Here is a 57,175-nt window from a genome sequence, read left to right as displayed (position 1 = left end):
TATCGGCCCGCTGACCAACCCTGCGCAAGTGTACGCTGTGTATGGAGGAAGCAATTACCCGCATACGCAACTGGAAGGCATCCAGACGGTCGGCAATGCGTACAACCCCTACCTGCCGCACGAGAGTGCGGCGATTCAAGTGATGTTTGGCATTGCTCCAGGGGCCGATGATGCGGCGTTCATTGCCAACTACATCAATCCGGCTACTAGCTTGTCCGACGTACCCAGCAGCGCGCAGGCCCTTGTGCAGTTCGTTGAAGGCTACGAGGGAGAGCAGGCAGAGACGTCCGATGTGCAACAGGCTTTTGCCCAGTTTCAATCGCTGCCGTCATACGTTCAGCAACTGTTCATCAACCAGGTACTGTTCAATATCCTCACCCAGGTCGGCACCGACTTCCATGATCCGAATAGTCCATACCGCGGGCAATACGCACGCGGTTACGCGGCGATCAATACGTTGTTCCCCGCTTCGATGGGCTACACGGCGAACTCGCTTGATGGAGGCTCGAATGGTTCCGGTGCGACGGTGTCGACGGGCAATCTGGACATGCGTGGCACGACCATCCAGACGCAGCAGGGCGGAAACATATCGATCGTCGGCCCTGGAGGTCAGGCACTGATCGGTAGTTCTTCCGCACCGCCTGACGTCGTCGACACTAGTGGAAACGTGATTGCCGGACCGGGAACGGCAGGTGTACTCACGCTTGAGAAAGGCGACATCAACATCTTCACCGATCGCAGCCTGCTGCTTGCTCAAAGCCGAGTATTCACCGAGCAGGGCGGCAACATGACGATCTGGAGCTCGAACGGAGACATCGACGCGGGCAAGGGCGCAACGACCTCTGCCGATGTCCCTGGTCCAATCTACGTCTGCGACGTCAATCACTATTGCACGCTCGACGCGCGCGGCGAAGTCACCGGTGCGGGGATTGCCACGTTGCAAACGATCCCCGGCGCATTGCCAGGCAACGTGAACCTGATTGCGCCGCGCGGCACGGTGGACGCAGGCGCTGCTGGCATTCGCGTGTCCGGGAACCTGAACATCGCGGCACTTCAGGTCTCGAACGCCGCGAACATCCAGGTCAAGGGCACGGCGATTGGCGTGCCAGGCGGAGCTACGGTCAACGTCGCATCGTTGACGGCGGCGACTGCAGCTGCGTCAGTTGCCTCGATGGTCGCTAAGGACGTAGCCCAACGAGCAAGCGACCTAAGCGGCCGGCAATGGGTCGTGACAGTTGAGGTGACAGGCTTCGGCATCCGATGCCGGCCTAACGACAAAGACTGCAAGAAGTAGCGTCGGTTGGTGGCGGCGTCGATGGGTAGCGATTGAATGGTTCGCCGGGGCTAAGTTCTGATCAACGGGACATAGCCCCTTCTCTTTGCCGCTTCACTTTGGCCCGTTTTGTAGCCCCATTTCATCACTTCTACTTAGCCCGGTCGTAGTTCCCTTTCTGCGTTGTCAGACCTCAGGACCCGGTACGGAGTCAAGCACAGAGCCGGTTCAAATCGTGCACGCAAAAAAGGCCCCGCGCGCTTCAGCGGGGCTGCGCTCTCACATCAAGGACGGATTCGACGAACTCTTGACTGAGTGGTGCGTTGCTTAGCGACCCTTGATCTTCGAGCAGGCCGTAGCGTTACCGATGTCGAGGTTAAGGTTGTTCGCGTTCGATAGGAAGTCGGCCGTGATCGCGTTGACGTACGCGCTCGGAACGTCAAACCCGTTGCCAATGATCACCGACGTATTTGCATATCCATAGTGCGCCGTCAAGAAATCGACGATCGACTGTGCAGGACTCGGGTTGGCCGCGTCGGTGTTGGCATAGCACTGGCTTACGATGATCTGGCTAGTGCCCGAGATCGGATAACCGGCCGACGGATTGGCGACGTTCGGAACCCAGTTGGCCGGCTGGCTAGCAGCCGAACCCGTCGGGGGCGCGGCGTTGCCGAGCGCATACGTGGCAGCCGAGGACGTCGGGATTTCCATCGTATTGGAATTCGCGTTCAGCAAGCTCGCGACTGGAAGGTTATACAACGCGGCGGGCGCACTCGACGGGGCCAAAAAAGTATTCGTAAAGCTCGGACTTAAATAGGCAACCCCAGCTGTACCGGCACTGCTAAGTGAAACAAGTGCATTGGCCATCCCCGCGTCACCGTAGGCGGCGACGAAGTTGCTTGGCAACGTATGGTTGACCTCAGTGAATATACCTGCAAAATTTTGCTGCTCCACGAACGTAATGCGCGAATTCGTTGATGTGCACACCGCCGCGAGGTGACGCGTAAGCAGATCAGTTCCGCCACTGTTTGACTCATCGTAAACGACCGTGATGGGTGCGTTCAAGGTGTAAAGAGTCTGCGATATTGGATCGAAAACCTGGTTCCAATTGGTGATCATTCCCGAGAAAATGCCGCAGAGATCATTGTCATTCAGTGCCACGGATTTGGGTCCTGCATTTGGCAGCGCCAGGCCCGTACGACGCGGCCCACCCACGACCGCAATTGCAATGGGCGTTACGACGTAAGGGATTTGGATCAATGGACCGTCGACCTGACCGAGGGAAGACCCTAAATATTGATACAGCTGTATCGCAGACAGTGCCGCATCGCTATTTACGAAGTCGACCGGCATCGTATAAGTGGTTGTACCCGAGTTGAGGTACTGCGGCGTGTTGCTTAAAAAAGCGGACTCTCCCTGGCCAGCTCCAACCGGCGAATACGTAATAGCACCGTCGGCAATCGGAAACGCCGCTATTTCGGTCTGAATCAAAGGTGCGACGAGCGACGATCCGCCCGCAAGAAGTGACGGTGTTCCTGCGAACACGCTGGCGGCGCTGGCAGCCGAAAGGGCGATCATCACGACTTCACAGATAACGCGCTTACGATGTTTCATGGAATGAATTTAAAGGAAGTTTTGAGGGAGGGAGGCGAGCACATATCTATCGCCAATCAGACGGATTGCGCATTGAACAGCGGTGCAATTGGCGCCTAGTGTCTGGCCAACCGCCAAGCCAAACCTGACTCCGCGACCAGATGTCCCGAACGGGATGCGGCGTCTCAAAGGAAAAAGCGTCTCGCTGACTGCGCGAGACGCCTTCAAACTCAACGAACTAATTCTGCTGCTTAGCGGCCCGTAACCTTCGAGCAGACCGTCGAATCGCCGATGTCGAGGCCGAGGGTGCTCGTGTTCGACAGGAAGTCAGCCGTGATTGCGCTGACGTACGCGCCCGGAACGTCAAAGCCGTTGCCGTTGATCACCGACGTGTCTGCGTAGTGAGCCGTCAGGAAATCGACGATCGACTGTGCAGGCGTCGGGCTGGCTGCACCGGCGTTCGCATAGCACTGGCTCAGGATGATCTGGCTCGTACCCGAGACCGGATAGCCGGACGTCGGATTGCCAACGTTCGGAACCCAGTTGATAGGCTGGCTAGCAGCCGAACCCGTCGGAGCCGCGGCGCTGCCGAGCGCCGTGGTGGCGGCCGAGAACGTCGGGATTTCCATCGTGTTGGAATTCGCGTTCAGCAAGCTCGCGACGTTCAGGTTATTCGTCTTTGCTTGCGCGCTGGACGGTGCAAGGAACGTGTTCGTGTAGTCCGGGCTCAGGTAACCGATCGCTGCTGCAGTGCCGCCGGCCGAAGCGACGAGAACAGCCGCCACACCGCCGCTACCCGATGCGCTGACGAAGTTGGCGGGCACCGTCTTGCCGGCTGCCGTGAACAGCCCTGCCAGGTTTTGCGTTTCCGTGAACGTGATGTTCGAGGTCGTGCTCGAGCACACGGCGGCGAGATGGCGCGTCAAGAGATCCGTCGTACCGCTGTTGTCGCTACGATAGACGACCGTGATCGTTGCATTCTTTGCGTACGTAACCGACGAAACCGGGTTGAACACTTGGTTCCAGTTGGTCAGCTTGCCCGAGAAAATGCCGCACAGGTCGCTGTCATTCAGTGCAACCGTCTTCGTGGTACCACCGTTCGGGAGCGTGGGGCCTGAACCGTTCGGACCGTTCACCACCGGAATCGTGATCGGCGTCACGATGTACGGGATCTGGATCAGCGGGCCGCTCGTCGTGCCGAGCGTGCTGCTCTGATACGCCGAGATTTGCGTGGCCGACAGACCTGCATCGCTGTTTGCGAAGTCAACCGTGCCCGTGTACGTCACCGTGCCCGAATTGAGCGACGACGGCGAATTGCTCAGAAATGCCGTTTGGCCCAGACCCGAGCCAACCGACGAATACGTCACCGAACCATCAGCAGCCGGGAAAGCCGAGATTTCCGACTGGATCGTCGGTGCAACCAGCGACGAACCACCGCCGAGCAACGACGGCGTGCCAGCCATCGCCATCGTGGCGCCCATCGACGAAATGACGAGTGCTACCACCTGGCAAATCTTGCGCTTGCTGGATTTCATGAAGATTCCTTTTGAGGAAAAACGAAAGAAGGAAAGTCATTGAGTGTGCAGTCAGACGTACTTCAAAACTGCGCTTCAAAATATATAGATGCACGCCCCGGTCACGCGTGAACTGTCAATGAATTGGGCGAGGCGACATGGCGACAGAAAGTACGAACAACTCAGTATTCAAATTCGATCGATATTGAGCGAAGCAATAGTGTGAAACTGAAACAGGAACAATTAACGCTGTGACAATCCCAACGCGTTATTTTTTCCGGTTTGAGATCCCTCTACGCTTCGAGCTCAAAGGCCTCATCACGATCGGATCCTGAACGTCGATTCAGGAACGCCTGGAACGTCTGCTTTTCGCCGCTCATGATTCGCGGCGCGTCTCCGTTCAGGAACTCGCTCGTCATCGGAATCTCTGTCCAGTCCGTCAGATGACGCGTCTCCGGAAAGCGCCCCGGCTGGACGTTTCTATAGCGAAGCCGATACAACCGCGCAGGCATATCGCGAGGCCCATGCAGATCGCTGACGGCTTGCACGGACGAGTCGAACCAGAACCGAAACCAGATACGGGGTGTCTCCGCCGAAGCAATCATGGAACCTGCGAGCGCGAGAAACAGGTAAGGAATATCGCTTTGCTCGAGCGCCTCGCAAGCCCATATGTGCAAGACATCAGCGTGCGCAATTCCCCGCGTAAAGCGCTCTATGCTGTACGCCGGTGCGAGTTCCCGGACGCGCTGAAAATGCCAGACCCACTTGTCAAGAAAGAGGCCTCGCGCCTTGAGTTCGCGCGCGGGATCACGAGGGATGCTCGTTTGGGCCAGGGTGTCAGGCACCAGCGCGCTAACCAGCGGGCAGGGCTCGGCCAGACGGGAAGGGTGGCTGAAATGAAGTGTCTGGGCGCGATCGTGCGCTCGCACGAGTTCGACGCATTCGCCGCATATCGGACATAGCGCAGGCGGCTGGGACGCCGAGCTCAAATGACCAAAGGCCTTGCGATAGGCTTCGACGCTCAATTGCTCGCACGTGTCCGGATGCAATGCATAAGGCAGTAGCGGATGGTCCTTCATAAGCCCTCATGCGCAGTAGTGCATTCGGGCGTCTTGCCAGCCAGGGCGAAGAAATCGCCGTGATATTCGCGGCTGTTGCTTCGCTCTCCATGTGAAGCCGTTCCTCGTTTCGCCATATTGTGCTTGTGCCGCCATGGTATGCCGAACTGAAATGGCATACCGTATAACGGCTTTTTTTGTCGTGATGAATATTGAGTCAGCGTAGGCGGTCGGCAGGACACAACGATGAACGATTGTCCTTATAACGCAGCGTCAAGGACGTTGTACCAAATGGCGCGACGACGGAAGTCGAGCACATGCAGCCAGACGTCCAATGCGAGAAGCGAGAACGAAAAGTACGTTCAATCGGACATGGTCATGAAGCAGTTTGGGCCTACGGTGTTTCGTCATTCATGCGCGCGTTTCTATTCTTTGGCGCGCAATTCATTCCTGTCCAACGGCCTCGTCGGGAGTCGACTCCGCCATGCCTGCATTTCGCTTTGAAGCTATCGACGTTGCAGGAAAAGCCAGGAAAGGTGTCGTTGAGGCCGACAGCGCGCGTAGCGCGCGTACGCAGTTGCGGACCCAGGGACTGGCACCCATCGCAGTGGAACTCGCCGCGACAAGGGCTCGCGGTGCACGCATGCAGCGGCTCTCGTTCGGACGCGGATTGTCCGCCCGGGAGCAGGCGATCATCACTCGACAGCTTGCCAGTTTGCTGACTGCAGGCTTGCCTCTCGGCGAAGCCCTAACCGTGCTTTCCGACCAGGCCGAACGTGACTATGTTCGCGAGCTCATGGCTGCAATCCGCGGCGAAGTGGTTGGGGGCCATGCACTGGCCAATGCGTTATCACGTCACCCAAAAGACTTCCCTGATATCTATCGCGCGCTGGTGTCCGCTGGCGAAAATACGGGCAAGCTCGGTACCGTGCTCACGCGTCTCGCCGACTATATCGAGCAACGCAACGCGCTCAAGCAGAAGATCGTGCTTGCATTCACCTATCCGGGCATCGTGACGATCATCGCGTTCTGTATTGTCATGTTCCTGCTGAGCTACGTCGTTCCGCAGGTCGCCAATGTCTTTACCAGCACGAAACAGCAGCTGCCGTTTTTGACGGTGTTGATGATGACCTTATCGGACATGGTTCGCAAAGGTTGGTGGATGTTTCTGCTCGCTGCGATCTTTGTCGTGTACGTCGTGCGCGCAATATTCGCGCAGCCCAAGCCGCGGCTGGCGTTCGATCGATGGGTATTGACGGCGCCGTTGTTCGGCAAGCTGATTCGGGGCTATAACACTGTGCGCTTTGCAAGCACGCTTGGGATTCTGACCGCAGCAGGCGTGCCGATTTTGCGCTCGCTGCAGGCGGCCGGCGAAACGCTGAGCAATCTGGCCATGCGCGGGAACGTGGAGAGCGCGATCATTCGCGTGCGCGAAGGTTCGTCGCTGTCTCGTGCGCTGGGCAATACGCGCATGTTCCCGCCGGTGCTCGTGCATATGATTCGCTCGGGCGAAGCGACAGGCGATGTCACCACAATGCTCGATCGCGCTGCCGCTGGTGAATCGCATGAGCTCGAACGCCGCACGATGTTTCTGACAAGTCTGCTCGAGCCGCTGCTCATTCTCGCGATGGGCGGCATCGTGCTCGTGATCGTGTTGTCAGTGATGTTGCCGATTATCGAGCTCAACAACCTTGTATCGTGAGCTCGGCGTGTTGAATACGATTCGCAATTCGCGGGAAGCGGGGCCATGCAGTCGGGCGCACCACCGGACGGCGAGTGGCTTCACGCTCATTGAGATGCTTGTCGTCTTGTTGATCGCGGGCATTCTCATTTCCCTCGTCGCGCTGTCGCCATCGCTCAACCGCAAGTCCGGCCTCAACGAAGAAGCTCAGCGTCTGGCGACGATGCTCGCGTCTGCCGATGATGAAGCGCAAGTTCGTTCAGCCCGGATCGCCTGGGAACCCATCGCCGGCGGCTACCGTTTCGTTCAGGCGACGGAGAGCGGTGGCTGGGCGCCGATTCGTGACGACCTGCTCAAGCCTCATCGGTGGGGCGTCGACATCACGCGGGTGGGTATTGAATACACAGGTGGGCATGGCTCACCGACGCGGATCGTCTTCGGTGAGGAAAGTATCTCTGTACCCGTCACGATCACACTGTCCGCGGGCGACACACGGCTCGAAGTGATCAGCACGGGGATCGGAAGCTTCGCCGTGCGGCAACCTTAATTGCGACCTCGTCATTGGCACGTTGGGCGTACGCAACGAATTTGTTCTTCCTTGCGGGAGCGCCCGAGTGCATAAACATTTCGAAAAAGAATCAAATAACAAAATGGCACACCGACATACACGCTAGTTATTTCGCGGAGTTCCGGGTTTGTGAATTTATTAAATCCGAGGGAAATCCGCTCCAAATAACGGTGTTCATAGAATTTACAAATATGACGCTCGCGTGTGGAAATGTACTAACAATTTTTTTGATCAAATTTTCGTTTAAATACTGAGATTTAGGTTCTGACCATTCCATCCTGCAAAATTGTACGTACATCGCCTTGCACTCGACCAATGAGCGATCACGGGTGCCAGGACACCATTAATTCGACCCATTCATAATCCTGTGAAAATATTTGTCGAGCTATCTTGTGAATCCAAATCGCCGTATATAGAATCATCCGACCAATAACGAAACCGTCAGGTGCAAGCGTTGTCAGGAGTAAAAACAACCGCTTGGAGTTTTCTGACGAATGGCACACACCAGTAGAGGGCTCACCGTGAAGTCTTTCCTTGACCAGCACGCACTTGCAATTCCCACACGCGAATTCAGCAAGAACCCATCGAAAGCGCTGCGCAACGCAAGCGAGCAGCCGGTGATGGTGACGAAGTATGGCCATCCCGTTGCATGCCTGGTGTCGATCGACTACTGGAACGACTTGCTTCAGGAGCAACGCGAGCTTGTGCTCGAGCGCCAGATCAATGGCGAGAACGATGAGGCAGGCACAGGACGCGCTGGTTGACCCAACCAGCTGCTGGGCGTTGATGCGACGTTTCCCGCCTGTTTAGCGGTTCTGTGCGCGGTTTAGCGAATGGCCAGAGCGCCAGCTCTGTCTGATGCCGCTGGACCTGACCCTACGCCGCAATGCGATGCGCCCAGACGACGGTCGTCCATGCAAAGTTTCCTATCCCGTGACGGGCGATCAGCGTATCGATGCGGGTATTGATCTTCGCTGAATGGATCCGGCAGTGGACTAAGAAGTAGTTGCTTGTCACGTCGACGAGCGCGCCGGAAGGCAGGGATGCGCCCGCCTGTGGCGAAAGCACGAGCGCAACGTCACCACCGCTGACGAAATAGGCGCTTGAACGCCGCTGCGTCAGCATCAAGGCCTGGCTTTCTGACAACGTCGGTATCGCCGCAATAATCGCCGTCTCGCTCGCGGTGTTGACGTTGACGTTCGTGAAATCCGGAAGCAATGTCACGAAGTCCGAGAGCACCTTGACCGATTGCGCGCCGTAGCCCGGAATTCGCGCCAGGTCAGCCACGGTGACAAGCTGAAGCGGCCACGAGTTACCGCTGCCGCCGGTCGAAAATCCCTGATCGCCGTTCCCTGTACCGCCTGCCGCGCCAAGCGATCGCAACATGTATTTTGCGGTCTGCTCGGCAAGTGCGGGGTCGAGCGACACGTGCGTCAGCAATCGCCGGTAAGCTTCGACGCCGTTTTGATTGATTTGCCACGGCGCACTCGGAGCAGGGCGCGACACGAGATCCATTACGTTGAACTTGGACTGAGCGTCTTCGATGCTTCCCGATACATAGGCGTCGGCGAGATCACTGTTCACGCGTAGCGCATCCTCAGGAAGAAACCCCGAAATGCGCACATCGTCTACCGGATTCGACCACGACTGTCCGACGTAGGCGACATTCGACTTTCGGGCTTGATCGCGCAACATGACACGCGCCCATTCGACGGCGGCGCGCTCGGCCCACATCGTTTCCACACCCAGACGTTGATTACTGACGTCATGCAGAGCAACGAGCTCGCGCCACGCGACGCTTGCGGCAAGCGTTGCTGCGAGCGCGACGACAAGCAACACGGTGACAATGGCAACACCGCGTGATCGTGCAGGCGGAACCCGGGGCGGCGGTGGAGATGAGCGGCCGCGAGAGCGCGTCGGCATTCCATCGCGCTGAGGCGCGGCCGCGCCGCGGTTATGGAACGAGGGAGCGTCTGGCGCGTCAGTCATCTCATCGCTGCGGTTCATTGGCGACATGCCTATCCTTTTTACGGACGCGCATGCGTATCGACGAACGCCGCGCCTTTCCGATCGTAGCGTTCGCGATGTCAGTCAGGCGTGACAGATGGTGAGTACCTTTAGCCGAACTCCTGACACGCAACGTCTCTAAGATCTCGCGTTTATGCCGACATCGGTCACGCGATCGATTCTTCGGCATCTGTCGTGGTTCTCGCACTGCACTCCCGGCGCGCGATTGATTTTCCGGAAAATGTACTCACCATTTCGAGTGCAGTCATTCCGAAGTGCGACTTTATGTGTGCCAATTGTACGTACATTTTTATATTGATTGGCTGTACGTACATTCGGTCATGTTCGTGTCGCCGCTGGTTTTTATAGTCCACGCCTGAAAAAGATTGCCAGTCGCGCGGTTTGAGTCTGGTTCACCTCACGCACAAGAGACGGAGTGGCGCAATGACGCCAAAGCTTCACGGGGATTTTCTTCATCGCAAACGCAGGCGGCTCGGCACCGTGCTGATGAGCACGATGTCGTTTGGCATTGCGACACATGCGATGGCGCAGTCGGCGCAAACGGCACCCGCGCAAGCAACGCAACCTGCGAGCGCTCAACAGGCTGCTTCAGTCGGCGGACCCAACGGCGCCGAAAACCCCTCGACCGTCGATATCAACGAGTTCATCGTGCGCGGCAATTCGATGCTCAAGCCGATCGACATCGAAAAAGCAGTCTATCCGTTCGAGGGCCCGGGGCGCACGATGAAAGACGTGCTCGCCGCAGCCGATGCGCTGACGCGCGTCTACCAGGACAAAGGCTATCAGGCGGTGACAGTCAGCGTGCCCGATCAGCACGTGGCCAACGGCGTGATCTATCTGCAGGTCGACGAGGTGTCGATCGGACGTGTCCGCGTCGAAGGTGCGAAATACAGTTCGCCGCAGGAAATTCGTGATGCGGTGCCTGCACTTGCCGAAGGCAAGGTCGCAGATTTCACGCTTGCGCAGCAGCAGCTTGGCGACCTCAACAAGAGCGCCGATCGACAGGTCACGCCGACACTTGCTCCCGGTGCGATGCCGCAGACCGTTGACGTGACGCTGCATGTCGACGATCACAGTCCATGGCACGGCAGTCTTGAGCTCAACAACGACCAGAGCCCGGATACCTCGGTGCTGCGCACAGTGGCAGCGCTCAGCTACTCGAATCTGTGGCAGATGGGCCACACGCTGTCGGGCTCGTTCCTCATTGCGCCTCAGCATCCGCGTGACGCCGAGGTTTACACGGGTGCGTACTCGGCTCCGATTCCTGACAGCAACTGGGTGCTGCAGGCTTCGTTGCTGCATTCGAACAGCAATGTCGCCGCCATTGGTGGCACCAGCGTGCTCGGCAAGGGTACGTCGGTGGGATTCAACGCGAGCTACGCGTTGCCTGCGACGGAAACGTATTCGCAGACTGCGAGCGTACAGCTCGACTACAAGCACTTCCAGGAATCGGATTCGATCGTCGGACAGCCCACCACGCAGGCGCCGGTGACGTACGTTCCGGTGACGCTCGCGTACAACGGCGCGCTCAACTATGAGCACGACCGCACGACGTTCGGGACGTCGCTGATGATCAATATTCCCGGCGTCGGCAGCAGCGTTCAGGACTTCGACAACAAGCGCTTCAACGCGACAGCTGACTTTGTGATCGCGAAGTTCGACGCGTCGTTCCTGCATCTGTTTAACCAGGACTATCAGCTGAGCGCACGCGCTTCGGCGCAGCTGGCCAATGAGCCGGTTGTTTCAAGCGAAGAGTTCGCCGCCGGCGGTATCAACACCGTGCGCGGCTACCTCGAAGCCGAGGAAACCGCCGACAACGGCGTGATCGGCTCGGTCGAATTCCGCAGCCCGTCCATTTCTAAGTACGTGAACAGCAATCTCAACGAATGGCGTTTCCACGCCTTCGTTGACGGTGCGCACCTCTGGTTGCTGAGCCCGCTGCCGGAGCAGATCTCGAGCTACAACATGGTGTCGGTCGGTCTGGGCTCGCGCATGCAGCTGTTCAAGTACGCGAGCGCCGATCTCGAGATGGCGTTCCCGCTTAAGGCAGGCACGTACACGCGTGCCTACAACCCGCGGTTCGATTTCTATATCCGCGCCAGTTTCTAATTGTGTCGAGCGGCCAGGAGCGGCCGCCCAGGCGTGAGCCTGTTTTTCGGGGGAGTCGATTGTGAAGCGATTGTTCGTTGTGATGTTGACCGTGATGTCCGCCTGGTTGCCAGGCGTGGCGCACGCTTGGTGGCAGGGCGACTGGTCGTATCGCAAGGCGATCACGATCGACACGACGCCGAAGGGCGGCAATGTCGCGGAATCCGCCGGCCGCGTGCCGCTGCTGATTCGCCTGCATTCGGGCAACTTCCAGTTCGACGGTCTGCAAGATAACGGCGCGGATATCCGCTTCGTTGCCGCGGACGACAAGACACCGCTGAACTACCAGATCCAGCAATACGATCCGGTGCTCGGCGTTGCGCTCGTATGGGTCGATGTGCCGCAATTCCCGGCCGGCACCACGCAGTCGATCTGGATGTACTACGGCAACAAGAAGGCGCCTGAAGCGGGCAAACCGTCCGATACGTTCGATCCGGACTACACGCTCGTGTATCACTTCGAGGACACGTCGGGCACGCCGCCGAAGGATACGACCGCGTTTGCGAACAATGCGCAGACCGCACCGGCACGTATTGCGGAAGACGGCATTCTTGGCAAGGCCGCGCAATTCAACGGCACGAGCACGCTCGCCGTGCCTGCGTCGCCTTCGCTGGCCATCAAGGACGGTGGCGCCTTTACGTTCAGCGCATGGGTCAAGCCTTCGGCACTTGCTGCGCAGTCGCTCGTGTATAGCCGCCGCGATGGTGGCAGCGCACTGTTGGTCGGTATCGACAATGGCGTGCCGTTTGCCGAAGTCGACGGCGGTGCAGCACCTGCACGTACGCCCGCGGGCCAGCCGGTTGCTGCGAATCAGTGGACGCATATCGCTGTAACGGAAGACGGCAAAACGCTGACGCTTTACGTGGGTGGTCACCAGTACGCACAGATCCCGGCAGCGCTGCCAGCCTTGAATTCCCCGGCTGCGATCGGTGGCGACGTTGCCAACGCCCCCGCAGGCTTCTCGGGCTTTGCCGGTGAGATCGATGAACTGCGCCTGTCGAAGGTTGCACGCCCGGCCTCGCTGATCGCCGTCGATGCCATGAGCCAGGGTGCCGAATCGAAGCTTGTCGCATATGGCAATGACGAAAAGCAGTCGGGCTTCGGCTTCGGCTACTTCGGCATCATCGTCAAGTCAGTGACGGTCGATGCATGGGTTGTCATCGGCATCCTGTTGTTCATGGCCGCGCTGTCATGGATCGTCATGTACCGCAAGGCGACGTACGTTGGCAACGTCGACAAGGCCAACGGCTACTTCGTTCGCCGCTTCCGCGAAGTCGCGGGCCGTCACCTTGTTGGCCTCGCTCAAATCGATGAACGCTCGGATGATGGTCGTCGCCTCCGCAATTCCTCGCTGTATCGCCTCTATCGCGCTGGCGTTGCCGAAATCCATAGCCGCGTCGATGGCAACGGCCGCACGTTGATCACAACGGAATCGATCGAAGCCATCCGCGCCACGATGGACGCGACGCTTGTGCGCGAAAACCAGCATCTCTCGCGTTCGATGGTCATGCTGACGATCGCGATTTCCGGTGGCCCGTTCCTGGGCCTGCTCGGCACGGTGGTGGGCGTGATGATCACGTTCGCAGCGATCGCCGCGGCGGGCGACGTCAACGTCAATGCCATCGCCCCGGGTATCGCAGCTGCGCTGCTCGCGACGGTCGCAGGTCTCTTCGTCGCTATCCCCGCGCTGTTTGGCTACAACTACCTGCTGATCCGCAACAAGAACGTGACCGCGAACATGCAGGTGTTCGTCGACGAATTCGTCACGCGCCTGGCCGAAGCGCATCGCAGCCCCGATCACTCGCTGGCAGGCGAATAAGAGACCCGAGTCAGAGACACGAAAGAAGTTGCCCATCGCACGATTTGGCGGTGCCTCGCATGCGGCCAGATGGCAGCGCGAGCAATAACGCGAAGCACCCGCCACGTGCGGTAACGGAGAAACGACCATGCAAGTTCAAGACGACGACAAGCCCTACGACGACATCAACATCACGCCGATGCTCGACCTCGCGTACGTGCTGCTCGTCATCTTCATCATCATGACGACCGCGTCGGTGCAGGGCATCAAGGTCGATCTGCCCAAGGCCAGCTCGTCGGCGAGCCTGGCCAAACCGAAGACGAAGGCCATCACGGTCGCGGACTCGGGACAGATCTTCCTCGACGCGTATCCCGTGACGATGGACGAACTCGAAACGCGACTGCGCACTGAAAAGGCGCTGAACCCCGAGTTTCCGATCGTGCTCAAGGGCGACTCGGCCGTTGCGTATCAGAAGGTCATGGACGTGCTCGATCTGCTGCGCCGCCTCGATCTGTCGCAAGTCGGTCTCGTGACGGGCAAGGCCCATCAAGGCGGCTAAGGCTCGACCATGGACATGACCTATGACAACGGCCCTGGCGACGATCCGGAAGGCGGATGGCGCCGCTGGATCAAGCCGGTTGTGCTTGTCGTCGTGCTCGTCGGCATCGGCGCGTTGATCTGGCATTTCGCCAACGACAAGGCCGCCGTGAAGCGCGCGACCGCGCCGGAAGTGACGACGGTGATTCCGCTACCGCCGCCTCCGCCGCCACCGCCGCCGAAGCCCAAGCAGATCGAAAAGCCGGAAGAGCAGGCGAAGGCACCGGTCGAGCGCCCGACGGACGCACCGAAGCCCGCTGCGCCGCCGAAGCCGGCCGACAGTCAGCCGCAGCAGATGACCATGAATGCGCCTGCGCAAGCGGGCAACGACGGTTTCAACATCTCCGCGGGCAACGGTGGCGGTATGGGCGCACCGGGCAGCGGAGACGGCACCGGTGGCTTTGCGACGGCGACGTACGGGCAATACATCGGCTACGTGCTGCAGCAGGCCGTCGAGAAAGACAAACGCGTACAGGCATCGGGCGGGACGTCCCGCTTCGATGTGAAGCTGAATCTGTGGATGGAACCGTCGGGCGCGATCACCAAGGTGTCGATCGTTCAGTCGACGGGAGATACGCAGCTCGATGACGCCATTGCGAGCGCCATTGAAACGATCGGCCACGTCGATTCGCCTCCGCCGGCGGCGACGACGTATCCGGTGCTCGTGAGATTACAGGGGCGCAAGGCGGGCTGATCCAGAACACGCGGTCCGAATACCACACCGACACGGTCTGCCGACTGTGCCGCAGGCGGTGTTCGCCCTCGAAAAAACGAACACGTTATGTGGAGAATGGGAATGTCGAACATCACGGCACGGGGATGCCGGAACCGCGAGCTCGCCACGAGCCGCTTCCGGCACACACGCGCATGCACGGCGGTGCTTGCTGCAATGAGCTTTTCGGTTGGAGCGCACGCGCAATCGTTGGCAACGCAAGCGGCCGATAACGCCGCGGCGACTGCGGCGCCGACCGAGAACACGGTCATCAACCTGATCAATCTGCTCGTCAAACGCGGCGTGCTCACGCAGCAGAACGCGAACGACCTGATTCATGAGGCGCAGACCGAAGCGGCGCAAGCTAAAGCTGCTGCGGCCAATTCGAAGCCAAGTGGCGTGGCCGTTGCGGGCGTTGCTGCTCAGCCGGGTGAGGTCGCCGTTCCCTACGTGCCGGAGGTCGTGCGCGACCAGATCAAGGAACAGGTCAAGCAGGAAGTCATCGCGCAGGCCAAGAGCGAAAACTGGGCAACGCCGAATACGTTCCCGGATTGGGTCTCGCGGATCACGATCAGCGGGGACGTTCGGGTGCGCGACGAGTATCACTTCTACTCGCCGAACAATTTCCCGGATTTGATCAACTATGCGGCGATCAACGCGACAGGTCCGCAGGACGTCAATCAAAACACGATCAGAACGTTGCCGCCGATTTACAACACGACTCAAAACCGCGACAACCTTTTGCGCGCCCGCGCAAGGCTCGGCATCGATGCAAACATTTCGGAGCAGTTGACGGTGGGCATGCAGCTCGCCTCCGGTCCGAACAACTTCACCACCGGCCCCGTCTCAACGACGCAGACGTTGGGCGGCGGTTTCGATCCGAAGGCGATTTGGCTGAACAAGGTGTACGCGAGCTATACGCCGACGTCGTGGATGAACATCAAGGCGGGGCGTTTCGACAACCCGTTCTTCTCGTCGGACCTGCTGTTCTCGAACGACCTCGAATTTGACGGTATCGCAGCGACTTTCGCTCATGCGTTGCCGACGACGTCAGATGTCACGCTCTTTGGTACGTTGGGCGTGTTCCCGATTCAGTACACGACAGATCTGTTCCCGACGGACAGCCCCGATAAGGGAAGCGGGACCCAGTGGCTGCTCGGCGCGCAAATCGGTGCGAAATGGAAGATCGATTCACGAAACACTGTCAAGGGCGCGATCGCCTACTACGATTTTCAGAACATGAAGGGCGAGTTCTCTTCGCCGTGTGCACTGTATCTGGGTGCGACGTCGTGTAGTACGGATAACGATGCGCCGGCATTCATGCAGAAGGGCAATACGCTGATTGCCTTACGCAACATCTTGCCCGATCCCACGCTTGGGCCAGGTCTCACACCGTTGCCTGAGTTGTTTGGCCTCGCATACAACTATCGCCTGTTCGATACGAAGGTTCAGTGGGACACGCGAATCGCAGACTCCTACAAGCTGCGGCTGGATGGCGAATACGTGCGCAATCTGGCCTACAACGGGAACGACGCGTTTAAGGCACCTTCGCAGCCGGCCAATAACTATTCCACGCCGATCCCGAATCCGACGCAGGCCGACTATCAGAGCGGGCCGAACGGCTTCATGTTCAAGGCGACCCTCGGCGATCCCGAGGTCACCGAACGTGGGCAGTGGAACTTCTCGCTCACATACAAGTACTTGCAGCCTGATGCGGTGCTCGACGGCTTTGACGATCCGGACTTCAACCTCGGTGGTACCAACGCGAAGGGCTACATCATCGGCGGCCAGTACGGGATTGCTCGCAACGCATACCTGTCTGCACGTTATCTCTCGGCACATGAGGTCTTTGGTCCTCCGGTCTCGATCGACGTGCTTCAGCTCGAACTCGACGCGCGTTTCTAAAGCGAGCCTCTGCGAATCATGAAACCGAACATGAGATTCGAATATCTGGCAGCGGTTGCGATTTCGCTGGCGTGCGTCGCAGGGCACGCGTCAGCGCAAAGCATCGAAGAGCGTCTGCGTTCGCAGTTGCGCTCGACAACCGATCAGCTGCATCAGGCCCAGGACTCGCAGGCACAGATGCAGACGCAGCTGACGCAAGCACAGCAGGATCGCGACAAGGCACAGGCTGACCTCAAGGCTGCGCAGGGCGAAGCCGCCAAGGCCAAGCCGAGCGAGGACGACGGTGCGCGTCGAGCATTGGCGGCCGAGAAGGTGGCTCACGACAAGGATCGCGCCGAGCTCGAGAAAATGCGACGCGCGAACGATGAGCTTCAGAAGACCGTGCGCAGCCGTGATGTTGATCTTGCACAGGTGCGCGATCAGCTCAAGGCCTCGGGCAAGCAGGTCGAGGTCTGCACGGCGAAGAACAAGCAGCTCTATGACGTTGGCCACGAGATTCTCGATGCTTATGAGCACATCGATCTCGAGACGGTGCTTAAGACCCGCGAGCCGTTTGCGCAGAGTGCACGCGTCAAGTACGACGAGATCGCACAGGACTATGGCGACAAGCTGTATGGCGCGAAATTCGATCCGCGCATGAGTGCGACGGCTGCGGCATCGACGCCCGCAGCCGCGGCGCCTGCCGCACCGGCAAGCGTTGCGGGTGCGAGTCACTAAGCGCGCGTGCCTCTGCACGAACGGGCTGTTTTCCTAATGACGTCATGCCCGAGAGGCTTGCTGCCTAAAGAACACGATGCCTAAAGGACACGATGCCTAAGAGACCTGGTTCCTAAGAGACATCGCGTTCAAGAGGCAGCTTGCCTAACAAACATCGCCGCGACGACGCACATCGACTGTTCGTTGCGATGCAGAAGCACCATCAACACCGAATCACAGTCCGTGCAACCGGACGCATACACGAAGGAGTCACACATGGCTAAGAACACCACGAATGCAGCAGTGCTCGATCACGTCGAAATTGAACAGCTCGCCGACCTGATGCGCACGGCTGGCTATCGCGTCACGCCGGCCGAACAAAACGGCGTCGTTCAACTCATGAGCGCGAGCCAGGGTGTCGGCTTCGTCGTGCGCTTCGGCAATGCCGGCGCGACACAGGGTACGTATATCGATTACACGCTGAGCTGCGCACTGCAAGTGCAGGGCGACCTGCCGGCTGAACTCGTGCCGAGCTGGAACCGCACCAAGCGCTTCGCCCGCCTTGCTGCGCATGGCCAGTTCCTCGTGCTCGAGATGGATGTCGTCGTCGCAGGCGGCGTCACCGAGCGTCACCTTGCATCGATGGTCGAACTCTGGGACCGCCTGGTTCAGGAGTTTCTGCTCCATCTGCGCAACCGTCCTTCGATGATGGCGGCTGAAGAAGCGCTCAAGAAGAACCCGAACGTGCTGACGAGCGAAGCAGCCCTCAATGCGGGCGACGACGCCGTCACGGCGACGATTCAATGAAACCGGGTTCGCGTCTGCACGCGCTGTGGTTTGCGCTGCTCGCGAGCATCGGTCAGGCGAGCGCGCAGACTGTCCAGCTCAACGAGGCGCCGCCGGCGTGGATCGAATATGCGCAACGCGTCAGCGAGCGCATGCAGAGCGTGATTGGAAGCGAAGACGATCGCGTCGTGGAGTTTCGGTCGTATTTCGCCAAGCAGTTCACGACGCCTGCGGGTCAGCCGCTGGGCAATCTGTTTGTCGAGGTGTGGATCGATCGGTCGGGTCATATCACGCGCGTCGAGTTCGACCCGGATGGTGATCCGGCCGAAATGAACAACCTTCGGCGCGTGATGACGTCGATCGTGATCGGTCTGCCGCCGCCCAGCGATATGAAGCAGCCCGTCGTGGTGAAGCTGGGGTTGGGTGAGCAGACTTGATTGCTTGCTAAGCCGAACCGCGATCAAGGCGTGCGAATGCGTTGGTTCACCGCTGGCTTAAGTTTGAGGTCAAGAGTCGAGATCAAGGCTCGGCGTTGAACGTGGACAGCAGACAGCCCGCTCGAACGAGCGGCTCAGGAAGTCGTTGCAGGGAAGTGTGAGTAGGAAACATCGAGTGAGTGGGGTTGCGCGCCGCACCTTACCGGGTGCGGCCGCTTTTTTGAGCGTGCCAAGGAATTTCGCAAGGGGAACAAGCATGAAAATCGCATTGATCGCAGCATGTGCCATCACGTTGACCGCACCGATGCTGGCTTTCGCGCAGGATGATGTCGTGGCGAGCGTCGGTGACGCATCGGTCACGGGACCGGAGCTCACGCAGATCCTCAAGAACATCCAGCCCCAGGCGCGTGCACAGCTCGCGGCGAACCCGAAGGAACTCGATGTGCTCGTGCATGAGCGTCTCGCAGCCTCCGCTGTGATTAACGAAGCGAAGGCCAAGGGCTGGGACAAGCAAGACAAGGTCAAGGGCATGATCGACGAGGCCGTGCGCGAGACGATCGTCGCCAGCTATCTGCAGTCGGTGGCCGAGCCGCCGGCCGATTTTCCGTCGGATCAAGACATGCAGGCCGCATATGACAAGAACAAAGGCGCGTTCGATGTCCCGGCGGCGGTGCATGTATCGCAAATCTTTATCGCGGCTCCGGCGAGTGCCGACAAGGCAACGATCGATCAGGCGCGCAGCAAGGCCAACGATCTCGCGAATCAGGCGCACGCAGCAAATGCCGATTTCGCTGCGCTGGCCAAGGCCAATTCGCAGGACCAGGCGAGTGCAGGGAAGGGCGGCGATATGGGCTTCGTGCCCAGCACGGCGCTCGTGCCCGAGATCCGCAAGGCGACGGAGTCGTTGAAGGTCGGCGAAGTATCGAAGCCGATTCAGACGCCGACGGGCTTTCATATCGTCAAGCTGATCGAAACGCGCCCCGCTTCGACGCGTTCGTTCGCTGAGTCGAAAGAACAGATCCGCGCAGCGATGCGTCAGCAACGCACGCAGCAGAACGCGGTGGCGTATCTGGCTAAGGCCGGTGGCGGCAATACCGTCGCGATCAACGAAGACGCTGTGCGCAAGGCCTTGAGCGCTGCGCAGTAACGACACGAAGACACAACGAAACTCTCCGGCGACGCCCCGCTGCTCAGTCAGCGGGCTGTCGCAGAGCACAACGCTCCCCACTTCGCCTGACACACACACACTCGTGCATCCGCTCGACGAGTACTACATCGACACCTACGCGCTTAGCGAGCCATCGAGCCGTGCAACAGACGCGCCCACGATCTGGTGCCCGATGTGCGCGAACAAGCTCGTCATCGCGTATCGCAGAGTCGGACGCCGTCGTTATTTCAAGCACGCAGATAGCGGCGCCGATTCACTGTGCCCGCTCACGACGCCGAGTTATCAACCCGAGCACAACTGGATCGGGCACGCGTTCGATTCAGTGGCGGGCCCAAAGCAGCGTGCGCGGTTCCTGCGTTTCTGGCAGCGGCATTTTCAGGTGATGCGGCACGAGGCGCCGGGGATGTCGCTGCGACGGCTTACGGAATTGATCGCACACGCAGACGTCGTTAATTTGTGGTCTTACCCGGGGCTCGACGAACACGACTTACCGTATGCCTTGCTCGTGTTGGCGGGGTTTATCGTGTATCCGGATCCGAAGGTGTCAGGGATGCGCGTGCGATTCTGGTTCGGCGACGCGATACGTGATGTGGGCGCAGTCTGGACCGGACACGCGTCGCAAAGCGAGAATCCGCGTACGCCCCAAACGATCGCGCCACGCCTTTTCCGGGTTGTCTATCGCGCACCGACTCGAACGCCACTGCCTGTGGCGGCCGATATCGTCGAATGGGAAGAGGTAAAACGCATACGACGTGTCGCAGATCACGCGTTGCCGCGCGTGCCACGATCGGACCAACGCGCGTTTGGCCGGTTTCTCGAGGCCGATCGAGAAAAGTGCATGGAACAAGCGCGCCCGGAAGCTGTCAACGTCGAGAAGTAACGTTGAAAGCGATGTTGCGAAGGCTCTGGATACGGGACGTTGTGAACGTTTGCGAATGCGTCTGATACGAGTCGTAGCGACGGGGCTCAAGACGGCGTCTGACGACGGAGGATCGCCTCATGGATTCGCTTGCTGGTTTGCTTGCCGATTCGCGCAAAGTCTTGGGGATTGTTTTGCGCAGTCATTTACGCGCAACAAGAGTCCCATCAACACCCGCGTCAACAATCGCGACGACGCCATTCGTTTCGACGCTCGCTATGGCCATCCTGTTTGGCCTTGCCATTCCCTCGTCGAAGGCGCTCGCAGAAGAAGCTGGCGCAGTAGCATCGTCGTCCGACGCCAAGGCCGGCACAACTCAGTCGGCCGATGCACCAGCCCCCGCCAGCAAGCCCGTGTGCGTCGATGTCGAAGTGTCAGGCAAACGCACACTGTCGTACGGCTGCTTGAGCGACCAACTCGCGTCGCATGCGGCGAAGCCCAACGCGGCATCACAAAGTGCCGCGGAAGCGTTAGCCACCCAGCCGTCGAACAAGGTCGGCACGTTCAACCTGTCCGCAGAGGAAACACGCTTCGGCAACGCGTGGGGAAAATCGACGACGCCTCAACGACCGGCGCCGCCCGTGTTTGTCAGGCCCTGAGGGACAACAGGGGCCCTACATGTTTGCCGGGCCTTGAAGGGAAGACCGGCGCGCGCGTATTTGTGAGGCCTTGAAGCGGCCGGCGGCGCGACACTCGCGTACATCAAGCTTCGCGCCACCACCGTAGCCGACCTATCCGCCAAATTCGCGTCTCACCACATCAGGTTGCGAAAGCGACGGGGGCCTGGGTCCTCCATTCTCGGCCGCTTATCGACGCCCGCCAGCCATCGCTTGAAACACCCCATCGCGCCGGATCAGCGCATGGAAAAGCGCTGCAGCCAGGTGAAGCACGATCAGCGCAAAGAAACACAACGCCAGGAACCGGTGCGCATTCCAAAGTAGCGTGTGAAGGTCATTGCTATGCGGCGCGATCCACGGCAACTGCACGCCGAACACGACGACCGGGTAACGCGCAGCCGACAACATGCCCCAGCCAAGCAACGGCAAAACGATCATCAAGGCGTAGAACGCGAGATGCGACAACCACGCCGCGAGCTTCATCGGGATCGGCATGTCTTCGGGCAGCGGAGGTGCACCCTTCGTGAGTCGAACTACCAGGCGGATCAGCGCAAGCACCAGAATCACGACGCCGAGCGGCTTGTGTATCGACACCAGTGTCAGATACGTGGGCCGGATCGTGGACACCATGCCGACGCCGATAAACAGCATCGACAGAATGCATATCGCCATGACCCAGTGCAGGGCGCGCTGTAGCGGCGTGAACTGCGTATGTGTCGGGCTCATTGCTTGCCTCCTTCTGCCGGCGTGTGCGGATAGTCCTTGTCTTCAGCGGTGCGTCGATTGAACGAAACCGAATAGGCGGCCGAACGTGCGGCCGGGAACGGGTCGTCGGACACGTGCATGCCAGCAGGCAGCACCGTCGGATCGAAATTCAGATCTCGGCAGGGGCCATCAGGCTCCGGCTCGATCTGCTTCACGACCAGCGTACCGACGTCGACCTGGCGGCGATCATCGGGCCACGCCTTGCTCGGGTCGGCAGTCGGGTCGCCCTGGCTGGCGACCGTGACGACCAGCTTCCAGCTTTGCGGGCCCTGGCTCACGCGCTGCGTGATGTCCGTTTCGAGGAAGTCCGGCTTTTCGGCCTTGAGCTGGTCAGGCGCCAGCAGTTGCGGCTGCGCGACCGGGACGATCGACCAGCGAACGACGCGATCTTCGCCTGCCGAGTTCGTAAAGAGAAAGCTATTCAGACTGTTGAATCGATCCTCAGCATACGACGACGTCCACGGTGCGCTTCCCGCCCAGGCGCCGAAATGCGCGAGTTCCGGGTGCGCTCCGACGAAGTCCTTCATCGCATTCGGATCATCCTTGCGTGCCAAGGCTTTCTGAAGGTCGAAGAAAGCCTGGGGCGTCGCAACAGGGAAGAAGGGCGCGTCGATCATGGCCATGCGCCACTCGCCATCCGGTGCCACGATACGCAGGCCAATACCGCGCACGCGTGCCATCGCATCCTCAAGCTTCGGGTTCGGCGTGGCCAGATTGAAGCGACCGGTCACCGGGTACGAGCCCTGCACGAACATCGGCGCTTTCGACAACTGGAGGCCGGCGCCGTTGGAATCGAACTCACCGGTGAAACAGATGCCCTTGGCGTGGTTCCGGCGGAAGCCCAGTGCGGGGCCTCCCGGTGGCGCCAGACTGTCGACAATCTTCGCGGGCGTCAGGCGATCCGGCGTGAACCAGCCGGCCGTGTACGCGAAAGCCGCGACGATAACGGCCACGATCGCCGCAATCAGCACCAGCGATTTCCCGGGTGCCCCCGGGGAGTTGGGCGTTTCAGGCATGGAAAGTCTCCATTGATGATCAGGTTGGGGGCCAATCTATCAGGACATCTTTTTTTGCGCCGACCGACATTGGATAGTCGTTATTCCTCAAGCACTCCCTGTTCGCGACTCAAGAGCGTGAAAATGGTTGTTGCATGCGCAACAAATGACTCGTTTCGAGGCAGAGGGCACGGCAAACCGCTTCGCTTTCGTGTCCGGGTTCTTTACGTCGCAGCGCGGTGTTCGCCTTCTATCGTCGTGTACAGATGTTGCGCGTCGATGTGCCAATGTGCTGACCTGGCAATGCCCCGATGCAGCGATCGCGCAATGCCCCGATCCACCGACGCTCCGATGCGCAGTTGCAACTTGAGTCACGCCACACCGAGCGCGTAAAGGGATGCCTGCCCTTTGCTGTCGCGGCAAGGCGAGTCAAGTGAGGGTAAGTACGCTGTCCCGACGCTTAACCGTAGCTTTCATCCTCGATTTCTGAGTGATATTGTCGGGGCGACTGCATTTTTAAATGCAGGCTGATTTCCGCAATCCAGTTCAGCGGTCGAAAGGCAGACAAAAGCCTACTGACCATACGGGGTATTGACTCGATACGACGCGCCGGTGTTCGCGCCACCGCGCGAGTTTCGTTCAATTTAGTAAACAGTATGTCGAACGATCGTCGCGTTCCGATTACGCAAGTGCAGGTGGGGATGTATATCGAGTCCGTCGAGGACTCTCTCTCGCCACATCTGTTCGGTCAGCAAGGCTTTGCCGTGACCGATATCAGCCAGATCCTGCAGATCAAGGAAGCAGGCATCACGCATGTGATCGTCAGTGATGGTGTCGAGTGGCGTAGCGGAGGGCGCTCGAGCGCCGCCGTTGCCGAGCATCCGGCCGCAGATCCCCACAATAACCTCGAAGACAAAACCGTCAGCGCACCGGTTACGGAAACGCCGCGTTTGCACGCCGCGCAGCACGAAGACATGGCCGCGGAAGTGCGTCGCGCTCGTCGAGTGTGTGCTGAAGCCAAAGAGTTCGTCTTGTCGATGTTCCACGACGTGCGGCTTGGCAAGGCGATCGATCCGGAGACGACGGTTCCCCTGGTTCGTCAGATCGCGGATTCGGTCGATCGAAATCCTTCCGCGCTGATCAGCGTTGCGCGCCTGAAGACGCACGACAGCTACACCTATCTGCATTCGGTTGCCGTGTGCGCACTGATGGTCGGCCTGGCTCGCCAGCTTGGGCTCGATGAAGACATGGTCCAGTTGGCAGGTGCCGGCGGCCTGATGCACGATCTCGGCAAGGCCACCGTGCCGCTCGACATCTTGAACAAGCCCGGCCGGTTGACCGACGCCGAATTCGCGCACATGAAGCGCCATTCCGTCGCCGGTGGCAGCATGCTGAAAGAGGCGGGCGCACCGGTCGAAGTACAGGACATCGCGCTGTACCACCATGAGAAGTTTTCGGGTGGCGGATATCCCGTGGGTCTGGTCGGCAACGACATTCCGCTGCTGGCTCGCATGGGTGCGGTCTGCGATGTCTACGATGCAGTGACTTCGGAGCGCGCCTACAAGCGTCCGTGGAGCCCTGCGGAAGCGATCCGCGAGATGGCCAACTGGCGCGGACATTTCGATGAACGCATCTTTAGTGCGTTCGTGAAATTCGTTGGGATTTATCCTGTTGGGTCGTTGGTACGTCTGAGTTCAAATGAACTCGCGCTGGTAACAGAGCAGGGCAAAGGGCTGCTGACCAAGCCGATCGTGCGCGCGTTCTATTCGATCACCGCCGACCGTACCGTGCCCGACAATCTGATCGACCTCGCCGCTGAGGGCTGCACCCTGCGGATCCTCGGTCCGGAAGATCCACGAAAGTGGGGCTTCCATCATCTGGACACGCTCTGGCAGTAGCGTGCCCTCCGCGTCGTCCGTCTCAGTCTCCCAATTTGCACGAATCGCTCAGCATCTCGGTCAATCGTTCGTCGACGATTGACCGCGGATCGGCGCTGCTCGAATATTGGCGTTTCAAAAACAGCGCAGGAGCTGTCGTTTCGTTGTTCGTCCACATTGCTACTGGAGCATGGAAATGATTACTGCCCGTATGCAACACGTCGCGGTGAGCATCGCTGCAGGAGCGGTCGTGATTGCGTTTTTGCTGTCGTGGCACATTGGCAACTGGTTCTAGCGGTTACCGTGCACAGGCTCACAGCATAGGAGAACTTTATGGAATTCGTTCAGAGTGGAAATGAAGCATGTCAGCGACGTCGAGATCATCGAACAGTCGATGAAAGCGCGTGTGACTGGACTCAAGTGGTCTGTGGTGGCGTCGTTGGGCGCGGTTGTCGCAATGCTTGCTGCGATCCTGTCGAAATGATGAGCGCCAGTGCAAGCCGCTCGGTCAAGCGGCTTTATCGTCGCTAATATTAGTTTACATAAGATCAATTATGCAGTGATTTGCTGTGGGACCCAAGTAGAGATGTCGTATCTGGCCCAAATAGAAATGTCGCACCCGGGCCGCTTCCGGCGCATGCTTGCGGTGTTCAGCGCGCTGGGAGACGATCATGGATCGACGAGGATTGATCACCATGAGCATGAGCGAGTTCGATCGTCTCAAGGTCATTCAGGCGGTCGCCGACGGCCTGCTGATGCCGTGGCGTGCTGCCGAGCGGCTCGGTATCAGCCGACGTCAGATCGAGCGACTGACCAAGCGCTTCCGAGTCGAAGGCGCCATGGGGCTCACGTCTCGGCATCGAGATCGCCCGAGCAATCATCATTTGCCTGATGGACTGGCAGACCAGGCAATCGCGATCATTCGTGAGCGCTACCCGGATTTCGGGCCGACGTTCGCCAACGAGAAGCTGCGCGAATGCCACGGCATCGTGCTGGGTACTGAGACGCTCAGGCACCTGATGACGATCGCCGGCCTCTGGATCCCGCGCAAACACCGGCTGCCCCAGATCCATCAGCCGCGCGCACGCCGCGCGTGCCTGGGCGAGCTGATCCAGATCGATGGCTGCGAGCACGCGTGGTTCGAGGACCGCGCGCCGATGTGCACGCTGCTGGTGTTTGTGGACGACGCGACGAGCCAGCTGATGATGCTGCATTTCACCGCGACCGAATCGACCTTCAGTTATTTCGAGGCGACGCGCGCGTATCTGGAACGCTATGGCAAGCCGGTCGCGTTCTACAGTGACAAGGCCTCGGTGTTTCACGTCAACAAGCCCCCGGCGACGGCCCCGCAACCGGGTGTGACCCAATACGGGCGGGCCTTGTACGAGCTCAACATCGAGACCTGGTGTGCCAACAGCAGCGCGGCCAAGGGCCGCGTCGAGCGTGCGCACCTGACCTTGCAGGATCGTCTGGTCAAGGAGCTGAGGCTGCGTGGCATCAGCACGAAGGAGGCCGCCAATGCGTATGCGCCCTGCTTCATGGTCGACTACAACGCGCGCTTCGCCAAGCCGCCGAGGAGCAGCTTCGATGCGCACCGACCGGTGCGTGAAGACGAGCGGCTTGACCAGATCCTGACCTGGCGCGTGTTGCGCAAGGTCACCAACGTGCTGACGGTGCAGTACGACCGCGTGATCTATTTGCTCGAGGACACGCCGGCGAATCAGGCGCTGATCCATCGGTACGTCGATGTGGTCGAGTATCCGGACGGCACGGTGGAGATCTGGGCCAATGGCGAGTCGTTGCCGTACGTGCCGTATGACCGGCTCGCGCAGATCGATCAGGGCGCGGTGATCGATCACAAGCGCCTGGGTCACGCGTTGCAGCTCGCCGCCGCGATGCAGGCGCAGCGTGACGATCGCCGCACGCAACCGGCGCCGTCGCGCGCGCATCGGGATGAGGCTGTGCGCGAGCACTTGAATCGGCAAGGTCGCAAGACATCTCGAGCGATGACGGACGACGATTTTAAAGCCGCCCTGGAGCACGCAACACCGCACTGGAATCCGCAGAGTGGTCCACTGCACTAAGCCTCCACCACCCTGCTCTTCAACTTCAACTACGACATTTCTATCTAGCTCAAACCCCGACATCTGAACCCGGCCCCAACATTTGCTGTAAGAGCAATATCCTAATGTCGTGTTTGAGCAAGATTGAAATGTCGCACCCGGGGTCGTTTCCAAGCGCGCGAACGCAGCGTTGCTCTGCGCCGCAACCAATGTGTTCGAAGACTCGAAAAGTTCGCATCTGAACCGTGGGCGGCCCGCCCCGATGGCGCGAATCGAGTTATTGCCTCACAAATAGTGAATAGATTAATCTAGAAGATTAATTCACAGAAATTGGATTCGAAAAAGCCCGCCCTTGCCTTTAATAACCCACACCTAAGTATGTATGAATTATCGGTGATTCACGGTTTTTTATCTTGCTCATTGAGCCGGTCTGCATCGCATTCTCGTGGCGTCTATGATTTGTACGTCAACCCAAGGCTGGACAGCGTTTCGGCCGCATCACGTCATCGGACCGGGTTGTGCGCGATTCATTAACCTGCACTCAGGAGATCGGGCCATGAGCTTTAAATTTGATAGTACTAATACCGCACTGGTATTTATCGACCCGCAAAATGATGTACTCAGCGAAACTGGCGTCAATTGGGATGCCGTCGGCGAAAGCGTCAAAGAAAATCATACCGTCGAAAATATGGAGCGGCTCTTCAAGGCCGCGAAACAATCGGGCTATCAGGTTTTTATTTCACCCCATTATTTCTTTCCGACCGATATCACGTGGAAGCTCAACGGCCCGCTCGAGCAGATGGAGGCCGACAATCGCAGTTTCGCCCGGGCCGGCGTGCTCGACCTGACGGGCCTGACGCACTCCGGAGCCGATTGGCTCGAGCGCTTCAAGCCTTATATCGAAGACGGAAAGACTATCGTTGTCAGCCCGCACAAGGTATTCGGACCGCAGACCAATGACCTCACGCTCCAGCTACGCAAGCGCGGCATGTCGCGCGTGATTCTCGGCGGCATGCTGGCGAATATGTGTGTCGAGTCGCACCTGCGCGATCTCGTCGAGCAGGGTTTCGAAGTCGCAGTCGCAAGCGATGCCGTAGCCGGACCTCGACATCCGGTCTGGGGTGACGGCTATAAAGCGGCCATGGTCAATTACCAGTTCCTCGCTCACGCGGTGATGTCGACCGAGCAAATCGTTGGTTCAATGCATTGAACCAACGGCGCCCCGTCGCTCTCGTGCGATGGGGCGCCGAACGCGGGTATATCCGTGGGCGCAGCGACGGTGTCGAACACGAGTCGATCAAAAGTCGACTTCGTGCCGATAACGTGCCCCATTCATGGCGTCCACACGTCGGCTCGCTAAGCGCTGGGTAGTGCGTTCAGCGCCGCTTGCAATCGCTCACGCATCCACTTGTGGGTCGGCGAGTCGAGATTGCGTTTATGAAATGCCACTCGCAGCACATAGGGTGCGATCTCGAACGGCACCGGATATACCGAAAGCGGAATCACGCCAGAGAGCCTTGTCGCGACGCGCCGGGGCAACGTGATCAACATATCGGACTCAGCGACGATAAACGGCGCGGCCATCAGGCTCGGTAGCTGAATCGCGACATCGCGGGTCACGCCCACATTCGCAAGCGCCTTATTGACCACGCTATGCTCGCCCCGCCAGGGGATGACCACGACATGTCGCTCAAACAAATACTGTTTCAGCGACAACGCTTTCTTGATTCGGGGATGCCCCTTGCGTGCCGCGACCACGTAGTCGTCCGGGGCGCATTCGAACGACTCAAGCGCAGTTTGCCGCGCCTCGAATTCGTCCGAGAAGCCGAGCGCGAACTGCACGCGCCCCGCGTTGAGGTCATCGATAGACTCGCGTTGAGTCGAATAGTCGACCTGAAACCGAATGTGCGGTGCGCTGTGCTCGAGCTTCGCGACGACATAAGGCAACGCCGCAAAGGCCGTGAAATCCGTCGCCGCGAAAGTGAAGGTCTGGTGGCTTGTCGACGGCTCGAATGGTCCAATCTCACCGAGGCTCGTCGTCAGGCTTTCCAGAGCGGCCCGGACGCCCTCTGCCATCTGCTCGGCCTTTGCGGTCGGCTGCATCTCACTGCCATGACGCACGAACAGCGGATCGCCCATCGCGCTGCGCATGCGAGAGAGCGCATGACTGCACGCGGACGAACTCAGCGACAGTTCATCGGCCGCTGCGGCCACGCTGCGATGACGCATCAATGCATCGAAGACCAGCATCAGATTTAGATCGATGCGCCTAAGTAGCTCATGCATATCGTGCAGGGTCTCGTGAAATAAATGCAGTGCTCACACTTTACATTTGTTCTACTATTTTTTGACTCCCGCAGACTGAATGATTGATTGAATCCGATGTTGTCTCCGAGTTTTCGCCAGGCGACTCTTGTCGATGCTGACCGTTGCTTCGCGATCGAGGCATCTGCCTACGAAGGCGACGAAGCCGCGACGCCGCAAAAGATCGCCACACGCATTGCCCAATATCCTCAAGGATTTCTCGTCATGGAAGTCGGCGACGAAATCGTGGGCTTCATCAATTGTGGATGCGCACACGACGTCGTGATGTCGGATGAAGCCTTCAAGGAACTCGTCGGGCACGATGCCGACGCGCCGAACGTGGTGATCATGTCGGTCGTGATCGATCCGGCACACCAGGGTCAAGGCTACGCGTCGCTGATGATGCGCGAGTTCGTATCGCGCATGAGCCGGTTGCACAAGGAGACGATTCACCTCATGTGCAAGCAGCGTCATGTTCCACTCTATGAACGGTTCGGGTTCAGATACGTGAAGCCATCGCCGTCCGATCACGGCGGCATGTCGTGGCACGAGATGGTCATGATCGTCTGAGCGAAGCATCCGTCATTGCGTGAGCCTGATGGCGCCGCCCGTCTTCTGTTCCCCAAACAGCGTATTTATCACGAGCGATCCATGCACCGCAGTGGAATGACCCTTGGCGATCGGATCAGCGAGACGTCCCAAGACGACGCCGCGACGGTATTTATCGTGGACGATGACGAGTCGATTCGGACGACCCTCGTTTCCCTGCTTCGCGCCGTCGGACTGGACGCCCGCGCGTTTTCGAGCACCGCAGGCTTTGTCGAAGCGGCACGGAACGTCGCAGGTGCACGGTGTCTCGTGCTCGACATCCGGCTCAAGGGCGAAAGCGGCCTGACGTTTCAGCAGACTGCCGATATGCCGAATATGCCGATCGTCTTTATGACCGGATACGCGGACGTTCGCGCATGCGTCAAGGCCATGAAGGCTGGCGCTCACGATTTCCTGATCAAGCCGTTCGGTGATCAGGAGGTCATCGACGCCGTTGCATCCGCGATTCGAACTGATCGTGCGCGCCGCGACAAGGACGCGATCCGGGCCGTCTCGCGGACGGCCTACGAAACGCTCACGGGCCGCGAGCGCGAAGTCCTGCAGATGGTGGTGCGGGGTGCGCTCAACAAGGAAGTGGCATTCAGGATGGGGATCAGCGAAGTGACCGTCAAAATGCACCGCGGCGCGGCGATGCGAAAAATGCAGGCCTCGTCGCTGGCCGACCTGATTCACAAAGCGGCGCTGGTGGGCGTGGTCGAAGACTTCGGCGGGGTCTAGGCATCGGACGCACGGCGCCGGCCTTCATCCGAACAAAGGCGGTACGGCCGAACTCATCTGTTTCATGCTGACAATGTTCGTGGCCGTCTTTCTGCTCGATCGCTACTTTGATGCGCCCGTCCGACGCTTGTTGACGCGCTGCCTGACCAAGGAAGTCCGCTCGACATCGAACCGCGGCAACGTCGAGGTCAGTCGCTAATCGGGTCGCCGGAACGCTTGATTCCGAATCTGGGCCGTCAAGCGTTCGCTACCTCGTGCCGCGATGAAACACCGCCTGGCGCGCCCGAAATCTTGAACAGGTGGTTGTCCCGCTTCGACCCGTTCATCGCGGCGTCGTCCTCCCGAACGACGCCCCATCACCGCTTTACCGCGAGTGACTCTTGAACGCTTCTCCCTGCATCCCCGTCCGGTCCACCGCCGCGATGCGGTTACGGCCGTTGTCTTTCGCCTGATACAGCTGTGCGTCAACGAGATTGACGAAGGCTGTCGAGTCACCGCGGTCCGTCGGGACAATCGTGCCGACACCGAAACTGGCCGTCACGCACTGGTTATGCGGTGAGCGGACATGCGGGATGGCCTCCTGCGCAATCATCGAGCGGCAATCCTCGGCGACTTTCACGGCCGCATCATGACTCGCGTTCGGCAACACGATCACAAACTCCTCGCCGCCAAACCGGCCCAGGAACGCGTCGTCACCCGCGGCCGCGGTGAGTATTCCCGCTACGCGCTTCAGGCACTCGTCGCCCTGAAGATGGCCGTAGTAGTCGTTGTAGGCCTTGAAGAAGTCGATATCGAGGAGGATCAGTGACATCGGCGAACCCGACGCCGCTGCACCGGCCCACGCCAGCTCGAATTCCGCGTCGAACATGCGACGATTACCCGCACCGGTCAGGCTGTCGCGATACGACAAATACTCGAGCTGCTTTTGCAGCTGTGCGAGCTTTTCTTCCGTCTGCTTGCGTTCGCTGATATCGAACATAAACCCGATCAGGCAGTCCACTTCGCCATTCGGTTTGCGCACGACGTGCACGACGTCGCGGATCCAGACGTAGCCGCCATCCTTGGTCAGCGCCCGATAGTCGGCTTCGTGGTCGGTGCCCGCTTGCGATTGCGACACGCAGAAATTCACGACCGCTTCCCGATCCTCGGGATGCATGCGCTCCACCCAATCATTGACCGTTTTCCATGAAGACGGCGCCCAGCCCAGCAAGGTTTCGATTTGCGGGCCGATATAGGCGAATTCCATCGCCGCCCAATCGATTTTCCAGGGAATCGCCTTGGTCGATTCGAGCAGGGTGCGATACACCCGGCTGTCGTCTTCGCCGAATGCGGGTGTCGCGGGTGACAGGGTGTCTTCGTGGCGCAGGAAAGCCGCTTGCAGCGTGGAATCGCTGAAGTCGTTGTCGTTATGGGTCATGACGGCGGAGTGAACGTCAAAAGTAATTGAACGGCGGTGCCCATGAGGCACCCGGATAAAGGAAAACCGCACTGCAGCGCGCACACATAACGATTCGTGACTCGCCAAGCGTGCGATGGTACCTCGTGACCCTGCGTATTTCACGTGTTTTACGTGCGTTTTGCGTAGGTTGCGGAGGCGTCAGGTATTTGTCAGACATTTAGGTTGTAAGGCCCTGCCTTCCGCGTCCGTGCGCGCTTCTGCGTCCGCATCTACAATTTGCGGGCTGCGAAGTCCATCTCGCTACGACGCCATTCACGCACGTCGAAGCCTCACCTTTTCGCGCAAGCGTAGAAACGCCTTTGCCATCCTCGACGTACGCTTTATCCAACGGAGATCACATGCAGGCTGTTACAGAATCAATCGGATTTGTCGGGCTCGGTCTGATGGGCCACGGTATCGCCAAGAATCTGCTCGAGCGCGGCTATCCTCTGACCGTCTATGGCCGCCGTAACCGGCAACCGGTGGACGACCTGGTCGGACGCGGCGCCAAGGAAGTCAAAACTGTCGCCGAACTGGCCCCGAACGCGACGATCGTCTTTCTTTGCCTGACTGACTCTGCAGCCGTGCAATCGGTCGTCGACGAACTCAAGGGCGGTTTGCGCAAAGACACGATCATCGTCGATTGCTCGACGTCCGATCCCACGGTGACGGTGCGACTCGCCGAAGAGCTTGCGAAATCGGGCGTGCAGTACTGCGATGCCCCGCTTGGCGGCACACCCGCCCAAGCAGAGACGGGTGAGCTTTCCGTCATGGCCGGGGCGACGGAAGAAATCTTCGCGCGACTCCACCCGGTGTTTGCGACATGGGCGAAGAAGATCGTTCGCGTCGGCAACGTCGGTGATGGTCATCGGATGAAGCTCATCAACAACTTCCTCTCGCTCGGTTATGGCGCGTTGTATGCGGAAGCGCTCGCGATCACGCGCAAGGCGGGATTGACGGTCGAGCAGTTCGATAGCGTCATTCGCGGCAGTCGCATGGACTGCGGTTTCTATCAGACGTTTATGGGGTACGCCCTCGAAGGGAATCGCGATTCGCACAAGTTCACCTTGTCGAATGCGTACAAAGACACGCGCTACCTCGAATCGATGGCCAATGCCGCTGGCAGCCCGACGTTTCTCGCGAGCGCTGTGAAGAACTACTACGGGATGGCGGTCGCCATGGGTGGTAGTGGTCCGGAAGACTATGTGCCGCATCTGCCGGACTACGCGATGCGGGTGGGCGGCGGTTCTGTCTAAGGCCTGTGCCTTGTAGAACGAGGAGGCGGCCACGGTCGCCTTCAGAAGGCAAATTCAGAGAGCGAAAAAAGGGAAAATTATTTCGACCTGACTGCACCGCACCGAAACGGCTTTCCCCACCGCCTCCGGTCATGTCGATTTGAAGCGATAAGTGCCTGCACCTTGCACGATTGAACATTCGTTTGAACCCCTAAATTCCTGACTGAACCGGACAACCCGCTGGGGGCAGCGCCGGGATAACCAGGAATGTGCAGTGACTTCGGTAAATAGTGCAGGTCGCGTGATCAAGCGGGCGCTCGGGATAGCGGCGGTGTTGTCGATGGGTGTGGCGGGCGCGTCGCACGCTCAGGAAGTGTATGTAACGGGTGGCACGCTAGGGGCCGGTATCGGTGGCGCTCTCAACTTCGGACCGCACTTCGGCGCGCACGCCGACATCGAAGGGCTGGGCTTTTCGCACAACGTCGACGTCGATGGCAATGAGTACGACGGTCACCTGAGCCTTGAGCAAGGTGGTCTGTACCTGGATCTGTTTCCTTTTGAAGCAAGCGCGTTTCGCGTGACGGCCGGCGCGCTGTTCAACGACGACACGCTCACTGCGCATGCGGTGCCGAACGCGGATGGCAACTACAAGATTGGCGGCGACTACGTGCCGGCCATCGGCGGTTCGCCGACCGCGACTGCGAAGCTGCCCCACGTGATGCCCTATCTGGGCATCGGCTACGGCCACAAGAGCGCGACCAAGGGCTTCGGCTTCAGTTTCGATGCAGGCGTCGCCTATGGTCGTCCGAGCGTGTCGTACAGCGTGCCGGATGTCTACAACGCCTTCGTGTCGACTGAAGACATTCTTCAGGAAGAACAGGACATCAGCAACAAGGTCCGCAAGTTCCGCTTCTATCCGGTTGTGCAGGTCGCTGTCACCTATCGTTTCTGATCCGGGTTCGGCCGCCCCTATAATCGGCAGCACCTCGCGTGTCGCGAGCGCTGATCGTTATCAGACGGCCCCCGAATGAACACCACACCCTCGCCTGCCCCTTCCGGTGATGCACCGCCAGCGAATCGCACGCTGGAACTGTTTATCGAAGCCGTCGAAGACTACGCGATCTTCATGCTCGATGCCGACGGCAACGTCGCGAGCTGGAACAACGGCGCGCAGAAGATCAAGGGCTACCGGCCCGATGAAATCATCGGGCGTCATTTCTCCATTTTCTACAGCGACGAGGATCTCGTTGCCCGCAAGCCGCAATTCGAACTCGACAAAGCCCGGCTCGACGGCCGCGTTGAAGACGAAGGCTGGCGCCTGCGCAAGGACGGCTCGCGCTTCTGGGCCAATGTCGTCATCACGGCGGTCAGCGACAAGGCGGGCAAGCTGGTGGGCTTCGCAAAGGTCACGCGCGATATGACCGAGCGCATCCGGATGGCCGAGCTCGAGCGCTCGCGCGCGGTCGCCGCGCAGTCGCATATCGCGCGTGAAGACGAGCAGCGTCGTATCGCCCGCGAACTCCACGACGATCTCGGACAGCAACTCGTCGCGCTCAAGATGGATCTCAGCCTGCTGCAGAAGTCGCTTTCGGCGACGCATGGCGACGGCGTCGAGATCGAACGCATGACGCGCCTCGAAACCCGTATCGACGCGCTCGTCGGCTCAGTTCGACGGATCGCGGCCGACTTGCGCCCGCCCCTGCTTGACGATCTCGGCCTGCCTGCCGCGATCGAATGGATCGCCAACGATGTCGAGCAACGGCACGGCTTTGCCGTTGTCCCCGATATCGAGGTCGGCGATTTTGAATTCCATGGCCCCGCTGCCTCCTCGCTGTTTCGAGTCGTTCAGGAGGCGCTCAACAACGCCGTACGCCATGCTCACGCGACACACGTCGCGGTGCGCCTGTTTGCCGACGACGACGCCCTGCACCTGCATATCGAGGACAACGGCGTTGGCGCTGAACTCGGCGCGGCGCGCAGTCCTTCGTCGTTCGGCCTCCTCGGCATGGGCGAGCGTGTTCATATGCTCGGCGGGACGATTACGTTCCATAGCGAGCCCGGGTCAGGATTTGCTATTCGGGTCTCGATTCCGATCGGTCAGGCGGGAAAGATGCCGGGGTCATCCAGGGCGTAGGCGTCGGGTTTTCCCGCGCACCGCGTCGAATGCGTGAGCGATCGATACGCTCTTTGACAAACCTCAATTTTCTCCGACGGCGTGAAGGCTATCTTCGGCAGGATGACGACGCTTTGTGCGTCGAGAACCGAAAGAATGAGGCCCCAATGGTCGCCGCCCCGAAGCCCGCGCATGCCGCCGCGGGCCATTCGCGCGAACTCGCTCGTCAAAGCGAGTCGCATTTCTATCTGATCGGCGGTGGCATTGCGTCACTGGCCGCCGCTGCTTTTCTCTGCCGCGATGCCCACATACAAGGCAATCGCATCACGATCATCGAAGCGCTCGATACGGTCGGGGGTAGCCTCGATGCAGAAGGCTCGGCGCTGCATGGCTATGTGATGCGCGGTGGCCGGATGTTCGAAAGCCAATACGTGTGCACGTACGATCTGTTTTCGTCGATCCCGACGCTCGAAGGCGATCGCTCCGTCACGCGAGAAATCTTTGACTGGAACGACAAGCACGCGAGTTCCGCGAAGTCGCGTCTGTTGCGCGACGGTCGCCGCATCGAGGCGCCTGAATTCGAATTGTCCGACGATCAGATTGAGCGCCTTGAACAGGTTGCCACGCAGCCGGAAGCATTGTTCGACGGCAAAGCCATCGAAGACTTCTTTGACGATGCCTTCTTCCGCTCGAATTTCTGGCTGATGTGGTCGTCGACGTTCGGGTTCCGCCGCTGGCACAGTGCAATGGAATTCCGCCGCTATCTGCTGCGTTTTGCTCACATGGTCCCCGGCTTCAATCAGTTGCGCGGCACGATGCGCACGACGTACAACCAGTTCGATTCCCTCGTGCGCCCGTTGCACAAGTGGCTGAGGGAACAGGGGGTCACGTTTGCGATCAACACGCGCGTCACAAAGATTGAGTTCGTCGACACGACCGATGGCAAGCGTCCGGCCTCGATCGACTACGTGTGTGGCACCCACGCGGGACACTACGAGGTCTTCGATCACGATCGCGTGATCGTGACGATCGGCTCGATGACCGAAGGCACGACGCAAGGTTCCATGGAGCGCCCGGCCCGTTTTAGCGGCAAGCCTTCAGGTGGAGCGTGGCAACTGTGGGACGCCCTGGCATCCGGGCGCCCCGAGTTCGGCAGGCCGGCCGCTTTCTCCAGACACATCGAACGATCGCAGTGGCTGTCGTTCACGACGACGCTTCACCACTCGGCATTCTTCGATGTGCTGCGCGATGTCACGGGCGACGACCCCGCTCAAGGCGGCATCGTCACGTTCGCGCGCTCGAGCTGGCTGATATCGATGGTGATTCCGCATCAGCCCCACTTCCCTGGGCAGCCCGAAGACGTGAGCGTGTTATGGGGCTACGGGCTGGCCGCAGATGCCGTGGGAGACTTTGTCCGGAAGCCCATGCTCGCCTGCACAGGACGCGAAATCATGACCGAGGTGCTCGGTCATCTCGGCATGCCGGCCACCGGACGGCGCATCGTGCAGGACTCCATCTGCATTCCCTGCTATATGCCCTACGCGACTGCGCAATTCATGCGTCGCCAGAAAGGCGACCGCCCCGAGGTCATCCCGACCGGGTACCGCAATCTCGCGCTGATCGGGCAGTTCTGCGAGTTGCCCGACGATGTGGTTTTCACCGTCGAGTATTCGGTTCGCTCTGCGCAGACGGCGGTGTATCGGTTGCTTGGCATCGACAAGTCGGCACCACCTGTTTTCAGGGACAAACAGGACATTCAGATCCTGCAGGATGTGTTGTCGACCTTGCATGCGCACTGAGTTTGCGCACCTGACGCGACAAATGCATCGCGCTTGATCTGGCTCAATCGCTACGTTGACGTGGGTCAATCCGGGGCGTTTGTGCGGTTCCTACACTTGCGGTTGAACGCCCCGGAATGCGGGGCTGATTCACAGCCTGGACCTCGCCCTTCGCCCCCGACCCTTGATCTTTGTTCCGGAGCCGTCATGAGCTACAAAACCATCGTCGTACACCTCGACACGAGCGCGCGTGCGCAGGCACGCCTGCACCTCGCCATTGAAATCGCCAAACGCCACGGTGCCTTCCTGCAAGGCGTCTTTGCGGTGTTCGCCCCCAACCCACGCTCATTCGTGGTGATGGCCGGTACCGCGGAGTACTACGAGGAGCATGAGACTGTCCGGCACGAGGAACACGGCGCGCTGGAGCGGCTCTTCGAGGCCGAATTGTCTCGTGCGCACGTCGACGGCGAATGGATCGACGAAACCGGCAATGCTGATGATGAATTGCCGAAGTACGCACGCCGCGCCGATTTGCTGATCATCGGCCAGGACGACCCGGCCGATCCCGAATCCTTTGTCGCTGATCATTTCCCCGAAAACATGGTGATGTCGGCGGGGCGCCCTGTGCTCGTCGTGCCTTATGCAGGCTCGTTCGCGCATATCGGGCGTCGCGTGATGGTCGCGTGGGACGGTAGCCGCGAAGCGACACGTGCCGTGCATGACGCGCTGCCGCTACTCAAGCAGTCGGAGCAGACGACGGTGGTGACCATCAGCGCAGCGCATGGCAACGTGCCGGGTGCACGCCCTCCCGGTGCCGATATCGCAGCGACACTCACCCGTCATGGCGTGAAGGTCACGACGCTGGATTTGCCAGCCGCCAAAGACGTGGCAACAGGCGAGATGCTGCTCGCACGTATCGACGACATCGGCGCCGACCTTGTCGTGATGGGCGGATATGGTCACACGCGCTGGCAAGAGCTCATTCTCGGCGGCGTCACACGCACGATGTTGTCGTCGATGACGGTGCCTGTGCTGATGTCGCACTGAGTGTTGGCGAGGCTGCATTCAGACTGGCAGGCGGATAAGAAATGTCGCAAAATGCGCCTGGAACAGGCTTAATTTCGCGCGACAACACGCCGAATCGAAAGAACCCCCATGATCAAGGTTCTCATTGCGGATGACCATGTGCTGGTCCGCGAGGGATTGCGCCACTGCCTGGAGTCCGCCGGCGACATCGAAATCGCCGGCGAGGCAGACGACGCACCCTCGACACTCACGCTGGTTCGCACGACACCGGCTCGCGTGCTCGTGCTGGATTTGTCGATGCCGGGGCGCAGCGGTATCGACCTTGTCCATCAGATTCATACGGAATTCCCGACGCTGCGCATTCTCGTACTCACGATGCACGCCGAGCAGCAATACGCGGTCAGGGCATTCAAAGCTGGTGCGTCCGGTTACGTGACTAAGGAAAGCGCCAGCAAGGAACTCATTGCCGCCGTCAACAAGGTCGCCTCGGGTGGCGTGTATGTCAGTCTGACGATGGCGGAGCGCTTTGCGCAGAGTCTGAACGAACCCGCTGACGCGCTGCCGCACCAGAGATTGTCGGACCGTGAATACGATGTGTTTCGTCGCATCGTGTCGGGCCAGACGATCTCCGAAATCGCGCAGTCCCTGTGTGTCAGTTCGAAGACGGTCAGCACCTACAAGACGCGCGTGCTCGAGAAGATGAACGCACCGCATGAGGCGGCACTCGTGCGCTACGCAATGCGGCATAAGTTGTTCGGCGACGTCGACGAAATCTGATCGTGGCGAACAGGTGACCGGACTCTATCTGTCCTGCGATCCTATCGGGCTCGACGGCATGTTTCAGAAGGATGGCCTGATCGACGCGCGTGGCAAAGCGATTACTTTGCTCGACCGCAACGCACTCGCGCGCCTATAAGCGTCACACTGCGATCAGAGAAACACCGGCGGTGGCAGGATGGCGCTGTTTTCCGCGACGGCGTCGCGGTCCTGGCCTAGCGCATCGCACAACCCGCGCAACGTCGCGCGGTCGTCGAGGGCCGGCACGATCAGCACCGCGCGCCTCGCGGAGCGCAGGGAGCGCTCCGAAACGCTGCCGAGCAGCCAACGCCTGAACGGGCTGTGCCCTCGCGTACCGAGCACCACAAGGTCGGCGTTCCAGCGGTCGGCCTCATGGGCTTTCGTCTCGGCGACAGTGCGCGCGCTCGTCGACGTACCGAGCAACGTGGTCTCCCCCATACGGCCGCACTGAATCAGCATGTCGTAGGCTCGCTTCAATATGCGCATGCCCGACCTCATCAAGCCCGTGATGCGAGGCGTGTTGCGCAGGCCAAGCGCGTGATCGACGACACGGACCACGTGGATGCGCGTGGCAGCCGGCACATGCGACATCACGAAAGACAAGGCCTCGAAGCTGTTGTCGCTGCCGTCGAGACCAATCATCACCTTGTCGAGGCCGGTGTGGCCGTCTTCCAGGCATGCATAGGGCACGTAGAGCACCGGACACGCGGAGGCACTCGCAAGCTCTTCGGGATCGATACGCCACATACCGCGTGCACGCTCTCCGCGGCCAAACGCCGTGATGGCGACGAGCGAAGCGTTGGAACGACAGGCGAGCGAGGCGACGGCCTGCGCCGGCGAGAGGCTGTGTGCCGAAAGATCCACCACCGATGTGTCGACGCTGCGCGGCGTCTCGGCCAGACGTCGCTCTGCGGATGCCAGCGCGGCCTTGCTCGACGACAACACGGCCTCGTGCGCATCGAGCCAGTCCTCGGCTTGCAGGGCGATGGTTGGAAACAGCAATCGCGGGTCGCCCGTGACGGCTGCAAGGTGCAACGCGCTACCTTGAGTCGCAAACTTGAGCGCGTAGCGTGCGAGCGGGTGCAAACCCAAGCCGCCTTCGGCTGCGACAAGGATCGGCTCGCTGAGTAGCGGCTGTGTTGGGGTCGGGTCGGAGGACAGGGTCATGGCTTCGCTCCCGGAAAATCGCCACCGACCCACGCAAGAGGCTCGCGTGGGTTCGAACGACGCATTGGGCTTTCGAAACCATGATGGCCCTACCGGCACCCCCACCCTTTGACGCTTGTCAATGGAGGCTCAGTCAGCCTCCAGTCCACCTCAAGTCAGCCTCCATCGCGACGCCCTTAAGCGATGGAGCGGGCAAGCGCCTCGAGGAATCGCAGGCACGCTGTCGCCCCCGGATCCGCATGCCCGACGCTGCGCTCCTGCACCCATGCAGCGCGACCCTTTTGCGAACGCAGTGCTGCCGTCGCCTGAACCTGCTCGCGTGCCTTGTCGATCATCGCTGCGAGCTGAGCTTTCGCGTCGCCTTGCGCGCTTTCGAGCACGTCGAGACTGGGCACGAGCGCGTCGAGCACCGTCTTGTCACCGACCTGACTTTTGCCTCGCTCGATGATGCGCGCCGCGACAGCGCGGCCGATCTCGAGCGCCTCGTCCTTGCCGACGCTGGTTTTTCCGGCAACCGCCTTCGCAGCGGCGAGCAGGCCTCCGCCGATCAGGGCCGCAAACGTCGACGGGTTGGCGGTCGAAAAAGCCTTGCCTGCAGCAAGCAACAGTTCATTGACCGCCGCTTCGGAAGGCAAAGCTTCGAAGGCCTTGATCACAGCGTTCGATCCCGACTGGACCGTGATCCCCAGGTCGCCATCGCCCAGTGCTGCATCGAGTTCGCGGAGTTCCTCGGCGTGCTCGGGCATCGACGCCAGCGTGCGGCTCAGCAGATCGCGCAATTCGTTGCTCGTCAGACTCATCGCCCCTCCCTGTTCAAAGCAGCCAGTCACGGTAGAACGGTGAGCTCGCGGGCGCTGCGAGCAACGCTTCGAGCTCGTCATCGACCAGCATGACGGTGATCGATGCGCCGGCCATCTCCAGGCTCGTCACATACTCGCCGACATAAGTGCGTGCCACCGTCAGCCCCGCATCGGCGATCAGCGCGTGCGTGCGGCGATAGAGCAAATAGAGCTCTTCGAGCGGGGTCGCGCCAAGCCCGTTGACGAGGACGGCCACGCGCGAGCCTTTAGGCGCTTTCAGATCGCCGAGGATTTCGTTTGCGAGCCGCTCGGCGATCGCATCGGCCGTTTCGAGCTTGCCGCGATGCGTGCCGGGTTCGCCGTGGATGCCGATACCGATTTCCATTTCGCCGTCAGGCAAGGTAAAGGTTGGCTTGCCCGCCGCCGGAAGGATCGTCGGCGAGAGCCCCACGCCCATCGTGCGGCATTGCGCATTGGCCTTGGCCGCAATACGCGCGACCTCGTCGAGCGAATCGCCGCGCTCGGCTGCCGCGCCGGCGCACTTGAAAACGAACGCCATGCCGGCGACGCCGCGACGGTCACTCGCGCGCTCGGACGGTGCCGATGCGACATCGTCCGTCAGGAGCACGGTCTTGACGTCGATCGATTCGGCCTCGGCCAGATCCGCGGCGAGATCGAAATTGAAGACGTCACCGCCGTAGTTGCCATAGACATAAAGCACGCCCGCGCCGCCATCGACGGCCTTGGTCGCTTCGAAAATCTGTTCGGAAGACGGTGACGAAAACACATTGCCGACCGCGACACCGCTGCACAAGCCTTTGCCGACGTAGCCGAGGAAGCCCGGCAAGTGCCCCGACCCGCCGCCCGTCACGATGCCCACGTGGCCCTTCTTTGGCGCATCGGCACGCACGAGCGCGCGCCGATCCGCGGTGGCCGCCTTGATCCAGTCCGGATGCGCGAGGAACAATGCATCGACGACCTCATCGACGAACTGATCGGGCTGGTTAATGATTTTCTTCACACTAAGCTCCTTGTTCGGTCTGCTATGACTGGGACAGGCGCGCGATCACAGCTTGCGGCGCTGACTGAATGCATCGAGCAGGACGGCCGCGAAAATCACGCCACCCTGAATAAACTGTGTCCAGAACGGATTCACACCGAGCAGCGAAAGCCCGACATTGATCACGCCGATCAGGACCACGCCGATAAATGTGCCGATGATCGACCCGCGGCCGCCGGCAAGTGACGTGCCGCCGATCACCACGCCTGCGATCACTTGCAACTCGAGACCGTTCGCCGCCGAAGGCAACGCGGAATTGAGCCGGCCGGCAAGCACGATGCCCGCAATCGCAGCCGTCGCGCCCGCGAGCGTATAGGTCAGGAAAATCACGCGCTGCACGGGGATACCCGCGAGACGCGCCGCTTCCTTGTTGCCCCCCACAGCAAACACCTGGTGGCCGAACGTCGTCTTGCGTAACAGCACGTGCCCGATGACGAACACGCACAGCATTACGAGCATCGGGGCCGGCAAGCCCATGACCGACTTCGCGCCGAACGCCGTGAAGACGTTCGGAAAATCGAACTTGGTGCGTCCATCCGAGATCGCGAGCGTCAGGCCGCGGCCCATGGCCATCACGGCAAGGGTCACGATAAACGGCACCAGCCTTAACCATGCAACAGAAAAACCGTTCAGTGCGCCGACCAGCGCGCCGACACCGATCGCCACGACAAGACCCAGCAGGCCCAGTCCGATGTTGTCCGGCGTCGAGCCCGCCATGAGCGTCGCGGCGACCATGCCCGTCAACGCGACAAGCGAGCCTACCGACAGGTCGATGCCGGACGTGATGATCACGAAGGTGCCGCCCACCGCCGCAATGCCGACCACCGACACCTGCACCATGATGTTGGTCAGGGTGCTCGTCGTCAGGAACTCCGGCGACGCAAACGAGAGCGCAACGCAAATGATCACGAGCGCCGCAAACAGCGGCCCGATGCCGCTGCGAAGTTGCCGTATCACGCGCGTCGACAGCGCGTCCGGATCGGGTTGTTTGGTTGCCATCGAAGTCATACTCCCACTCCTGTCGTCGCCCATTGGATAACGGACTCCGAGTCCGCTTCGTCGCGCGAGAGTTCTGTCACGATGCGCCCGCGATACATCACGAGCACGCGGTCCGACATGCCGAGCAGTTCAGGCAGCTCGGAACTGACCATGATCACGGCAGCGCCCGCGCGCGCCATCGAAATGATGTGTGCGTAGATTTCGCTTTTTGCGCCGACATCGATGCCGCGCGTCGGCTCATCCAGCATGATCACGGCGGGCTGCGTCGACGTGGCGCGCCCGAGAATCACCTTCTGCTGATTGCCACCCGAGAGGTTGCCCGTGATCTGCGCGACGGATGGCGCACGCACGGCAAACCGCTTGCTCGCATCCTGGGCCAGCTTGCGTTTGCGCGCGTTGCTCACGAAGCCTCCTGTGGCCAGGGCCTTGAGGCTCGACAACGCAACGTTTTCTTCGATGCTGGCTTCGAGCACGAGGCCTTCGAGCTTGCGATCTTCGGCCGTGTAGACGATGCCGTGACGCACGCCGTCTGTCGGCGAATGAATCGATACCGGCTGGCCACGTACGAGAATCTGTCCCGCACTCAATTTGAGCGCACCGAAAATGGTCTTCAGCAACTCGGTACGCCCCGCGCCGGCAATGCCGGCAATGCCGATGATTTCGCCGGCGCGTACGCTGAAGCTCGCCTGGCGAACCATCGGCGGACTCGCAATGTCACGGACTTCAAGCATGACGTCCCCATAGAGACGCGCTTCCCACGGATACATCGACTCGAGCGTGCGTGCGACCATGGCCTGCACGAGGTCCTGCTCGGTCCACGCACTCATCGGGCGCTCGGCGACCGTGGCGCCGTCTCGCATCACGACGGCCGAGTCGGCCAGCTCGAAGACCTCTTCGAGATGGTGAGAGATAAAAATAATGCCCATTCCCGCGGCTTTGAGGCGGCGCACCACGGCATAGAGATTCGCGATGTCGTCATGCTGAAGCGCGGCCGTCGGCTCATCCATGACGAGAATCTGCGCGTTGCGCGCGATCGCCTTCGCCACTTCGACAAGTTGACGTTTGTTCAGCGGCAAGTCGCCCAGTCTCATCGACGGTGACACTTCGTCGAGGCCGACCTGCCTGAGCGCATCGCGCGCCATCGCGTCGGCACGCCGGCGATCGACAAAACCCGATCGAGCCGGCATGCGGCCGAGAAACAGGTTCTCGGCGACCGTCATGTCATTGACGAGCGACAACTCCTGATAGATGACTGCGACGCCCGCGTCGATGGCGGCGTGCGTGCCGCGTGCGAGGCGATGGCCGCGGATATCGATAGTGCCTTCGTCGGGCTCGTAGGCGCCTGAGAGGGTCTTGATCAATGACGATTTTCCAGCGCCGTTTTCGCCGACGATCGCCATCACCTGGCCCGCATGCAGCGTCAGGCTCACGCCGCGCAGTGCCTTGACGCCCGGAAAACTCTTGACGATGCCCTGCATATTCAACAACGGCACACCGGATCCCGCTGAGGGTGATGCACGATCCGAGGGTGCGGATACTGCCGATTCGACATTCATGACCGATCTTCCGCGTTGAACGACCCGGGGTCGCGCACCGCACTCAGCGGTGCGCGACCTTCCTGCAACCTGCTTACTGACTGACCTGCAAGGACCACAGGCCGTACTTCTTGACCTCGTCTGAATCGATGTTCGACTTGTCGATCAGCATGGTCGGCCATGCATAGTTCGCCGGAACGTCCTTCTTTGCGGCGTAGTCGGCGATAAAGCTCAGCGACTTGGCGGCCATCTCGATCGGGTTCTGCGAGATCGTCGCGTCTTGCTTGCCTGAGCGAATGGCCGACAAGGCCTGCGCAGTGCCGTCCGCGCCGATGACCATGATGTGGTCCTTGTCACCCAGCGGCTTGTAACGACCCGCGTTGTCGATCGCCTTTTCCGCGCCGACCGTGTTGTCATCGTTCGCACCGAACACGGCGTCGATCTGCGGGAATTTCTGCAGGATATTGGTCATCGCGTTAAGCGATTTCTCCTGGTCGAACGCGCCCTCCTGCCGTGCGACGACCTTGATATCCGGATACTTCGCCATCTCGTCGCTGAAGCCCTTTTCACGGTCTGTCGCAGCCGTCGTGCCTACGAGACCGATCAGATCGACCACATTGCCTTTAGGCGAGCCATAGCGGGCCTTGAGCTGGTCGGCAATCCATTTCGCGCCGGTCGCGCCAAGCGCGACGTTGTCGGACGCCACAAATGAAGTGATCTTGCCGCCGTCCGAACCGCGATCGAGCGTGTAGACCGGAATGCCCATCTGATTGGCTTTCTCGACAGCCGGGATGATCGCTTTCGAATCGATCGGGTTGAGCACAAGCGCCGTGATGCCCTGGCTCAGCAGGTTGGTCGCATCGTTGACCTGCTGCTGCGCGTCGCCATTGGCATTCGTCTGGACCAGATCGAAACCCTGATCCTTGGCGCCCTTTTCAACGCCAAGCTTGAGCCCGACAAAGAACGCGTTGTTCAGCGTCGCGATCGAGAAGCCGATCTTTTGCTTGCCTCCCGCTGCGGCGGCTGCCGGCGCGCTTGCCGGCGCAGCGGCAGCGCTGGCGGCCGCGTCGCTGGCCGCCGAACCCGACGACGACGGCGACTCACTCTTTGAACAGCCTGCCAGTGCTGCGGCCGCGCAAAGCAAGACGGCGCCGACCGAGCGGCTTAAAGGATGATGCGTAGGAAGGCTGAATACTTGCGATGCCATAACTGTCTCCATTGTTCAAGTTATCGTGCACACCGGACGCTGTGTGATCCGGCAAGACAACGCTACAACCCCAATGCTCCAATCGACGCCGCCGCGGAGGTCGGACCTCCGTGCCGCCAGACGCTCGCTGCGCGCGTTCAGTGTCCCTGCCCGTCTGCCGCCGGCTTGCGCGGTCCGTACGTCTTGAATCGGTCGATGGCCTCACGAATCGCTTCGTCAGACAGCAACGGCGGCTCGCCCATCTGCAACGCGAGCAGATACTGTTTTGCCAATACCTCGACTTCGTTGGCCAGCCACAGCGCGCGCGACAGGTCGCGGCCGATCGCGATCACGCCATGGTGCGCAAGCAGGCAGGCCGTACGCGCTTCGAGCGCCTCGATCGCGTGGTCCGACAACGCCTGCGTGCCGAATGTCGCGTACGGCGCGCAGCGAATCGAATCGCCACCGGCCGCAGTCACCATGTAGTGGATCGCCGGAATACCGCGCTCATGAATCGAAACAGCCGTCGCCGCCGTCGAATGCGTATGCACGACGGCGTGAACATCCGTCCGATGCTGCAGGATGTCCCGATGAAAACGCCATTCACTCGACGGCCGGCTCGTCTCGAACACGGGCGAATCCGGCTCGACATCCATCGGCAGCCAGACGATGGCCTCGGCCGACAAAGCCTGCGCCGGAATCCCGCTCGGCGTGATCAGCAATCCATCGCGCCACCGGGCGCTGACATTGCCCGACGTGCCCTGATTGATGCCGAGCCGGTTCATTTCACGCGCCGTCGCAACAATCTCGTTGCGCAAGACGCGTTCCGTGTCGGCACCGGACGTTGGGCTCATCGATGCGCTCCGAACATCGACGCGAGGTTCTGACCATACGGCTCGCTCACGATCCCGAGTTCAGTCACATATCCCGTCACCAGGGTGTGCGGCGTCACGTCGAAAGCCGGGTTGCGGACCTTGATGCCCGTGGGCGCGGTCGGGCGAGCACCGAACGACGTGACCTCCGCGGCGCCGCGTTCCTCGATGACGATCGAGCGGCCGTCGGGTGTCTCGAGATCGAGCGTCGAAGACGGGCATGCCACGTAGAACGGCACATTGAAGTGCTTGCACGCGATCGCGAGGCTCAGCGTGCCGATCTTGTTGGCGAAGTCTCCGTTCGCTGCGACACGATCGGCGCCGACGATCACGAGGTCGATCAAGCCCTGCGACATCATCGACGCCGCCATGCCATCGGTGATCAAGGTGACGTCAATACCGGCTACCTGCAATTCGTAAGCCGTCAAACGGGCGCCCTGAAGCAAAGGCCGCGTTTCGTCCGCATAGACGCGAAACGGCCTGCCTTCGTGATGCGCGAGATAAAGCGGTGCAGTCGCGGTGCCGAGACCCGTCGTAGCCAGCGCACCCGCATTGCAGTGCGTGAGCACGCCCATATTCGGCTTGATCAGCGACAGGCCATGCCGGCCAATCTGCTCGCATAGCAACCGGTCTTCCTCATGAATGCAGCGGGCTTCCGCGACCAGCGCGTCGTACAACTCGAGTGATGTCGTCGCGTTGTGGCGCTGCGCCGCTGACAGCATGCGTTTGAGGCCCCAGCCGAGATTGACCGCGGTCGGGCGGGCGCTGTCGAGATACGCCGCACGTTCGGTCAGGCGGTCACGAAACGCATCGATCGCGGTATCGCGATACGGTTGCATGGCGACGCACAGTCCATATGCCGCGGCCACGCCGATGGCAGGCGCGCCGCGCACGCGCAGCTCATGGATCGCGCGCCAGACGGCCTCGGCCGTAGCAACCGTCTCGACTACCGTTTCTCCGGGCAGGCGGCGTTGGTCAAGAATGCGTAAGGTGTCGTCTTCCCAGACGAGCGTCGCGGGCAGGTTCGACAAAAGGGACGGCGCAATCATGCGGTCTCCGGAAAGCGGCAAGTCGAGTGTCGTATTCAATGGTGCTTCCAGCATGTCGATGTCGGTCGATGTCTGTCCATGTCCGTCCATGTCTGTCGATTTCTCAGGCGCGATCACACTGCGCCTGCGTGGGTTCGGTCAGTGTCATGCAGGGCTTTCCGCGCGGGCCATGCCTCACTTTTTTCATCCTTTCTGACCCTATGCCCGGAAGGTGGCTTGAATGCTGCGCGCAAGCGCAGCGACCTCTTCGATCGACCCGATTGATTCGTGCTCGAGCAGCAACGATTCCGCGCAACGCAGACAGCGTGTTTCGACGCGCGCGCGAACGGCCTCATCCGGAATGCTCGTAATATCGGCGACCTTCGCCATGCCCAGCACGCGGCGCACCATCTTGCAGCCTGCAAAGCCAAGCGTCTGCGCAAGCAGCTTCTTGAGGAAACGGGCACGGAACGCAGCCGCGCAATCGTTTGAGAAATCGTCGCCAATAAAATGGCTGTTGCGGCGGCCTTCATGCTCACGCCAGAGTCCGTCGAACTTGCTTTCGAACTGGTTCCAGATCGACGTCATCTGATCGAGCAGCCAGTCCTGATAGCGGATGCGATCTGTGCCCGGAGCCGATGCAATTTGCGCGCCCTCTTTTGTCGCGGTGGCCAGATCACGTGCCACTGCCTGATGCGCGGCCATCGTGCTTGCAACGGCATGCGCATCGGGACGGTCGTGCCACTCGCGCGAGAAGAACGCGAGCAGCAGGTTCGCGAGCAGCGCTCCAATGTCGAATCCCATCGGCCCATAAAACGCGAACTCGGGATCGATCACATACGTCTCGTCCTCGTTGACCATGATCGAGCCGGTGTGCAGATCGCCATGCAGCAAGGTCTCTGCCGCATTCATGAACGTCCACTTCATTTCCCCGACGACCGAACGGACCTTGGGCGAGCGCCAGAGGCGTTCGATCTCCGTGCGCGGCAATGCAGGGTTGTAGATGTTCGAAGGGTGGTCTTCAAACGGATACGTGAAGACGAGGTCTTCGGTGATCTTGCAGAGTTCGACATTGATCGATGCCCTCACGGCCTGCTTCTTCACATCCGGCGCAAGAAACAGGTCAGAGCCGAAAAACAGCGTGTGCGCGAGATACGTCGACATATGATCGGCGAGGCGCGGATAGACGACGCCGTCCATCAGGCCTTGCCGCAGTATCCGGTGCGTCATCAGTCGCTGCATGACCACGAGAAACAGGCCACTGTCGGCATGAAACACCTTGGGCACGTGCTCGGGACACAGCGCGGCAAAGCGGCGCAGCGCTCCGACTTCGCGCTCCATGCGGTGCCGCGTGAGCGGCCATGTCTTGCCGGCCAACCGCAAAAACGGCGGCGCCTGCTTGACGACGACGCTCTTCGCCGGCGCGCGCACGTTCGTCGCAAAGTAGACGAAATTCAGATTGCCATCGCCGACCTCGGCGATATCGAGCTCGTCCGGGTCGTCGAGCAGCGCGCTCAGCGCGGGTACGGCACGTAAATACGCAGAGAGCTCGGACGAGCTCATTGCTTCAAACTCCATGGCGTCTCCTCCATGTTCGATTCGGTCTTAGCGCTTTTTGCGGACCAGGTCGAATTTGAAGATGCTGGTGTTGTAGTAGTCGTTGCTGTAGCAAATCGGCTCGCCGGTATCGTCGAAGTCGACTTCGTCGAGCAGTAAAAACAATCCGATGCTGTCACCCAGCTCAGGCAAGTCACGCTGCGTCAGGATGGTCGGCTGGATCGAGGTGTGCGTATGCGACAGCCGCCGCCCTGCCCGCCCGAACATTGCAAACAACGACTCTCCGAGCTGCGAATCCGCGGCGTCGAAAATGGCCTTCGGCACGGTGTCGATGCAATACGCAGCGATCGCGTCGTCGGCACACCGCACGCGTTCGATGCGCACACACGGGTCGCCCACGCGCAATCGCAGCTTGTCCGCAAGCGTCTCGTCAGCCTGGATGCGGTCCATCTGCAAGCGGCAGGTCGACGGCACACCACCTACCGCGTGAATCATGTCGGTCACTGAAAGCAGATCGTCGAGTCCGCCCTGAAGCTTGAGCGACACCTGCCTGACGAAGGTGCCGCGTCCTTGCAGACGCGACAGCAGGCCATGCGAAATCATCTGCGCGACCGCTTCCCGCAAGCTCGACCGCCCTACGCCAAGCAACTCGCACAGTTCGGGCTCCGTCGGAATCTGGTCGCCTGGCTTGAGCGCGCGTTCACGAATCATCGCCATCAACGATTCCTGAATCTTCTCGCTCATCGAGTGCTCGATACTCAGTCGCATGGGCCTTTTTTCCAGTGAGTGAAGTGCACTCTACATCAGACGTCTGATGTTTTAACGCAGGGAAAACCCGAACTCACAGCGTTAATCACCGGTAAATTGCCCGATTCTCGCGAATTTCCGCACTGCATCACAACGATCTGACCCGATCCATTAACAATACATCTGATGACTGGAGAGGCGTCTCAAACGGCGTCTCAAACGATGTCGAGGCGGTTGCTTTGGGTGGTCATGAAAAAGGCTCAGGAGCTGTAACCGCGATGTTCGTCCGGACGAATTAGACGCTGCCCCCATAGAGGGCGAGGCATGCAATCGAAGTTCAAGACGTCCCCCTTTTTAGTCAGCACATCGAGGAACAGCCATGAAGCAACTAGCCCTTAGCAGTGCGATAGCCCTGACGCTGCTTTCAGCCACGATCGCCCATGCGGAAACCAACGCGCGCGTCGTCACGTCGTCGAATACGCAGGTCAACGAATTACTCGTGTACAACACGGACGGCACGCTCGCCGGACAAGTGAAAACCGGCGGCATGGGCGGGGTCAGCGGCAATGCGGGCGGTATCGCGCAGAACCATGACCTGCTTGCGGTCGTCAACTTTGGATCGAAGAACGTGACGGTCTTCGCGAAGGACGGGAACCTCGGACTCCACCCGGTCGCGCTGATTCCGGCCGTGGCCAATCCGGTCAGCGTTGTGTTCCGCAACGATCACCTGTACATCCTGTCGACGACGCATATCGAGTCGCATCCGGTCGATCGCTTCTCGGTCAGCCCGCGCCCTGACGGCACGGCGACGCTGGTACTGGGAGATGGTTCGGCCGCTCAAGTCGGCGCGGTCGACAATGAACTGGTGATCAGCGAAAAGAACAACGTAATTGAAACGGTCGGACTGTCGAAGAACGGCGCGGTCGCGGGTTCGACGAAGACCGTCGCGAACATTCCGACGAACGTCAACGCGCCGTTTGGCCTGGTGACGCGTGGCAACGATGCGTATGTCACGATCGCCCACGCCAACGAGATCAGCCTGGTGCGCGACGATGCCGTTTTGACTGTAACCGGATCGGGTACACAACAAGCGCCGTGCTGGGTCACGCTCGACGGCCCGTTCCTGTTCTCGTCGAATTCGCCGAGCCATACGGTGTCGCGTTACGCAGTCTATGGCCAGAAAATCATTCAGGACGCGGCCGTTGTGACGACCTTCCAGGGCAACCCGACGGATATCGTCTACCGCGACAAGCTCGCTGCCGTGGTCGACGCAAACGGTACGGTGTCACATGTGTCGATCTTCGACGTCGATGAAGATGGCAACTTCAATCTCAAGCACGCCGTGACCATCAACAACATCAATACGAACGGCATCGCGATCATGCGCGACGACAGCCGCTTCAATTTCTGATGTCAACCTGCTGCTGTTGATTGTTGATGTCGACGACGCCTGGATTTCCGCATTGATCCCGCGCCGGCTTGTCTGCTCGGAAGACTCGGGCAGACAAGCCGGCGTGAATCGTTGAAGCGGGTAGCGACGACGTCGTCGTGTCGGGATGACGCGAGTCACACACGTTGCGCTTTTCGACTACCAGCGCAGCAGCTTCGGCCCCCAAAGCGCACCGATGACCGCGGGGATCGCCATGCCGAGCACATACCAGATCGCCCAGAACGCCACGCCCATTTCAGGGCAATGCAGGCTATAGGCGATCGTGGCAATCGCCCCCGAAAGCAAACCGCCCGCCGCACCCGCGACGCGTGGCGACGTGGGCGCCAGACCGCGCATGGCAATCTGAATGGCAATGAATGTCGGCACCGAGAGCAAAGCGATATTGAATGGGCAGACACGCCACGTCTGGCCGAGCATCATCGCAACGCGCTCGTCAGCCGGCGTGCCCATCAGGACGATCAGGGCGCTGAACCACACCACGGCGACCGGCGCCGCGGCAACCAGCCAGGCATTACCGGCACGGCGTCCCGGACGCGAAAGACGCGCCACCGCCCACATCGCGCCAATGCCAAGCACGGTCGGAAACGCCAGCTTCTCCCAGAAAATGGGCACATGCACCATCCGGCCAATATCGGGCCGCACGCCGAATGCGAGCTGCATCAGTAGGACGGATCCGATCGCACCGATCAACAGTGCAACACTCATACGCCGCTGCAAGACGTGCCGATCGACCGGTGTTGCACCGGTCGCGAGCATCGCAACGAGGTCGTCCGTTTTCATAGCAAATCTTTAATCTTCAAGGCCAATGCCTTGAGTCCACGATGAATCCCGACCTTGACGGCCGATTCCGACAGCCCGGTGATCTCTGCTGTTTCCGCCACCGATAATCCCTGCAATTTTACGTGCACGATGGGCAGGCGCTGTTTATCGGGCAGCGTCTCGAGTAATTTCCCGATGTCTCTTCGCGCATCGGTGGCGTGTTCATCCGATGTTCCGAAGAAATCCGCATAGTCGTCAAGCGGCTCATTCAAAGCCTCATAACGCGAACGCGATCGCAAATAATCGATGAGCTTGTATTTCGCCACAGCGTGCAGCCACGCCGTCAACGGCTGAGATGCGTCGTACGTATGCCTCGCATTGTGCACCGCGAGCAGCGCTTCCTGAACGACATCTTCGACATCGTCGGGAAACTGGTACAGCCGCTTTCGAAGAAACGCGCGTAAATGACCGGTCAGCGCGCCAAGAAACGACCGGTACGACACGGCATCACCGTCGAGCCCCGCGAGGAACAGCTGCTTGAGCCGCTCCTCGACCGGGCGCGTAGCCCCACCTTCTCTTATTCGATCCATCTGGCGATTCGGTTACACCGGGCAAAAAATCCCGGCGATACATCAAACCCCAGAGATCAGCCGGTCGTGCGCCATATCTAGAGCGCGCGATCTAGAATACACGGCGAGATGTTTCATGGCAATCTCGCGAGTTAGCAAGCGCAGCACAGGAGTGATACGTGGCACGACGCAAGGAATTTGACGAAAACGCAGTACTCGAGCACGCCGTGCAATGCTTTTGGTCGCACGGTTATGAAGCCACGTCGGTACGCGATCTCGCCCGGCATATGGGCATCGCGGGCGCCAGCCTGTACAACGCCTACGGCGACAAGCGATCGCTCTACGCCCTCGCGCTCGACTATTACGTCGAGCACAGCTTCAAGGAGCGCGAACGGCGCTTTTCGCAATTGCCGCCGCGTGATGCGATTCGCGGATTTCTGAACGAGCTCGTCGAGCGGTCAATCGAAGATCCGGACCATAAAGGCTGCATGCTGGTGAATGCCGCTCTCGAAGTCGCGCCCTATGACGCGGATTTCCGGCAAGTCGTCGCGGGCGTGTTCGCGCAGATCGAGGCCTTTCTTCTGCGCTCCGTGAGGGCCGGACAACTGGATGGCTCGATTCCGACCGAGCATGTGCCCGCCGATATGGCGCGCCTGCTGCTGGGCGCCGTCATCGGCATCCGCGTACTCGCGCGTACGCGCCCCGATGCCGAGTTGTTGCGCGGTCTGGTACGCCCCCTCTTCGCGATGCTCGAGCCACGCGACGCGTCACGCCAGGTTGTGCTGGATACGCTGCTGCAGAGTTGAATGACTCAAACCGGCGAGCTCAAGGCCATCTCTGCGACAGCGCGGTCATAAGCGCTCTGCTCAAACGTGACCTAACACCGCTGCCGCGATCACGAGCGTTGCTGCGACGCCCACGATGTATGACACCGTGCGAAGGATCGGAATGCCGGCGGCATAGACAAGGTAGTGAACGATACGAGCCCAGAGATAAATCTTGGCGGCCATGATCGTTGCCGGCGTGCTCACGCCAATCATTGCTGCAATGATGACGACAGGCGCGAAAACAACCAGGTTTTCCACCGCGTTCGCATGAGCGCGACGCGCTCGTTCAGCCCATGCAGGATCAGCCGGCATGCGCGGATCGGGGTTGCCGAACGTGCGCATGATGCCGCGCGTCAACATTCGCGCGCTCATATAGGGCACCCACATCAAGACCGTCAAAATAGCGACGATCGTAAGCGCATAGAGTTCCGGCGTGAGTTTCATGATCGTTGCCCTCGTGTGGGTTGATCTACTTTAGGCAGTGTCAGCCGACTGCGCAATCGCAAGCACCTTCTTCCAATGCGCGACGACGGCAAGCTTGACGTCGTCGCATCGTGTGCCGCGCGATGGCGCTTGCGATCAGGGCTTTTCAAACATGGCTTGCAGCAAGCCGACGCGGCCCTCTTGCAAGCTACGGGACAAATTGGCGCCCATCTGTGCAAATCCCGGCCCCATAGCGAGGTGAAGACCCAACGCAGGGGGCGATGTCCGTTGCGCGCGTTCTTTTTCACGTTGGGCAAACCACTCCGCGCCGGCTTGCGTGCTATCCGCCGACCAGACCCGCCGAAACCCCTGCGCCTCGACAAGACGCATCGTTTCATCTGCCGTCACGAGAAAGCTCGTCGACGAATCCGTCGCCCAAGGGACAGGGAAATACGGCAGCGCATCGTTGAGTGCCACCACGTCATAGATCGCAAAGCGACCTCCCGAACGCAATACGCGAAACGCTTCCCGATAGAGTCCGGCGCGATCGGCGATGTTCATCGCAACATGCTGCGTCCATGCCGCATCGAATGCTTCGGCATCGAACGGCAAACTCAGGGCATTCGCCTGACGATAGGACACGCGGCCGGCGAGCCCCGTCTTCTCGGCCAGGAGTGCCGCAGCTTCAACGAACGGTAAGCTGAAATCAATGCCGGTCACAGCGCATCCGTACTTTGCAGCCAGATAGCGAGACGGGCCGCCCAACCCCGAGCCGATATCCAGCACCCGGGACGATGCATTGACCTGAAGAACGTCCGCCAATTCGACCGTCGCCTCGAGGCCGCGCGAATGAAATTGGTCCAGCGGCGCGAGATCTTCCGCTCGCAGAGCGTGCCCCTCACGCCCCAGGGATGAGAGCGCGCCTTCAAGGCGCTGCACCAGCCCTTCCGGTGTGTAGTGTTGCGAATCCTGTCCTGCTGCTGCCATCCTGCCCTCCGATTGAATGCAACCAGCCGGCCATTGCATGGCGCTTGAGCCCATGCCGCGCCGTGCGACTGTTTGCGATCGATGCACTCAGGGTGATGCTGTGCATTCCGGACTCAAGTCTAAGGCTCGCTTCGATGACGTGGCAGAGGCGCAAACGACAACTTTATGGCCATTTGCGACAGGATCCGCTGCGGCACGTTCTGCGTGGTGCGTCTCGATGGCTAAGCGTGTGTCATCGCAACGCATTCCGAAGGTCCCTCACGCCTTTGCCCAATCGCTGACGCAACAGTGTGCGCAAGGTCGCGCCATCGACGTATCCGACTTCTGCTGCAATCGCTTCGACGTCCATACCGCTACCGTGAAGCAGTGACTGCGCACGCTCGACGCGCAGGTCCTGGAAGTATGCAAGCGGCGATTTACCCAGCACCTCCTGGCAACGGCGTTGCAATGAACGAGGGCTTGTTGCCAGCGCGCTGGCCGCGTCTTGCAGCGAGAACCCCGTTTTGAGGTTCTTGCGCGACCACTGTTCGAAGCGCTGCACAAGCGGGTCGGCTTGGGCAAGATGATTCGGGATGATGTACGCCGCTTGCGAGGTCCGGATATCGGCCAGCAGATAGCGTGACACGAGCGTCGCGAGTTCCGGGCTGGCCTTACGGATCAGCCAGAGCGCCAGATCGAGGTGCCCCATCGCGGCGCCGGCGGTCACGCCGACATCCGTCGCGACAAGCATGCGCGATTCGTCGAGCTTGACGTTCGGATAGCGTTGACGAAACAGCGGCGAAAGCGACCATGTGGTCGTCGCCTCGCGATCGTCGAGCAAGCCGGCCTCGGCAAGGATAAAGGTCCCCAGGCAGGAGCCGGCAATCATCGCGCCTTCGGCGTTCCACTCGAGCAGCTGCGCCTGGGCTTCAACGACATCGGGTCGATCAAGCACAGGAAGCAGCAGTTCCGGAACGGGCGCGCCGACTGCCGGAACCACGATCCAATCGGGTTTCAGCGCGGGCGTGATCGGCTCGACCGGAATGAGAAAGCCTTGCCCGGAGCGCACGCGCTTGCGCACCCCCACCACGGAAACATCGAACAAGGGCTTCTTGCTGCCCATCGCGCGGACCGCAAGGTTATTGGCAGCCCGTATGGAATCGAGTGTGACGGACAGGCCCGTATCGAACACTCCTTCGAGCGCGAGCACAGAAATACGCATGGCGTGAATGCCCCTGAATTCGATGTTTACGACAATACGCCATTGCGGGCGCGGATGCCACGCCCATACGAAACGTCGCAGCCACCCGCCCCCGCAAGCGCGTCGATCATTTAGCCGACGCGCCCGGCGCTTAGTGCTGAATCAGACGTCCCAGCGGGGTAAGCGGGCCCACTGGCGTGAAGTCGAACGAAATGAAGCCACCTGCGGCGAGCGGGAGCTTGCCTACGGTGGCTTTGGCTTCCTCGACCGACGCAACGTCCATCAGGAACACCACGCCGGGGCGATCCGTGCGAAACCAGAACTGTTCGATCTTGCCGTCCAGATAGAGCTGAAGCGTCGCCGGGACTTCTTTCACCATCACGGTCTGCTGCTCTTCAGGCGTCGGTTGCCTGGTGAGATTGCCAGTTGCAAAAACCTTCATGAGTGATCTCCAGATTCGATGTCGTTGCGACATGCAACGGGAGCCACTTTAGCGATCGAGGTCACGATTGCGTATCGCCTTAAATGACAACTTTAGCGTCGTTTGCGACATGCTTCGATTTCGGCGCGTCGTCGGCTACGTGCCGGAATGTCAGTAGTTCGACAGGGCCAACGACGGCCCGATGTGCACCTGTCTCGCACACATCACTGACATCAATTTGTCGCGCTCCTGACGTCATGCCTTCACACGTTCGGCAATATCGACGGCACATCTTCGCCCGCCTCGACTTTTTACCGCCGCCATGCAGTTCTAAGGGACAACCCTCGTATGTTCTCGCCCAAAACGCGTGATAACGTGGCTACTAATACGAA

At 60.2% G+C, this 57,175-nt stretch carries 55 protein-coding genes (1 of these 55 cut by a window edge); 31 read left to right on the top strand and 24 right to left on the bottom strand.

Annotation, left to right across the window (positions count from 1 at the left end; translation table 11 throughout):
• Positions 1-1,294, top strand: partial view of a filamentous haemagglutinin family protein gene (locus tag ACMFWR_RS20760; RefSeq protein WP_413196576.1) — the 3' end only. The gene continues 11,087 nt to the left of window position 1, outside the view; only the last 1,294 of its 12,381 coding nucleotides appear in the window; its start codon lies off the left edge, out of view; its stop codon occupies positions 1,292-1,294.
• A 306-nt stretch (positions 1,295-1,600) separates the two neighbouring features.
• Here the strand turns inward: ACMFWR_RS20760 and ACMFWR_RS20755 are convergent, their stop codons facing one another.
• The 3 genes from ACMFWR_RS20755 to ACMFWR_RS20745 form a co-directional block, all read right to left on the bottom strand.
• Positions 1,601-2,887: a substrate-binding domain-containing protein gene (locus tag ACMFWR_RS20755; RefSeq protein WP_413196575.1), complete on the bottom strand. Its 1,287-nt coding sequence runs from the start codon at positions 2,885-2,887 to the stop codon at positions 1,601-1,603.
• 230 nt (positions 2,888-3,117) lie between these two features.
• A complete protein-coding gene (locus ACMFWR_RS20750) occupies positions 3,118-4,401 on the bottom strand; it encodes a substrate-binding domain-containing protein (protein WP_413196574.1) in 1,284 nt (427 codons plus the stop codon).
• 272 nt (positions 4,402-4,673) lie between these two features.
• On the bottom strand, positions 4,674-5,459 hold the full coding sequence (locus tag ACMFWR_RS20745; RefSeq protein ID WP_413196573.1) for a hypothetical protein: 786 nt from the start codon (positions 5,457-5,459) through the stop codon (positions 4,674-4,676).
• 463 nt (positions 5,460-5,922) lie between these two features.
• Here ACMFWR_RS20745 and gspF point away from each other — a divergent pair, with 463 nt between their 5' ends.
• The 3 genes from gspF (at position 5,923) to ACMFWR_RS20730 (ending at position 8,451) form a co-directional block, all read left to right on the top strand.
• A complete protein-coding gene (gene gspF, locus ACMFWR_RS20740) occupies positions 5,923-7,140 on the top strand; it encodes a type II secretion system inner membrane protein GspF (RefSeq protein WP_413196572.1) in 1,218 nt (405 codons plus the stop codon).
• A 7-nt stretch (positions 7,141-7,147) separates the two neighbouring features.
• Positions 7,148-7,666: a GspH/FimT family pseudopilin gene (locus tag ACMFWR_RS20735; RefSeq protein WP_413196571.1), complete on the top strand. Its 519-nt coding sequence runs from the start codon at positions 7,148-7,150 to the stop codon at positions 7,664-7,666.
• A 542-nt stretch (positions 7,667-8,208) separates the two neighbouring features.
• Positions 8,209-8,451, top strand: coding sequence for a type II toxin-antitoxin system prevent-host-death family antitoxin (locus ACMFWR_RS20730; protein WP_413196570.1), 243 nt, complete (start codon positions 8,209-8,211; stop codon positions 8,449-8,451).
• Positions 8,452-8,563: 112 nt separating this feature from the next.
• On the opposite strand, the gene gspK is transcribed toward ACMFWR_RS20730, so the two are convergent.
• Positions 8,564-9,610, bottom strand: coding sequence for a type II secretion system minor pseudopilin GspK (gene gspK / locus ACMFWR_RS20725; RefSeq protein WP_413197304.1), 1,047 nt, complete (start codon positions 9,608-9,610; stop codon positions 8,564-8,566).
• 528 nt (positions 9,611-10,138) lie between these two features.
• Here gspK and ACMFWR_RS20720 point away from each other — a divergent pair.
• The 11 genes from ACMFWR_RS20720 (at position 10,139) to ACMFWR_RS20670 (ending at position 21,480) form a co-directional block, all read left to right on the top strand.
• Complete coding sequence (locus tag ACMFWR_RS20720; protein ID WP_413196569.1) at positions 10,139-11,824, top strand: ShlB/FhaC/HecB family hemolysin secretion/activation protein; 1,686 nt, start codon at positions 10,139-10,141, stop codon at positions 11,822-11,824.
• An 82-nt stretch (positions 11,825-11,906) separates the two neighbouring features.
• Positions 11,907-13,682 carry a DUF2341 domain-containing protein gene (locus ACMFWR_RS20715; RefSeq protein WP_413197303.1) on the top strand — a complete coding sequence of 592 codons (1,776 nt, stop codon included), beginning with the start codon at positions 11,907-11,909 and terminating at the stop codon, positions 13,680-13,682.
• A 127-nt stretch (positions 13,683-13,809) separates the two neighbouring features.
• The gene (locus tag ACMFWR_RS20710; protein ID WP_413196568.1) at positions 13,810-14,220 is read left to right on the top strand and encodes an ExbD/TolR family protein; all 411 of its coding nucleotides are present in this window, start codon (positions 13,810-13,812) and stop codon (positions 14,218-14,220) included.
• Between the two features lie 9 nt (positions 14,221-14,229).
• Positions 14,230-14,952 carry a TonB family protein gene (locus ACMFWR_RS20705; protein ID WP_413196567.1) on the top strand — a complete coding sequence of 241 codons (723 nt, stop codon included), beginning with the start codon at positions 14,230-14,232 and terminating at the stop codon, positions 14,950-14,952.
• A 102-nt stretch (positions 14,953-15,054) separates the two neighbouring features.
• Positions 15,055-16,875, top strand: a complete 1,821-nt coding sequence (locus ACMFWR_RS20700; RefSeq protein ID WP_413196566.1) for a putative porin — start codon at positions 15,055-15,057, stop codon at positions 16,873-16,875.
• Between the two features lie 30 nt (positions 16,876-16,905).
• Entirely contained in the window at positions 16,906-17,592 is a 687-nt protein-coding gene (locus ACMFWR_RS20695; RefSeq protein ID WP_413196565.1) for a hypothetical protein, read from the top strand.
• A 255-nt stretch (positions 17,593-17,847) separates the two neighbouring features.
• Positions 17,848-18,378: a YbjN domain-containing protein gene (locus ACMFWR_RS20690; RefSeq protein ID WP_413196564.1), complete on the top strand. Its 531-nt coding sequence runs from the start codon at positions 17,848-17,850 to the stop codon at positions 18,376-18,378.
• Positions 18,375-18,794, top strand: a complete 420-nt coding sequence (locus ACMFWR_RS20685; RefSeq protein WP_413196563.1) for a hypothetical protein — start codon at positions 18,375-18,377, stop codon at positions 18,792-18,794. The genes ACMFWR_RS20690 and ACMFWR_RS20685 overlap by 4 nt, the downstream gene beginning before the upstream one ends.
• Before the next feature lie 256 nt (positions 18,795-19,050).
• On the top strand, positions 19,051-19,941 hold the full coding sequence (locus ACMFWR_RS20680) for a peptidylprolyl isomerase (protein ID WP_413196562.1): 891 nt from the start codon (positions 19,051-19,053) through the stop codon (positions 19,939-19,941).
• A gap of 103 nt (positions 19,942-20,044) precedes the next feature.
• Positions 20,045-20,842: a hypothetical protein gene (locus ACMFWR_RS20675; RefSeq protein ID WP_413196561.1), complete on the top strand. Its 798-nt coding sequence runs from the start codon at positions 20,045-20,047 to the stop codon at positions 20,840-20,842.
• A 257-nt stretch (positions 20,843-21,099) separates the two neighbouring features.
• Positions 21,100-21,480: a hypothetical protein gene (locus ACMFWR_RS20670; protein ID WP_413196560.1), complete on the top strand. Its 381-nt coding sequence runs from the start codon at positions 21,100-21,102 to the stop codon at positions 21,478-21,480.
• Positions 21,481-21,687: 207 nt separating this feature from the next.
• On the opposite strand, the gene ACMFWR_RS20665 is transcribed toward ACMFWR_RS20670, so the two are convergent.
• Both ACMFWR_RS20665 and ACMFWR_RS20660 read right to left on the bottom strand, forming a co-directional pair.
• Positions 21,688-22,224 (bottom strand): cytochrome b, encoded by a 537-nt coding sequence (locus tag ACMFWR_RS20665; RefSeq protein WP_413196559.1) that lies wholly within the window; start codon positions 22,222-22,224, stop codon positions 21,688-21,690.
• Positions 22,221-23,279, bottom strand: coding sequence for a catalase family peroxidase (locus ACMFWR_RS20660; RefSeq protein WP_413196558.1), 1,059 nt, complete (start codon positions 23,277-23,279; stop codon positions 22,221-22,223). Before ACMFWR_RS20660 ends, ACMFWR_RS20665 begins: the two co-directional genes overlap by 4 nt.
• Before the next feature lie 635 nt (positions 23,280-23,914).
• Here ACMFWR_RS20660 and ACMFWR_RS20655 point away from each other — a divergent pair.
• From ACMFWR_RS20655 to ACMFWR_RS20640, 4 genes are all read left to right on the top strand, one after another.
• Positions 23,915-25,156, top strand: a complete 1,242-nt coding sequence (locus ACMFWR_RS20655; protein ID WP_413196557.1) for an HD-GYP domain-containing protein — start codon at positions 23,915-23,917, stop codon at positions 25,154-25,156.
• Positions 25,157-25,490: 334 nt separating this feature from the next.
• Positions 25,491-25,619 (top strand): hypothetical protein, encoded by a 129-nt coding sequence (locus ACMFWR_RS20650; protein ID WP_413196556.1) that lies wholly within the window; start codon positions 25,491-25,493, stop codon positions 25,617-25,619.
• Positions 25,620-25,806: 187 nt separating this feature from the next.
• On the top strand, positions 25,807-27,219 hold the full coding sequence (locus tag ACMFWR_RS20645; RefSeq protein ID WP_413191649.1) for an ISNCY family transposase: 1,413 nt from the start codon (positions 25,807-25,809) through the stop codon (positions 27,217-27,219).
• Between the two features lie 535 nt (positions 27,220-27,754).
• Entirely contained in the window at positions 27,755-28,408 is a 654-nt protein-coding gene (locus ACMFWR_RS20640) for a cysteine hydrolase (protein WP_413196555.1), read from the top strand.
• A 146-nt stretch (positions 28,409-28,554) separates the two neighbouring features.
• Here ACMFWR_RS20640 and ACMFWR_RS20635 read toward each other — a convergent pair whose 3' ends face one another.
• Positions 28,555-29,448 (bottom strand): LysR family transcriptional regulator, encoded by an 894-nt coding sequence (locus ACMFWR_RS20635; protein ID WP_413196554.1) that lies wholly within the window; start codon positions 29,446-29,448, stop codon positions 28,555-28,557.
• Positions 29,449-29,580: 132 nt separating this feature from the next.
• Between ACMFWR_RS20635 and ACMFWR_RS20630 the strand changes: the two genes are divergently transcribed.
• From ACMFWR_RS20630 to ACMFWR_RS20620, 3 genes are all read left to right on the top strand, one after another.
• Positions 29,581-30,072: a GNAT family N-acetyltransferase gene (locus tag ACMFWR_RS20630; protein ID WP_413196553.1), complete on the top strand. Its 492-nt coding sequence runs from the start codon at positions 29,581-29,583 to the stop codon at positions 30,070-30,072.
• Between the two features lie 81 nt (positions 30,073-30,153).
• Complete coding sequence (locus tag ACMFWR_RS20625; RefSeq protein ID WP_413196552.1) at positions 30,154-30,828, top strand: response regulator transcription factor; 675 nt, start codon at positions 30,154-30,156, stop codon at positions 30,826-30,828.
• 64 nt (positions 30,829-30,892) lie between these two features.
• Positions 30,893-31,027, top strand: coding sequence for a hypothetical protein (locus ACMFWR_RS20620; RefSeq protein WP_413196551.1), 135 nt, complete (start codon positions 30,893-30,895; stop codon positions 31,025-31,027).
• A gap of 165 nt (positions 31,028-31,192) precedes the next feature.
• Here ACMFWR_RS20620 and ACMFWR_RS20615 read toward each other — a convergent pair whose 3' ends face one another.
• Positions 31,193-32,245, bottom strand: a complete 1,053-nt coding sequence (locus tag ACMFWR_RS20615; protein ID WP_413196550.1) for a diguanylate cyclase domain-containing protein — start codon at positions 32,243-32,245, stop codon at positions 31,193-31,195.
• A 380-nt stretch (positions 32,246-32,625) separates the two neighbouring features.
• Between ACMFWR_RS20615 and ACMFWR_RS20610 the strand changes: the two genes are divergently transcribed.
• From ACMFWR_RS20610 to ACMFWR_RS20580, 7 genes are all read left to right on the top strand, one after another.
• Complete coding sequence (locus ACMFWR_RS20610; RefSeq protein ID WP_413196549.1) at positions 32,626-33,522, top strand: NAD(P)-dependent oxidoreductase; 897 nt, start codon at positions 32,626-32,628, stop codon at positions 33,520-33,522.
• A gap of 253 nt (positions 33,523-33,775) precedes the next feature.
• Complete coding sequence (locus ACMFWR_RS20605; RefSeq protein ID WP_413196548.1) at positions 33,776-34,453, top strand: hypothetical protein; 678 nt, start codon at positions 33,776-33,778, stop codon at positions 34,451-34,453.
• A gap of 75 nt (positions 34,454-34,528) precedes the next feature.
• Positions 34,529-35,635: a PAS domain-containing sensor histidine kinase gene (locus ACMFWR_RS20600; protein WP_413196547.1), complete on the top strand. Its 1,107-nt coding sequence runs from the start codon at positions 34,529-34,531 to the stop codon at positions 35,633-35,635.
• A 146-nt stretch (positions 35,636-35,781) separates the two neighbouring features.
• On the top strand, positions 35,782-37,413 hold the full coding sequence (locus ACMFWR_RS20595; protein WP_413196546.1) for an oleate hydratase: 1,632 nt from the start codon (positions 35,782-35,784) through the stop codon (positions 37,411-37,413).
• 186 nt (positions 37,414-37,599) lie between these two features.
• Positions 37,600-38,439 carry a universal stress protein gene (locus ACMFWR_RS20590; RefSeq protein WP_413196545.1) on the top strand — a complete coding sequence of 280 codons (840 nt, stop codon included), beginning with the start codon at positions 37,600-37,602 and terminating at the stop codon, positions 38,437-38,439.
• Between the two features lie 108 nt (positions 38,440-38,547).
• Positions 38,548-39,195 carry a response regulator gene (locus ACMFWR_RS20585; protein ID WP_413196544.1) on the top strand — a complete coding sequence of 216 codons (648 nt, stop codon included), beginning with the start codon at positions 38,548-38,550 and terminating at the stop codon, positions 39,193-39,195.
• Positions 39,196-39,208: 13 nt separating this feature from the next.
• Positions 39,209-39,334 carry a hypothetical protein gene (locus tag ACMFWR_RS20580; protein WP_413196543.1) on the top strand — a complete coding sequence of 42 codons (126 nt, stop codon included), beginning with the start codon at positions 39,209-39,211 and terminating at the stop codon, positions 39,332-39,334.
• Positions 39,335-39,348: 14 nt separating this feature from the next.
• Here ACMFWR_RS20580 and ACMFWR_RS20575 read toward each other — a convergent pair whose 3' ends face one another.
• From ACMFWR_RS20575 to ACMFWR_RS20530, 10 genes are all read right to left on the bottom strand, one after another.
• Positions 39,349-40,383 (bottom strand): universal stress protein, encoded by a 1,035-nt coding sequence (locus ACMFWR_RS20575; RefSeq protein ID WP_413196542.1) that lies wholly within the window; start codon positions 40,381-40,383, stop codon positions 39,349-39,351.
• Between the two features lie 176 nt (positions 40,384-40,559).
• Positions 40,560-41,183, bottom strand: a complete 624-nt coding sequence (locus ACMFWR_RS20570; RefSeq protein WP_413196541.1) for a DAK2 domain-containing protein — start codon at positions 41,181-41,183, stop codon at positions 40,560-40,562.
• 13 nt (positions 41,184-41,196) lie between these two features.
• A complete protein-coding gene (locus tag ACMFWR_RS20565) occupies positions 41,197-42,204 on the bottom strand; it encodes a dihydroxyacetone kinase subunit DhaK (RefSeq protein ID WP_413196540.1) in 1,008 nt (335 codons plus the stop codon).
• Between the two features lie 45 nt (positions 42,205-42,249).
• Positions 42,250-43,251, bottom strand: a complete 1,002-nt coding sequence (locus tag ACMFWR_RS20560) for an ABC transporter permease (RefSeq protein WP_413196539.1) — start codon at positions 43,249-43,251, stop codon at positions 42,250-42,252.
• Complete coding sequence (locus ACMFWR_RS20555; RefSeq protein ID WP_413196538.1) at positions 43,248-44,798, bottom strand: sugar ABC transporter ATP-binding protein; 1,551 nt, start codon at positions 44,796-44,798, stop codon at positions 43,248-43,250. The genes ACMFWR_RS20560 and ACMFWR_RS20555 overlap by 4 nt, the downstream gene beginning before the upstream one ends.
• Positions 44,799-44,871: 73 nt before the next feature.
• Entirely contained in the window at positions 44,872-45,984 is a 1,113-nt protein-coding gene (locus ACMFWR_RS20550; RefSeq protein WP_413196537.1) for a sugar ABC transporter substrate-binding protein, read from the bottom strand.
• Positions 45,985-46,121: 137 nt separating this feature from the next.
• Positions 46,122-46,817, bottom strand: coding sequence for a class II aldolase/adducin family protein (locus ACMFWR_RS20545; protein ID WP_413196536.1), 696 nt, complete (start codon positions 46,815-46,817; stop codon positions 46,122-46,124).
• Entirely contained in the window at positions 46,814-47,884 is a 1,071-nt protein-coding gene (gene mtnA / locus ACMFWR_RS20540) for an S-methyl-5-thioribose-1-phosphate isomerase (RefSeq protein WP_413197302.1), read from the bottom strand. Before mtnA ends, ACMFWR_RS20545 begins: the two co-directional genes overlap by 4 nt.
• A gap of 198 nt (positions 47,885-48,082) precedes the next feature.
• Positions 48,083-49,441 carry an S-methyl-5-thioribose kinase gene (gene mtnK, locus ACMFWR_RS20535; RefSeq protein WP_413196535.1) on the bottom strand — a complete coding sequence of 453 codons (1,359 nt, stop codon included), beginning with the start codon at positions 49,439-49,441 and terminating at the stop codon, positions 48,083-48,085.
• A 27-nt stretch (positions 49,442-49,468) separates the two neighbouring features.
• A complete protein-coding gene (locus ACMFWR_RS20530; protein ID WP_413196534.1) occupies positions 49,469-50,164 on the bottom strand; it encodes a GntR family transcriptional regulator in 696 nt (231 codons plus the stop codon).
• Positions 50,165-50,546: 382 nt separating this feature from the next.
• Here ACMFWR_RS20530 and ACMFWR_RS20525 point away from each other — a divergent pair, with 382 nt between their 5' ends.
• Positions 50,547-51,578, top strand: coding sequence for a hypothetical protein (locus tag ACMFWR_RS20525; protein ID WP_413196533.1), 1,032 nt, complete (start codon positions 50,547-50,549; stop codon positions 51,576-51,578).
• Between the two features lie 177 nt (positions 51,579-51,755).
• Here ACMFWR_RS20525 and ACMFWR_RS20520 read toward each other — a convergent pair whose 3' ends face one another.
• Together ACMFWR_RS20520 and ACMFWR_RS20515 are read right to left on the bottom strand one after the other, a co-directional pair.
• Positions 51,756-52,397 (bottom strand): DUF1109 domain-containing protein, encoded by a 642-nt coding sequence (locus tag ACMFWR_RS20520; protein ID WP_413196532.1) that lies wholly within the window; start codon positions 52,395-52,397, stop codon positions 51,756-51,758.
• Complete coding sequence (locus tag ACMFWR_RS20515) at positions 52,394-52,966, bottom strand: sigma-70 family RNA polymerase sigma factor (RefSeq protein WP_413196531.1); 573 nt, start codon at positions 52,964-52,966, stop codon at positions 52,394-52,396. Before ACMFWR_RS20515 ends, ACMFWR_RS20520 begins: the two co-directional genes overlap by 4 nt.
• 158 nt (positions 52,967-53,124) lie before the next feature.
• Here ACMFWR_RS20515 and ACMFWR_RS20510 point away from each other — a divergent pair, with 158 nt between their 5' ends.
• Positions 53,125-53,751 carry a TetR/AcrR family transcriptional regulator gene (locus tag ACMFWR_RS20510; RefSeq protein WP_413196530.1) on the top strand — a complete coding sequence of 209 codons (627 nt, stop codon included), beginning with the start codon at positions 53,125-53,127 and terminating at the stop codon, positions 53,749-53,751.
• A gap of 60 nt (positions 53,752-53,811) precedes the next feature.
• On the opposite strand, the gene ACMFWR_RS20505 is transcribed toward ACMFWR_RS20510, so the two are convergent.
• The 4 genes from ACMFWR_RS20505 to ACMFWR_RS20490 all read right to left on the bottom strand — a co-directional run bounded on the left by ACMFWR_RS20505 (position 53,812) and on the right by ACMFWR_RS20490 (position 56,804).
• On the bottom strand, positions 53,812-54,216 hold the full coding sequence (locus tag ACMFWR_RS20505) for an MAPEG family protein (protein ID WP_413196529.1): 405 nt from the start codon (positions 54,214-54,216) through the stop codon (positions 53,812-53,814).
• 135 nt (positions 54,217-54,351) lie between these two features.
• The gene (locus ACMFWR_RS20500) at positions 54,352-55,182 is read right to left on the bottom strand and encodes a class I SAM-dependent methyltransferase (protein ID WP_413196528.1); all 831 of its coding nucleotides are present in this window, start codon (positions 55,180-55,182) and stop codon (positions 54,352-54,354) included.
• A gap of 232 nt (positions 55,183-55,414) precedes the next feature.
• Positions 55,415-56,383, bottom strand: coding sequence for a GlxA family transcriptional regulator (locus ACMFWR_RS20495; protein ID WP_413196527.1), 969 nt, complete (start codon positions 56,381-56,383; stop codon positions 55,415-55,417).
• A gap of 130 nt (positions 56,384-56,513) precedes the next feature.
• Positions 56,514-56,804 carry a hypothetical protein gene (locus ACMFWR_RS20490; RefSeq protein WP_413196526.1) on the bottom strand — a complete coding sequence of 97 codons (291 nt, stop codon included), beginning with the start codon at positions 56,802-56,804 and terminating at the stop codon, positions 56,514-56,516.
• Positions 56,805-57,175 lie beyond the last annotated feature (371 nt).

It is taken from the genome of Pararobbsia alpina (assembly GCF_965118125.1).
In the GTDB taxonomy this organism is placed as follows: Bacteria; Pseudomonadota; Gammaproteobacteria; order Burkholderiales; family Burkholderiaceae; genus Pararobbsia; species Pararobbsia alpina_A.
Note: the sequence above shows the minus strand (reverse complement) of the source record. Positions and strands in the feature narration are given on the sequence as shown.

Coding starts and splice junctions, on each gene's coding strand:
- ACMFWR_RS20555 (WP_413196538.1), bottom strand. CDS start 44,798: ATGAATGTCGAATCGGCAGTATCCGCACCCTCGGATCGTGCATCACCC.
- ACMFWR_RS20750 (WP_413196574.1), bottom strand. CDS start 4,401: ATGAAATCCAGCAAGCGCAAGATTTGCCAGGTGGTAGCACTCGTCATT.
- ACMFWR_RS20635 (WP_413196554.1), bottom strand. CDS start 29,448: ATGCTGGTCTTCGATGCATTGATGCGTCATCGCAGCGTGGCCGCAGCG.
- ACMFWR_RS20705 (WP_413196567.1), top strand. CDS start 14,230: ATGGACATGACCTATGACAACGGCCCTGGCGACGATCCGGAAGGCGGA.
- ACMFWR_RS20600 (WP_413196547.1), top strand. CDS start 34,529: ATGAACACCACACCCTCGCCTGCCCCTTCCGGTGATGCACCGCCAGCG.
- ACMFWR_RS20595 (WP_413196546.1), top strand. CDS start 35,782: ATGGTCGCCGCCCCGAAGCCCGCGCATGCCGCCGCGGGCCATTCGCGC.
- ACMFWR_RS20545 (WP_413196536.1), bottom strand. CDS start 46,817: ATGAGCCCAACGTCCGGTGCCGACACGGAACGCGTCTTGCGCAACGAG.
- ACMFWR_RS20615 (WP_413196550.1), bottom strand. CDS start 32,245: ATGACCCATAACGACAACGACTTCAGCGATTCCACGCTGCAAGCGGCT.
- ACMFWR_RS20630 (WP_413196553.1), top strand. CDS start 29,581: ATGTTGTCTCCGAGTTTTCGCCAGGCGACTCTTGTCGATGCTGACCGT.
- ACMFWR_RS20685 (WP_413196563.1), top strand. CDS start 18,375: ATGAAACCGGGTTCGCGTCTGCACGCGCTGTGGTTTGCGCTGCTCGCG.
- ACMFWR_RS20710 (WP_413196568.1), top strand. CDS start 13,810: ATGCAAGTTCAAGACGACGACAAGCCCTACGACGACATCAACATCACG.
- gspF (WP_413196572.1), top strand. CDS start 5,923: ATGCCTGCATTTCGCTTTGAAGCTATCGACGTTGCAGGAAAAGCCAGG.
- ACMFWR_RS20525 (WP_413196533.1), top strand. CDS start 50,547: ATGAAGCAACTAGCCCTTAGCAGTGCGATAGCCCTGACGCTGCTTTCA.
- ACMFWR_RS20590 (WP_413196545.1), top strand. CDS start 37,600: ATGAGCTACAAAACCATCGTCGTACACCTCGACACGAGCGCGCGTGCG.
- ACMFWR_RS20645 (WP_413191649.1), top strand. CDS start 25,807: ATGGATCGACGAGGATTGATCACCATGAGCATGAGCGAGTTCGATCGT.
- ACMFWR_RS20690 (WP_413196564.1), top strand. CDS start 17,848: ATGGCTAAGAACACCACGAATGCAGCAGTGCTCGATCACGTCGAAATT.
- ACMFWR_RS20550 (WP_413196537.1), bottom strand. CDS start 45,984: ATGGCATCGCAAGTATTCAGCCTTCCTACGCATCATCCTTTAAGCCGC.
- ACMFWR_RS20575 (WP_413196542.1), bottom strand. CDS start 40,383: ATGACCCTGTCCTCCGACCCGACCCCAACACAGCCGCTACTCAGCGAG.
- ACMFWR_RS20640 (WP_413196555.1), top strand. CDS start 27,755: ATGAGCTTTAAATTTGATAGTACTAATACCGCACTGGTATTTATCGAC.
- ACMFWR_RS20745 (WP_413196573.1), bottom strand. CDS start 5,459: ATGAAGGACCATCCGCTACTGCCTTATGCATTGCATCCGGACACGTGC.
- ACMFWR_RS20620 (WP_413196551.1), top strand. CDS start 30,893: ATGCTGACAATGTTCGTGGCCGTCTTTCTGCTCGATCGCTACTTTGAT.
- ACMFWR_RS20610 (WP_413196549.1), top strand. CDS start 32,626: ATGCAGGCTGTTACAGAATCAATCGGATTTGTCGGGCTCGGTCTGATG.
- ACMFWR_RS20495 (WP_413196527.1), bottom strand. CDS start 56,383: ATGCGTATTTCTGTGCTCGCGCTCGAAGGAGTGTTCGATACGGGCCTG.
- ACMFWR_RS20490 (WP_413196526.1), bottom strand. CDS start 56,804: ATGAAGGTTTTTGCAACTGGCAATCTCACCAGGCAACCGACGCCTGAA.
- ACMFWR_RS20715 (WP_413197303.1), top strand. CDS start 11,907: ATGTTGACCGTGATGTCCGCCTGGTTGCCAGGCGTGGCGCACGCTTGG.
- ACMFWR_RS20720 (WP_413196569.1), top strand. CDS start 10,139: ATGACGCCAAAGCTTCACGGGGATTTTCTTCATCGCAAACGCAGGCGG.
- gspK (WP_413197304.1), bottom strand. CDS start 9,610: ATGCCGACGCGCTCTCGCGGCCGCTCATCTCCACCGCCGCCCCGGGTT.
- ACMFWR_RS20655 (WP_413196557.1), top strand. CDS start 23,915: ATGTCGAACGATCGTCGCGTTCCGATTACGCAAGTGCAGGTGGGGATG.
- ACMFWR_RS20560 (WP_413196539.1), bottom strand. CDS start 43,251: ATGACTTCGATGGCAACCAAACAACCCGATCCGGACGCGCTGTCGACG.
- ACMFWR_RS20665 (WP_413196559.1), bottom strand. CDS start 22,224: ATGAGCCCGACACATACGCAGTTCACGCCGCTACAGCGCGCCCTGCAC.
- ACMFWR_RS20680 (WP_413196562.1), top strand. CDS start 19,051: ATGAAAATCGCATTGATCGCAGCATGTGCCATCACGTTGACCGCACCG.
- ACMFWR_RS20505 (WP_413196529.1), bottom strand. CDS start 54,216: ATGAAACTCACGCCGGAACTCTATGCGCTTACGATCGTCGCTATTTTG.
- mtnA (WP_413197302.1), bottom strand. CDS start 47,884: ATGATTGCGCCGTCCCTTTTGTCGAACCTGCCCGCGACGCTCGTCTGG.
- ACMFWR_RS20625 (WP_413196552.1), top strand. CDS start 30,154: ATGCACCGCAGTGGAATGACCCTTGGCGATCGGATCAGCGAGACGTCC.
- ACMFWR_RS20650 (WP_413196556.1), top strand. CDS start 25,491: ATGAAGCATGTCAGCGACGTCGAGATCATCGAACAGTCGATGAAAGCG.
- ACMFWR_RS20515 (WP_413196531.1), bottom strand. CDS start 52,966: ATGGATCGAATAAGAGAAGGTGGGGCTACGCGCCCGGTCGAGGAGCGG.
- ACMFWR_RS20695 (WP_413196565.1), top strand. CDS start 16,906: ATGAGATTCGAATATCTGGCAGCGGTTGCGATTTCGCTGGCGTGCGTC.
- ACMFWR_RS20570 (WP_413196541.1), bottom strand. CDS start 41,183: ATGAGTCTGACGAGCAACGAATTGCGCGATCTGCTGAGCCGCACGCTG.
- ACMFWR_RS20585 (WP_413196544.1), top strand. CDS start 38,548: ATGATCAAGGTTCTCATTGCGGATGACCATGTGCTGGTCCGCGAGGGA.
- ACMFWR_RS20500 (WP_413196528.1), bottom strand. CDS start 55,182: ATGGCAGCAGCAGGACAGGATTCGCAACACTACACACCGGAAGGGCTG.
- ACMFWR_RS20755 (WP_413196575.1), bottom strand. CDS start 2,887: ATGAAACATCGTAAGCGCGTTATCTGTGAAGTCGTGATGATCGCCCTT.
- ACMFWR_RS20530 (WP_413196534.1), bottom strand. CDS start 50,164: ATGAGCGAGAAGATTCAGGAATCGTTGATGGCGATGATTCGTGAACGC.
- ACMFWR_RS20520 (WP_413196532.1), bottom strand. CDS start 52,397: ATGAAAACGGACGACCTCGTTGCGATGCTCGCGACCGGTGCAACACCG.
- ACMFWR_RS20660 (WP_413196558.1), bottom strand. CDS start 23,279: ATGCCTGAAACGCCCAACTCCCCGGGGGCACCCGGGAAATCGCTGGTG.
- ACMFWR_RS20700 (WP_413196566.1), top strand. CDS start 15,055: ATGTCGAACATCACGGCACGGGGATGCCGGAACCGCGAGCTCGCCACG.
- mtnK (WP_413196535.1), bottom strand. CDS start 49,441: ATGGAGTTTGAAGCAATGAGCTCGTCCGAGCTCTCTGCGTATTTACGT.
- ACMFWR_RS20670 (WP_413196560.1), top strand. CDS start 21,100: ATGGCCATCCTGTTTGGCCTTGCCATTCCCTCGTCGAAGGCGCTCGCA.